Source organism: Thalassospira sp. CA1, from assembly GCF_059052855.1.
Window position 1 is genome coordinate 804,676 of the sequence record NZ_JBZCIA010000001.1, and the last position, 57,671, is coordinate 862,346.

Below are 57,671 nucleotides of genomic sequence, written 5' to 3' on the forward strand. Positions count from 1 at the left end.
CGCGTAATGAATGAATTCGTCAGCAGTTTCGTCGAGTTGCCCCTCATAACGCCGGGCAAGCAACTGCGTGTAGCTTGAAACCATGCGCAACGGTTCCTGCAAGTCATGCGAGGCGGCATAGGCGAACTGTTCGAGTTCCGCGTTAGAACGTTCAAGTTCCTGCATCGTGCGCTGGATTTCTTTTTCGTGGCGTTTGCGCTGGGAAATATCACGCAGCGTAATGATGTAGTGATAACGCTGATCGGCGGAAAAATGGCTGATCGCGACTTCAAGCGGCACATTGCGACCACTGAGTGTGGATGCCAGTACTTCGATCACGCCGGTGCCAAGGTCGGTCAAAAGCCGGTTCGGCGGCGGCGGTGTCAGCGGGGTATGTTCGCTATCGGGCAGCAAAAACCGGATGATGTTGCGCAGTTCCGGATCACCCGTCGGACCGCAAAGCTCCTGCGCGCGGGAATTAAGCGGTTCGATGCTGCCGTCATCAGAGGCGACAAGAATCGCATCGATGGTGTTTTGCAAAATCGCGCGTGTGCGGTCTTCGCTGCGTTTGGTTTGCGTGACAAGGTCGGCCAGTTCGGCGGCCTGCTGGCGCAAAAGACGGTCGCGCTGAACAGCCAGTGTGACGTCGCGAATGATCAATGAACAAAGCGTGCCATTACGCTTGGTCTGGATCGGGTGAACACGAATGGATTGTTCCATACGATCAAAACTGGCGGCAAATTGCGGTAGGGGACGAAGCGGCAAGGCTCCCTGATTGAGCGAGGGTGAAATGACAGCTGGCATGCCGAATTTCAGGCAATCTTCAATCGCAAGGCTGACACGACCGAGTTTTGTGTCGGGGAACACATCGTGCAACGCCTTGCCCATGACCTGATCGGCATCCTTGCCCGACCGGCTTTGCATCCATTGGTTCCAGTGGCAAATCGTCCCGTCCGGGGCAAGCGCAATCAGCCCTGTATCTGCCGTATCAAGCAGTGCTGCAAAAAGATCAGCAGCATCGCTGTCACGGTTCAGGTCAAATGACGGGGGATGATCCCCCTTAGCGGATTGCGACTTTGTCATTCACCTCTCACCGGTTATCCAAGGGAGTTGGCCAGAAAACGCCGCACCAGTTCACGCAACATCTGGATGGACTCCAAGTCCATCACAAACAGCACATAGCCATCGATATCGTTCTGACGCAGCATGAATTGTACATGCAAAATCATCAAAACGGGATTCGTGGCGGCGCTGCCCCCTGCGGTGTCATCGTCAAGCAATGCACGCGTTTCGCGTTTGCGAAACGTCGGCATGGAGCAATTGATCGGTTCACCTAGAACGTTCGAAATACTGCCAAGGCAGGCATTCAGAATAATGTTGCCGACCTCCATCAGGGCTTCCTGTTCAAGATCGGTCAGCGTATCAAGCGGCACGTCAACTTTAAGCAAGCTACGAACAAGTTCCAGACTGCGAACTTCCGGGAATACCAGCATGGCTTCACCGGTAAACGGTCCATGAAAACTTTGACTGACGGCAGAAACAACTTCGGTCGGGGCGTTGGCAAGTTCGCTATCGGAAAACCGTTCGACAAACGAGATGGCAGGCACGGTCAGTTCAACGGGCTGATTAACCATTTCAGAAAGGGACGATGCAGCACGCCCGACACCAATATTGATCAGTTCACTGATTGTATCATGTTCAAGTTCGGTCAGTTCGATCATCGGGTTGCTTCCCGCGACATGATGTAGTCGCGAATTTTGTCCTCAGTCGGGGGCTTTGCGATGAAATCAAGTCCAAGGTTCTCGGCCTTGTTCTGGATCTCCTGTTGAATATTGGCAGTCAGAAGCGCAATTACAGCCCCGGGGAACTGGCTGCGCAGCTTTTCTCCCAGTTCAAGCCCATCCATTCCCGGCATGTTGAAGTCAACCAGCATGTAGTCATAGGTTTTGGCATCAACCATCTCAAGCGCCTTGGCGCCATCCTCGGCCTCGTCGATTTCCCAATTGGCAAAGTTGCTGGAAATGAATGCCTTGACCAGAAGGCGGGCAAACTTGCTGTCATCAACGAGCAATACGGATTTAGTGTTTGGCATTTTCATCTCGATTTTGCGGGGCAGTGGTGGCGAAGCATCTATCAATTGGGCGTGTCTGGCGGGCTAGATTTCACTCGACATGTCGATCGATGGTCGTCGAATGTATTGGACAATTTCTTCGGGCGGCAGCGGGGTTGCGATCAGGAAGCCCTGGACTTCATCACAATTGCATTCCCGCAAGAAATTCATCTGTTCCTGGGTCTCGACCCCTTCGGCGACAACCTTGAGGCCAAGGTTATGCCCCATCGCAATAATGGTGCGCGTGATCGCGGCGTCGTCTGTGTCGATCGTGACATCCCGAACGAACGAACGGTCGATCTTGATGGAATTGATCGGCAACCGTTTGAGATAGGCGAGTGACGAATATCCGGTACCAAAATCATCAACAGCGATCTTTAAACCAAGATGGCGCAGCTCATCAAGGATGGTGGCTGCCTTCTTGATTTCCTGCATCATCGCCGTTTCGGTGACTTCAAGCACAATACGGGCGGCTGGTGTTGCCGTCTCGGCAAGGATGCGTGAAATCGTCTCTGTGATGTGACCCTCGATCAACTGTCTTGGGGACAGATTGACCGCAATCGGCATCGGCGGAAGTGACTGTGCCTCCCACTCGGAAATCTGGCGGCAGACTTCGCGGAAAACCCATTCGCCAATCCTGCTGATCAGGCCGGTTTCCTCGGCGACCGGAATAAACTGCATTGGCGAAATATAGCCTCGGCCCGGCTGTTTCCAGCGAATCAGGGCTTCAAGGCCGCAGACCTGGTTTGTCCGCAGATCGACCTTCGGCTGATAATGCAGTTCAAACTCATCCTTTACCAAAGCTTCGCGCAGATCATTTTCGATCACAAGGCGCGCCATGGCACTTTCGTTCATGGTCTTGGTAAAGAAGTGATAGGTGCCGCCGCCACTGGATTTTGCACTATACATTGCGGTGTCAGCATTACGCATCAGGGCGGGAAAATCCTCGCCATCAGATGGATAAAGGGCAATCCCGATGGACGGTGTGACAAAAAGAACACGTCCATTGATGTCAAAGGCCGGTGCCAAGGCATCAAGCACAGCCTGCGACAGAATGACGGCATCCTGCGTTTCCTTAAGGTCAGGAATAATGATCAGGAATTCATCGCCGCCCAATCGGCCGACAATTTCCTGTCGCCCGATCACGCGTTGCAATCTGAGTGCGACGGCCTTGAGCATCAGGTCACCGACATCATGACCAAGGCTGTCATTGATCACCTTGAAACGATCAAGGTCGATGAAAAGGATTGCGGTGGCGCCACTGCGCTCGGACGCATTGTTTTTATGGGTGTTCAAGGCTTCTGACAGGCTGCGTTCAAGCATGCTGCGGTTGGGCAGGTTGGTCAGCGTGTCATGATTGGCCATATAGACCAGTTGTTCTTCGTACCGTTTTCGCACGGTGATGTCGTTCAGAACAGCCGTCATCAATGGTGTTGCGCTATCGGGGATCAGGCGCAATGCAATGGAAACATCGATTTCCTTCTGATCGGCGCGCACAATCGGCAGGGTAAAGCGTTTCTCGACGGCTTCGGCACCGGGGGCGTGTGCGGCGAGTTCTTCGAGACTGTGTTCGAGAAGCGGCACAGCGCGCGGCAGCAGGAATTCATGTAATGTACGGCCCTTCGGTGTCTCATCACGCATCAGGCCGAGGATCTCTTTGGTTGCTGCATTGCATTCGACAATGCGGCCGGTCGGTGTGATGGTCAGAATGCCGTCCGCGACATTTTGAACGATGGCGCTCAGACGGCTTTCACGGTCGCGGACCTTTTGCTGGCTTTCAAGCAATCTGTCGAGTGTTGATGAAACCCGTTCGACCAGACCACGTGTTGTCTGCAGGATCATGCCAAGTTCATTGCGGGCATGGTGCGGCGGAATGTTGATGGCAGCAGAGTCGGGCTTTTCCGGATCGATTTGGCGTAATTGTGCGGCAATGCCCAGAAGCGGTTTGGTCAGTGTGATATAGAAAAAAGCAACCAGAACCAAACCGAGCAGCAGGTTGCGCACAATCCCCGATAACAGAATGCGCGATGCACGGTTGATGAACCCCTCTGCGATCATGTCGGTGTCGATCTTGACACTAAGATGGCCGACCAGACCGTTTGGTCCGTCTGTATTCAGCGGGATTTTGTATTCCTGGTTTTCCCCAAACATGATCTGGGTCAGGAATGTGCGGTTGGAATTGATTGGCTGTTCGGTCTTGCGTGCCAGAACATTTTTGAAGTTATCGCGAAGCTCGGCCTCGTAGACTGGCTCATATTCAAAGAGGCCAGAAATGACACGGGCTGCAAGTGTCTCATCCAGACCATATGCAGCCTGGGTCGCAGACTCGCGCAGCGTTGCAAGAACCTGGTTTACGGTGCGGTCAATCAGGTTCTGTTCTTCGCGCAGATCCCAGACAATCTGAATGCCACTGAATAACAGGCCGATCAGCAAAGTAAGGCCGACCGCAATCCTTGCCTGTTTGACAGACAAGCGATCGCGCCATCTAAGCCGTTGTTGATCAAGGCCTTTTTCCGGCAATCCGATCCCCACAGTTTCTTCTGTTATACCCCTTGCGAAGCAGACTATGGCTTTGCGGGGGTAAAAGCAATTCTCCGCGGGATTTAGGAACTGGAAAAGCCGCGAGAAATCTGTATGTTCTGCGCTGCACTGCAGCGTTGAGGGCGAACTCGAAGCAGTCGCCACGCAGCCTGTCAGTGCGTCGTGAAGAAAATACTACGTAAAAAATTAGGGTTTTATTGGAGTTGCACACAACAGCTGTGCGTGATAACCCAATTCCCGAGAGAGAACATGGCCGAAAGCGGGTGCAGCCGCAATCTGGCCCCGCAACCTGTACGGAGTTACACCATGACCTATGTGGTGACGGAAAACTGCATCAAGTGTAAGTATCAGGACTGCGTCGAGGTTTGCCCCGTCGATTGCTTCTATGAAGGTGAAAACTTTCTGGTGATTCACCCTGATGAATGCATCGATTGTGGTGTTTGCGAACCGGAATGCCCCGCTGAAGCGATTATTCCCGATACCGAACCGAATCTGGATAACTGGCTGGAAATCAACCGTAAGTTTGCAGAGGTTTGGCCAAATATTACCCGCAAGGGCGATGCGCCTGCTGATGCGGATGAATGGAACGGCAAATCCGGCAAGACCGAATTGCTGTCCGAAGCCCCGGGAACGGGCGACTGATTTTTGGGCTAACCCCCGATATTACATGCGATTTTTGACCCACTGGTTTGCGCCAGTGGGTTTTGCGCATGGCTGCATTGAACGGGTTGCCGGGAAAATTCCTGTAAACTGTTGGCTTGTTGTGTTATGGTTCACAATTCGCGCTAAGGGCTCGACAGGCTCGTTCCGAAATGTCGGATTTCCGTATTTGAATTTCCTGTCTGAACCGCGACTTTGCCAAAAAGCTTGGTCGCGTGCAGCTCTTTGCGTCGCTGGTTCTGTAGTGTTGCAGTTGAATGACCAGGCCTGATTGGGCCGGAAGGATGCTTGATGTCGGATAAGTTGCCGTTTGCTGTTGGCGATTACGTTGTTTACCCCGCACATGGTGTTGGCTGTGTCGATGGCCTGGAAACCCAGGAAATTGCGGGGCAGGAATTGCGCCTTTATGTAATTACCTTTGAATCTAGCCGCATGACCCTGCGCGTGCCGGTGAACAAAGTTGGCAACTCTGGTCTGCGCAAGCTGTCCTCGAAAAAACAGATGGATTCTGCGCTGATTACCCTTAAGGGTCGTGCGCGTGTGAAACGCACCATGTGGTCCCGCCGCGCCCAGGAATATGAAGCAAAGATCAATTCGGGTGATCCGGTTTCGATCGCCGAAGTCGTGCGCGACCTTCACCGCAGCGCGACCCAGCCGGAGCAGTCCTTCTCCGAACGCCAGATCTACGAAGCTGCTTTCGAGCGCCTCGTTGATGAACTTGCCGCGATTGAAAAAATCGACAAGGACAAGGCGTCTGGCAAACTCGAAAAGCTTTTGCAGAAGGCTGCCTGATTGCGAAGGCCCCTTCAGGCAACTATTTATAAAAACCGGCCCGCGATGTACGCTTGGGCCGGTTTTATTTTTGTTTTGGGCAGGTTACAGCGATGAGTACAGTTCTGGCGCCGATCAAGCCGGCTGAGCGAATCTGGGTCGTCGGCGCAATCAATGGTGATCACGGCGCATTATGTGCCGTTCACCAGAAACTTGCGCAACATATGAAACCGGGCGACAGGCTTGTCTATCTTGGCAATTACTGGGGCGATGGCACGGCCGAAAATGTCGTTGCAACCATTAACGAGCTGTTGATGTTTCGCCGTTTCTTCATTGCCAAGGATGGTGTTGATATCAGTGATATCGCCTTCCTGCGCGGTGCAGCCGAAGAAATGCTGTCCAAGTTGCAGCAGATCCAGTTCGCCCCCAACCCGGGCGAAGTTTTTGACTGGATGCTGACCCGCGGCATCGCCGGACCGGTGCGTGCCTATGGCTTTGACCCGGTCCATGTCCAAAGAACCATGCATCAGGGCGCACATGCGATCTCGCAGTGGACCTCGGGCTTTGCGGACGCCGTGCGCCGCCATAGTGGCCATAACGCATTGATGTCTGATCTTAAGCACGCGGCCTATTCGACAGATGGGCGTCTGATCTTTGTTCATACCGGGCTGGATGGTTCGCGGCCACTGACGGGCCAGACGGATACGTTCTGGTGGGGCGGATCAATGTTTGAAGCCATAACCGAACGGTATTACGACTGTGCCCGTATTGTGCGTGGTGCATCCCAAGGCCAGACAGGCTTGCAGGAACGTGAATTTACCCTGTCGCTGGATGGTGGTGCAGGCCGCGGTGGTCATTTGATTGCGGTTGCCCTTGATGGCCAGGGTGCCGTGATCGAGCAGATCACAAGCAGCTAGACTTTCTGTTATCCCCTCGGGGAAGTGAGCAATCGAAAAAGAAAAAGGCAGCATCAATATGCTGCCTTTTGTCGTTTTTGGGGTTGGATCGCTTGGCGTTCTAGTGCCGAACCACCTTGACCAGAGACCCGACAGCCGGTGGCTGCCCATCGCGAAGGCCGTTGATGGTGGCAAAGACATCAGCCGGTGCCTTGTCGACTTCCATGTCGTCGATAAAGGTTTGCAGGTCATATTCCGGGTTTACCGCACGTACCTTGATGCGAAGCGGGGTATAGATCTTCTTTTCCCGATCGGTGAGCGGGCGGAAGCTATAGGTCGTGCGGCGCAGCGGCAGGTTATAGTTATCAGCCTGATCAAGTGGCGTGACAAACAGGAACTGATAGGCCGAGTTGCCATGACGGATCACAACCACGCGCAGGCGTGCAGGCCCCGAACGCAATGAAATATCAGCACTACCGGTGGCAGCTTCCTGACCTTCGATGTCGAGCATCTCGATATTGCGGATGGCGATCTCTTTCGAGAACCCGTTTTGAAGATAGCTATCAAGGCGCATGTCCTTCGCGCCCGGGGCACCCTCAAAGATGATCTGGGCCCCTTTGCCATCGCGGGCGATAACGGCATTTGGCTGGTTGGTCATTGTGAAGCCTTCGGGGACTTCAAACCGGAAATTCAATGGCACATGGACAAATTCCTGTCCCCGGACGTAACCCTGATCCGGGCCGTCGCCATACAGAATACCGTCAATTGCCGTCATATAGCGCACAGCACCACTTTCCGGATTGGCAACTGCCGTGACATTGGCGCTTTGATGGGCCTGTTCAATACGATCAAGGGTGCGCGGGTGGGTTGCCATGAAATCATACTGATCGACATCATCAGGCGACCTGCCGGCAAGTTTGGCCTGAAGTCGTGAATGGGCCCGAAGCTTTTCAAGGAAGGTCGCCATGGCATCCGGGTCATAACCCGCACGCGTGATATAGCGAATGCCAAGCATGTCGGCTTCGAATTCATGTTCGCGCGAGAAGGACTTGAGGTATGCGTTTGCCCCGGTGCCAATCAGCTCGCCAGCACCATTTCCGACGGCAACCGCCAGACCACCCGCCAGAATTTGCGTAAGTACACCACGGCTATAACGTTGTGCTGAGTGGCGGGCAACGACGTGGCCGATCTCATGGGCAAGGACGCCTGCCAGTTCTGCCTCGTTGGTGGCAAGGGCCGCCAGACCACGCGTGATATAAACGTATCCGCCGGGCAGGGCAAAGGCGTTGACAACCGGGGAATCCAGGACCGTGAAGGTGAATTTCTCGTTCGGGGTTTCCGAAACCGCGACCAGCTTTTCACCGACTTCTGTCACGTAGGTCTGCAGGTCCTTTTCGGTGTATTGACCACCGAATTCCTTGACCATCTTCGGATGTTCCTGCGAGCCGATCTGTTTTTCCTGCTCGGGCGACATGAAGGCCGTAAAGCTGTCTTCGCCGGTCGCCCGGTTGGTCGAACATCCGGCAACGGCAGTACTCAGCGCAATCGCTGCAAGCACACCTGCAATATGTTTATGTGAACGAAAGTTCAGCCAGCCCATTGATATCTTTCCTCGTGTCCTTTGGCCGCGTAAGCTGTGGCGCAATATATTTGCGAAACCAACCGGGAATTGGTAGCGCGTGTTCCTTGATCATTCAATCTTTTCGCAGTCACCGATAAAGCATCAAAAATGGGGAAATTTTTGGGCTGGATCGACATTGGTGTGGCGTAAATGCACATTAACGCTGCTTGTTGTCGCCTTTTGCGGGGCCAATCTACCCGTGATGGCCGCCGATTGGCGCTGCGGGACTGACATCATCGCGGGTGATCCACAGGCGCCGCTTTCAACGGATCGGGGATCGGTTTGGCATGACGTGCAGCTCAATATTGAAGCGGTTGATGCATTCACTGCTGCCGAGCTGCCGGGTAAATCATTTCGGCTGGCAGATATTGCGTTTGTGCCGGGACATGAAGACGCAGCAAGGGCATGGCTAGAACAGGCGAGTGCGAACAAGGTTTCGATCACGCCGCTGGCCGAACAGCCAGACTTTCTTGGAAGAATACCGGTTCGCATTCAAGGTGAAGGTGTCGGCGATTGGCATGCAGAACTTTTGACTGCCGGTCTCGCGATGCTTGTTCCTGAGAGCGATCAGGATGTGTCAGCGCTGATCGGGATCGAGGCCGCGGCGATCAAAAATCAGTCTGGCATATGGTCCGGTCACGAGCCAGAGACAGCCTATTATGTGTGGGCCCATGATGCGGGGGCAGAGAATATCCCGACCGCCCGTGATGCAATCGGCAGATTTGCCGTGATTGATGGAACGATCAGGAGCATCGAACATCAGGAATGGCGCAGTTATCTTAACTTCGGATCGAACTGGCGCGAAGATTTCACCATCGCATTGGACGCCACCGTGCGCGATGCATTCGCCAACGGCGGAGACTTTCAAGACATCCTGCAGGATTGGGTCGGGCAGGAAGTTCGGGTACGTGGCGTGATTGAAAATCGCGGTGGCCCTTACATCACACTTGAAAACCCGTTCTGGATCTGTCTCGCGCGGTCGCCGGGGGCGCAATAGAGCTTGTTCTTATACCGTTGTTTATGCGACTTCTTGTACGCGCCACCACCGGCGAAAAGACAGCGTCCCGTTTAATAATGAAAAGGTCCTTCGCGTGCTCTATCCCGAAATTTCGCCCCATCAGTCGGGTTGGTTATCTCGTGAAGACGGTCACGAGATTTACTGGGAAGAGGTTGGTAACCCCGACGGGCTGCCGGTCATCTTCCTGCATGGCGGCCCGGGTGCGGGTATTTCGCCTAACAGCCGCCGCTTCTTTGACCCGGAAAAGTACCGTGTGATTTTGTTTGATCAGCGCGGGGCCGGAAAATCTCGCCCGTTCGGCAGCCTTGAAAACAACACGACCGATCATCTGATTGGCGATATCGAAGCCCTGCGCAAGGAACGCGGCATTGATCGCTGGCTTGTGTTTGGGGGCTCGTGGGGGTCGACTTTGGCGTTGGCCTACGGTCAGGCGTGCCCGGAACGCGTCACAGGCTTTGTCCTGCGCGGTATCTTCCTTGGCACGACGTCCGAAATCAAATGGTTCATGGAAGGCATGGGGCGGTTCTTCCCCGAGGCAGAGCGCCGCTTCCTTGATGCTGCTGGTTTCAAAGACAATCCCGGTTATCAGCCCTTGCTTGACCGTTATGCCGATATCTTCTCTGGCAAGGATGGTGAAGACGCGGCCATTGATGCAGCGCGCGTGTGGTCAGCCTATGAGGCAACATGCTGTACGCTTCTGCCTGATGATGGTCTGGTCGAGGTCTTTGAGAGTGACCAGATCGCGCTGGCGCTGGCCAAGCTTGAACATCATTACTTTGTCCATCGCTGCTTCTTTGAAGAAGACCAGTTGATCAAGAACGTCGGTCGCATTTCCCATGCACCGCTCGCCATTGTTCAGGGGCGCTATGACGTGGTGTGCCCGCCAGTTTCGGCCTTGGCACTTCATAAGGCGTGGGATGGTTCTGAGCTGGTCATCGTTGATGATGCCGGGCATGCGGCCAGTGAACCCGGGATTATCCGGGAACTGGTGCTGGCGACCAACCGGTTTGATGGCAAGAAGTTTGTGTAAAATTAACCGACAAGCAGCAATGTGTTGTTGAGTTTGAAACACGGTTGGGTAGTATATCGAACCGATTGATCTAGTGGGGACTTGGTTAATGAAGTTGGTTTTGGGGAAACTGCTTGCAGTTTGCGTACTGTTTGGCTTTTTGAACACCGCACAAGCACAGCAAATTCTTGGAAATGATAACGATTCCGGACTGCTTGAATTTTCGACCGGTATGGTCGACATCACGCAGGACGAAGAAGCTGCCGAATTTCGTCTGAACTATCGTGCACAGCACGCGATGTTTGATGTCACCCGCCCAATCGGTGGTGTGATGGTTACCTCCGAAGGTGCCGTTCACGGTTATGGCGGTCTGGCTGTTGATGTTCTGTGGGGCGATCATTTCGTTTCCAGCGTCTATACCTCGGTTGGTGCATACCATCAGGGCAATGGTGAAGATCTTGGTCACTGGATCGAATTCCGTTCGGGTCTTGAGCTTGGCTTCCGCTTTGACAGCCACGAGCGCCTGAGCCTTGGTATCTCGCACATCTCGAACGCCAGCATCGGTGACGAGAACCCGGGTACAGAAATCCTGTCCCTGACCTATTCCTTCCCGATTGAGCGCCTGTTTGACTAAGGCGATAATTGATAAAGGTTTTAATCAGCCGAGGGTGATCGCATCCTCGGCTGATTTGCTTTTTGGTCAATTTTTTGGCCGCCAAGGTTGCAACATCCGTGCCCTCGCGGATTGATCGCCATCAGATTTGCTGCTAATGGAATGCTGCCGTTTGGCAGTGCGCCCGTAGCTCAGCAGGATAGAGCACCAGATTCCTAATCTGGGGGCCACAGGTTCGAATCCTGTCGGGCGCACCATTAAACCAAAGGCCCGGAGGGATATCCTTCCGGGCCTTTGGTTTTTTCTGAGCATCAAATAGGCTGCATATTCTTCAAAGACTGACATGATCCAAGATCGATGTGACATCGCTTTGTGAATGCAAGCTTCAGCCAGCCCATTTCGTGACGCGCTGGTAAGTCATCGGGCCATCCCAGTTTGCTCTGACGGGCGGCACTTTATAATACCAGAGTTTCAAAACGCCCAGTTGGCAGGGACCCATGCGTAGGCTTCATCTGTCTTGAGCATATGACCAAGTCCTGGAAACGGGAAGTGGAAGCCAAGCACTGGAATGCGGTCGGCGGCGGCCCTGTCAAAAATACGACGGCGGGAGTTGAGTGCTGTCTCCTTGTCACGGTCCGGGCCGGGAATCCAGGGTCTATCGACATTGATGACCGGGTGATAAGCAAGGTCTGCCGTCAGCAAGAGCTGTTCTTTGCCTGAGTGAACAAGGAAGGTCGCCATGCCCGGTGTGTGGCCAGCAGCGACAATCGTTGTCAGGCCCGGTACGATCTCGTCACCGGCTTCGTAAAGCTCGATATCGCGTGTGACCGGTTCAAGGCTGCTCTTGATGTTTGCGGCGAAGCGCGTGCGGAAATCCTGCGGGACCGGCATATAGGAAAGGTCCGGATCGTTGACGACGAAGAAATCCCAGTCCGCCTTCGGGACAAAGACCCTGGCATTGGGAAACGCCTTGCCGCCATCCGCAGTACGAAGATTGCCGACATGATCTGGATGGGTGTGCGAGATAACAACCGCGTCAATGTCAGCAGGGCCAAGTCCGATTGCAGCAAGGTTATTAAAGATGCGACCACCGTTCGGTCCCATTGTTTTGCCAGCGCCTGCTTCGATCAGAATTCGTCTTCCACCGGTTTCGATCAGCAACGTGTTCATATTGAGCGTCATATGCTCGGTCGAGAGGAATGCTTGGCGCAGGACTTCCTCTAACTCCACTTCAGGGGCGTTACTCGCATAAATGCGGGGCGGCCCACCAATAATGCCATCGCTTAATACCGTTGCCGTGATCTCTCCGACACGGAAGTGGTAGTGACCGGTATTGCCACTTGGTGAAGGTGCGGTTTGTGCATTTGCACTGCCAAAGAAGCCCAGGCTTGGAATGAACATGCTTGATGCGCCTGCAACGGCGGACAGCATAATGGCGCGTCTGTTTAGGGTTAGGGTACTCACTCTGTCTTCCCTTCTTCGTTGAGCGCTCATTTGCTTCATTCAGTGGTTTGGGTGCGAAATAACCAACGAAAGGACACATCGGGAGCGCAACGTGATCCGTCAGACGAGCATGACAGAGGAAAATTGATCTGATAATATGGGTAAAATTTAACAGATTGATTAGATATGCTTTGCAATGAGCTCAATCCGTCTAGACAGCTTTGATGTGTTTGTCGCCATCGTTCGATGTGGCGGATTTCGTGCCGCGGCACTTGAACGCGGCGTATCCTCATCGGCCTTGAGCCAAACGATGAACGCCTTGGAAGAGGCTTTGGGGATCAGGTTGCTTAATCGAACAACAAGGAGCGTTTTCCCAACGGAGGCGGGGCAGCGTCTGCTTGAACGGTTGGTTCCTGCGCTAAGCGATATCAGGCTTGCAATTGCTGAAGTCGATGAGTTCCGGGATAGCCCTTCTGGGACGTTGCGGATTAATGCGCCTGCGCCCGCCATTGATCATTTTCTGTGCCCGTTGGCATTCGATTTCATGGATGCTTATCCGCAGGTGAAGATCGAACTTATAAGTGATGCAACGGCCATTGATATCGTGGAGCAGGGTTTTGACGCTGGTGTCAGGTTTGGCAAGCATCTGGCTCAGGATATGATTGCCCTCCCGCTCGGGCCAGCACTTCGTTATGCGATCGTCGCTTCGCCCGAATACCTGAAGAAACGCGGTTACCCGAAAGTGCCAGGTGATCTTGTCAATCATGACTGCATCAAACGCAGATTTTCCGGTGGCACATTGGTGAACTGGAAATTCTCAGACGGGGATGAAGAGATTGAAATTTCACCCGAAGGTCGCTTGACGGTCGGTACGGCCCACAACGAATTGCAGGCAGCTTTGGCTGGTAGGGGTCTGGCGCATGTCTTCGATGACTATGCCAAGTCGTATATCCAGACAGGTCAACTGGTTGAGGTGCTCTCTGAATGGAGCCAAATTTTGCCGCACTGGTTCCTGTATTACCCTAATCGCCGACTTCCAAGTGCCGCCATGCGCGCATTTCTGGACTATATGAAAAGCTATGACTGGCAGAAAATGAACCGAGTTTGAGCGACTAATAGGCGGTAAATTTGTAGAACAGTTTTAGCTCAGACCGCATCCGTTGGCGGGTTTTCTTTGAACCATTCAACGATCTTGGGCATATTTTCTTCAAAGGCGCCTGGCGCAAAGATATTCAGCGCGTCCGCCTTTTCTGTGCTGCGGTTTTCGAAATCGTGCTGAATACCGGCGGGGACGTATATAAAGCTGCCTTTTCCTGCTTCCTGCCAACCTTCACCGATCAGAAAGCTCATTGTGCCCTCAAGCACATAGAAAATCTCGTTCCCGTCATCGTGGGAATGCGCGCCAATACCTTTGGTATTTGGCTCTATCCACCATTGAAAAACAACCACTTCTTTCTCATATCGGTAGAAAGGGGGCTTGGTTGCGATCCACTCCGTTTGGCTCCCGATAAAACCGATCTGGGAGGATCACATGACGAACTGGATCAGGCTTCCAAACAGCGAAGGTCAATGTGTCGCGCGCTCTGATGGGCAAGGCGACCAAAAAACATATCAACGCGAAGTCGGGCGTGCCGGTTTCGAGGGGCCGTCAGCGCAAATTTATCATCGTCACCCGCCGGCCGGCTGGGCGACATTTGAAGGTCCTTTACGACCACGCGCGTTTTCCCTTGGCAAGCTTTCACCAGGCCCGGCCTGTCCATTGCAGGCCCGTCGAGTGCTTCACAATGATCATATGGAAGTACGTTACTGGAAAACTGAAAGCAAAATGCATGCGCTTGCCCGTAACGCGGATGGCGATACGCTGATCTTTGTTCACAACGGGTCCGGGGCGCTGATTTGCGATTACGGCCATCTACCCTATTGCGACGGGGACTATATCCTGTTGCCGCGCGGCACCGCCTGGCGGATTGAGCCATCTGAACTTTCAGAATTCATGATGATCGAGGCAACGGCATCTGCTTTCAAGCTGCAAGATGCATCGCAGGGCGGGCCAAGCGCGATTAATCCGATGCTGTTTACCTTGCCCAGAATTGATGATGCCTTCATTGCCCAGCAAGACGATGCCTTCTGGGAAATTCACATCAAGCGCCGCGGGCAGGTTTCGACCCTGACCTATCCGTTCAATCCGCTGGACGCGGTTGGTTGGGAAGGCGATCTTTGTGTGGTGAAGCTGAATTGGCGCGACCTTGCAAAACATCGGTCTGATGGCCAGAGAACGCCGCCCGCAGCGTCGTGCACCTTTGTCACGGATACCTTTGCAATCAGCACCTTCATCCCCAAGGTGGGAGAGGGCGAGTCCGGTATCATGCGCGTGCCGTTCTATCATTCGAACGAAGATGCAGATGAGTTCATCTTTTATCACCGAGGCGAGTTCTTCAGTCGCGGCGAAATAAAGGCCGGAATGGCAACATTCCATCCAAGCGGTTTCCCGCACGGACCGCATCCAAGCGCCTATCAGACAAAGATGGTCAAGGCGCCGGTGGAAACCGAAGAAGTAGCCGTCATGATCGACAGTCGGGCATTCCTGACGGTTGATGAATCCATTCCGGACGGTGCGGAATGGAAGGCGTATGTGAAAACGTGGGAAAAAGCGCAAGAGACACTATAAGGACTTGCTGACATTCGGTGAAAAATGGCAATTTGGCGCCGCCAGTTGATGGTGGTAATTTCGGGTAAGGTTGTTAATGTAATTACCACCTTGTCGGGATAGTCTGGGTTGTCCCGAGAATTTCTGGCCAAAATGACAAAATGTTCATTACGTACTGCTTTCTTACGCCGGGAATCCTGCCCTTAAAGGGGCGTCAGGGTGACCATCAGACATTAGCGCCGATACCGCTTAGCCAAAGCCAAGAATGAATAAACAGAAGATCGTAAATTCCGTCAGCCACAAGTCTCCTGAACCGCATGAGGTGCCGGACGATCCTTTGGCGTGCTTGCCGCAAACATTTGCTTCGCGCGGCGTCAGGACTCCCTTTACGACCAAGACCCTGCGTTACGCGCGCGTTTCGATTGGCAAGGCCGGACGGAAAATGATCATGTTGCCCGGTCTGTCTGGTGGGCTTGGTACCTATGAATTGCCGCTCGATACATTGCGCGAAGTGTTCGATCTTTCGGTTCATGATCGCATGCTTTACGACCGCCTTATCGAGTTGGAGGATGTCCGTCCGCAGACGGTTCTGGAGCATAGCCGCGACGTCGGCAGCACGGGCGTTGGTGGAGTGGAACTGGCGCGCACCTGCATCCGGCGCAACTGGACGGAAAAAGCATCACGCGAACTTGGGCAGATGGCGGTTCTCCATCAGGCCCTACGCCAACTTGGTGGTGATGCTGTCAAGGACATGAAGCGCGAAGAACTGATGACCACCGAAGGTCAAATTCGCGCTCGCCGGGCGCTGAACCGCTTTGCATCCGAGCACAAGGTCGCAAACGATACCATCATTGATAGCCTTGGCGAATGGAGCAAGATGATCGCCCCGGTCGGTCTCGACCTTGAGGGATGTCAGGGCCAGCTTCGTGTTCTGGCCAACGGGCTTAAGAAGTTCGCCCAGGATATCGAGGAATGGTCAAATTCCGAACAGTCCGACTTCCGCTTTATGGCCGGACGTATTGTCAGCGCGACCCGTTCGACAAGTAATCATGCCTTGAAGCGCATCGAGGAAGTTGATAGCTGGAACAGCGAACTTGGCAAGGTTCTGACGGATTGGGAAACTGCCAAAAAGGCCATCGGCGAAACGATTGAGTATCTCTGGTGGCTGCTTGATGGTTGGCAGGAACTGATTGATGTCTGGGATAGGCGGTCTCTGACGGATCGCGCAAAACAGCGCGAAACCGTCGAGGAAGTAGCAAGTTTTGCACCGGTCTTGCCGCTTTCAGAGATTGAGCAGTCCGAACAGCAGTTCTGGGCTGATGTACGGGTTAATCAGATGCTTTGGGCTGGTGAATTGCGTAAGCTGGGCAGTGGTGAAATTGACGCCGATATGATGGATCGTCTCGAACGCTTCAGGAGACAGTCGGCATGAAGATTGAAGACGCCGGAAAGCTTGGCGTTTCGCAACTTGGCAAACTGTTTGAATCGCTCAGCAGTAACGAAATTGCCCGCTTCACGCGCGCGATCGAAAGCGATCGTGCCGATCCAAAATTGCCATTGCCCCATGAAGCCATTCTTCAAATCCTGCGTCCGCGTCTGGCATCGCTCAAACCGGAACGCTATCCGACGCCGATGCGTCAGTTCTGCGATCCGTTTGAAGATCTGCTGACCTCTGGCGAGCCGAATGACAAAAGCATCCGGATCAGCCGGTCATCACTGATGCCAATCTGGAATGTTGTGGTGGAATCTGGCGGTCCTGAGTTTCAACAGGCGATGAAGGACATCGACAGGGCTGCTGCGACCCGCGACACTGCAAAACTCGCCATCGCAGAGCGTAAGCTTTGGCAGATCGGGGCGCAGACGATTGAAGATCAACTTGAAAATTCTCATACCGGCGTGAAGCAGGAACGCGCATTGGCAACCCGGCTTGGCTCGCGCATTCACCTGACGGCCTTTGCCGAAGTCGGTAAGATCTTGCGGGTTGGCGACGAAATTGCGCAGTTGCGTGAACGCTTCCCGTCCGCACCGATCAGGGTGCTTGATGCAAGCGATGTGAAATGGTTGCGTGACCTGTTCATGTCGATCTCAAAGGATAAGCCCGGGCTTGAGCCGATGTTCCTGCTCGCGGTTTTGGCGCGCCTTTTGCGACCGAGCGAGTTGTTCAAGCTGATCCGTGTGCTGTCGACCAAGTCTGATGACCGCACGATCGAGAAAACCAACCTTGCTGAAACCGGTGATCTGATCATTGATCTGTTGGCCGAGACAGTAACCGAGATTGAACAAGGTGTCGGCACCGGCAAGGACGAAGCCCACATCCTGTCACTGGCCCGCTGGTATGCTTCGGAATTTGTCCGCATCACGCGCGAGTTTAAAATCCGCAAGGATGGCCGTTGGGGTGAAAAGCTGCTTGAAACCCGTCGTCGGGTATCGCGCGCGCTGGCCGATACGATGTTTGGCGCAACGCCGGAACGCGTGATCGATGCCTTGCCAAAACTTGAAGCGGCTCAAGGTCCGGGATCGGGGCGTGGTGCACTTGCCCGTCCGATCTTCTCGCAGGAATTCGATGACGAGAAAGTCCTGGCCGCTGAAAAATCGGCCGAGGCAATTGCCGAAACCGCCCGCATTTCCGATGTGCTTGCCGCCCAGAGTTCGGCTGCCAAAGCGGTGGTGGAGCTAAAGAAAAAGCTCAATCAGATCGGCCGCGCCGGTGTGGACAGCATGCGCCGTCTAACACCCGAAGAAGTTCCGAACGCGCAGCGAAACTTGATGGCCACGGTGCGCTTGCTTGAGATTGTCGATGGTCCGGAAGATGCGGACGTGCTGCGCCGCCGCGGGATGAATGCACTGCGTGCGCTATCAGCCGATCAGAAGGCAAGCTGATCAAGCCAGTTTGCCCTGCATGGCAATTTCACGGGCAAGGTTCTTTACCGTATCAAGTTGATCAAGCCAGTTCATAAAAGCCCGGATCTTGGGAAGCCGCGCGCGACTTTTCGGGCAGCAGGCGTAATAGTGAAACGGACTGGCCTTGGGTTGGCCGAACGGGGCGATAATCCGGCCGGTTGCCAGCTCATCGGTGATCGCAAAGGTCGGCAACAACGCCACGCCCAATCCGGCAACTGCAGCCTGCATCGCCATGGTGAAATGCTCAAACTTCGGTCCGTTTTCACCATCAATATCACGAAGCCCGCTTGCCGCAAGCCAGTCGGCCCAGCCGCGCGGGCGGGTGGCGATGTGCAGCAACGGGAAGTTTCGCAAGTCTTCTGGCTGTGGCGCGCGTCCCAGATTGGCAACCAGTTGCGGGCTGCAAATCGGGACCATTTCCTCGCCATGCAGGATGTGGGCATCAAGTTCGGACCATTTGCCTTCGCCGAACAGAACCGCGATATCAATCTGTTCACGATCAAAATCGGGCATTCCGATCCGCGAAATGAAATTGATCGCAATGTCGGGATATCTGGCCCGGAAGTGAGGCAATAATGGAATAAGGCAGCGCGAACCGAATGTCGGCGGCGCGGCAACCGTCAAAACCCCGCTTTCCGATCCGCCCGACAAAAGGGTCAAGGTCGCACTTTCAAGCTGATCAAGGGCCGGCCGGATGGATTGCAGATAACTTTCGCCTTCTGGCGTTAAGACCAATCGTTGCTTTTCACGGGCAAAAAGCTTGCAGCCAAGCCAGGTTTCAAGGCCCTGTATTTGGCGACTGACAGCACTTTGCGTCAGATAAAGTTCCTCTGCGGCGCGCGATGCGCTGCCAAACCGGGCAGTCTGTTCAAAGCAACTCAGTGCCTTCAGGCTGGGAATGCGACGGGCCAAGACGATATCCTGATGTGATCAATTCAGGATAGTTTATGAGTTTTTTGCATAATCTGCATCACTTTTATCATTTGCAAGTTGGCTGGTGAGTTCCTAGCTTTAACCCATAAGCAACTAAGCTTTTCAGGGGTAGCGTCATCTCGCCCTTCTATGGCGCTGCCCCTGCTTTCTGTAGAAAAATTCATAAAGGACCATGTGGATGGCAAGCCGCGCACCGTTTCATTGGGAAGATCCGCTCCTGCTTGAAGAGCAGTTGAGCGAAGACGAACGCATGATCCGCGATGCGGCCCGTGCATATTGTCAGGAAAACCTCCAGACCCGCGTTCTGGAAGCCAACCGTCATGAGATTTTCCATCGCGAAATCATGACCGAGATGGGTGAACTTGGCCTGCTTGGCCCGACCATCCCCGAGGAATACGGCGGGCCGGGTGTTAACCATGTTGCCTATGGTCTGGTGGCCCGCGAAGTCGAACGCGTTGACTCCGGTTATCGCTCGGCAATGTCGGTGCAGAGCTCGCTCGTGATGCATCCGATTTATGCTTATGGCAGCGAAGAACAGCGCAAAAAATACCTTCCGAAACTGGCAACCGGTGAATGGGTTGGCTGCTTTGGCCTGACCGAGCCGGATCACGGTTCCGATCCGGGTGGCATGAAAACCCGTGCACGCAAGGCCGACGGCGGCTTTACCCTGTCGGGTGCCAAAATGTGGATCACCAACAGCCCGATCGCAGACGTATTTGTCGTCTGGGCCAAGGATGACGAAGGCGTCATTCGCGGCTTCATCCTTGAAAAGGATATGAAGGGTCTGTCGGCACCGAAGATCGAAGGCAAGTTTTCGCTGCGTGCGTCGATCACCGGCGAAATCGTCATGGACAATGTTTTCGTGCCGGAAGAAAACATGCTGCCGAATGCCAAGGGCCTTGGTGGCCCGTTCGGTTGCCTGAACAAGGCGCGTTACGGCATTGCATGGGGTGCGATGGGGGCTGCTGAATTCTGCTGGCACGCCGCACGTCAATACACCATGGATCGTAAACAGTTCGGTCGTCCGCTTGCGGCCAACCAGCTGATCCAGCTGAAACTGGCCAACATGCAGACCGAAATCACCCTTGGCCTGCAGGGCGCGCTTCAGGTTGGCCGTCTGCTTGACGAAGGCAAGGGCGCACCAGAAGCCATTTCGCTGATGAAGCGTAACAACTGTGGCAAGGCGCTTGATATTGCCCGTGTTGCCCGCGACATGCATGGCGGTAACGGTATCGCCGATGAATACCATGTCATTCGTCATGCGATGAACCTTGAAGCGGTCAATACCTACGAAGGTACCCATGATGTTCACGCCCTGATCCTTGGGCGGGCGCAGACCGGAATTCAGGCCTTCACCGCAGAGGCTTGATCCCAAAAGCTTGATCGGGCGGCGGCAGAAATGTTGTCGCCCGATTTGATTCCAGCTGCTTTTTCCCAGCTGCCTTTTTCAAAGTCGATATTTCGGGATATTCAGATGACTGGCGCACTTTCCGGGCTTCGTGTTCTTGACCTTTCGCGCGTACTGGCCGGGCCGTGGGCCAGCCAGACCCTTGCTGACATGGGGGCCGAAGTCATCAAGATCGAACGTCCCGGTGCCGGTGATGATACCCGTGGCTGGGGGCCGCCCTTTGCCAAGGATGCCAATGGCAAAGACACCACCGAGGCGGCCTATTACCTGACGGCGAACCGTGGCAAGAAGTCGCTCACCATCGATATCACCAAGCCCGAAGGCCAAGAGATCGTGCGCAATCTTGCGGCCGAAAGTGACGTGGTTCTGGAAAACTTCAAGGTCGGCGGGCTTGCCAAATACGGCCTTGATTATGCGACCCTATCGAAGGTGAACCCGAAACTCGTCTATTGCTCTATCACGGGCTTTGGTCAGGATGGCCCCTATAAGGATCGCCCCGGCTATGACTTCATGATCCAGGGCATGGGCGGGTTGATGAGCATCACCGGTGCGCCCGATAGTGCCCCGGGTGGGCAGCCGATGAAGGTTGGTGTTGCGGTTGCCGATATCTTTACAGGGCTTTACGCAACGATTGGCATTCTGGCCGCCTTGCGTCACCGTGATGTAACTGGCGAGGGGCAATATATCGACCTCGCCCTTTTGGATGTGCAGACCGCCGTTCTTGCCAATCAGGCGATGAACTATCTTGCGACCGGCAATGCACCGGGTCGTCTTGGCAATGCGCATCCCAATATCGTGCCTTATGAAGCCTTTCCGACGGCGGATGGCTATCTGATCCTGGCGGTTGGCAATGACAGCCAGTTCAAAAGCTTCTGCGCGGTTGCGGGGCTGGATGCCTTGCCGCTTGATGAACGTTATGCCACCAACCGCAACCGTGTGGCCAATCGCGCTGAACTGGTGCCGCTAATCCGTCAGGCAATGGTTACCAAAACCACCGACGAATGGATTGATGCGCTTGAAAAGGCCAATGTACCCTGCGGCCCGATCAATACCCTTGATCGTGTGTTTGATAACCCGCAGGTCAAGCATCGCGGTATGGTCAAGCAGCTTGATCATCCGACTGCCGGAACTGTCCCGACAGTTGCCAACCCGATCAAGTTTTCCAAAACACCGATCACGGATGAAAAAGCCCCGCCGATGCTGGGACAACACAGCGATGAAATCTTGCGCAAAGTGGCTGACCTTAGCGACGACCAGATTGCCAAGCTGCGTGACGCCGGCATTGTCTGATCTGATGGCCATTTCCGCGAGTTTGGTGTCCTCTGATTGTCTTTCTGTCCCAGATGCCCTCGTTTTGCGGGAATAGTGCGCTGCACATTATTTTGTAAAGTGTCTATATGACGCAATCAGAACCAGTTTGGATGCCATTTTAAGGCGGATATTGCGGAACTTCTGTAAATATCGACGCTTTCTCGACCACCGGATTGCAAGTCTCTGTAGATTTTATATCATTTTACAAAATACAAATTCGGGGAAGTGCATGTCAGAAGTAGTCATTTCGGCAAAGTCTGTTGGAAAAACATTTGGGTCGGGTGCCGATAAAGTCACGGCACTGGACGACGTATCTGTCGATATCTTTCAGAATGAATTTTTCACCATGTTGGGTCCTTCGGGCTGTGGCAAAACGACTTTGCTGCGTCTGATCGGCGGGTTTGAACAGGCGACTTCGGGGCAAATTTTGCTCGAAGGAAAGGCGCTGAATGACCTTCCGCCTTACAAGCGGCCAATCAACACGGTGTTTCAATCCTATGCACTTTTCCCGCATCTGACGGTCCGGCAGAACATCACGTTCGGCCTTGAAATGCAGGGTGTGGCGCGCAAACAGGCCGATGATCGCGCCGAAGAGATGCTTGAACTTGTGCGGCTCGCCCAATATGGCGACCGCGTGCCAAGCCAGCTTTCCGGTGGCCAGCAACAACGTATTGCACTGGCGCGTGCATTGGCCCCGGCGCCAAAGGTTTTGTTGCTTGATGAGCCGCTGTCGGCACTTGATCTGAAATTGCGCAAGGAAATGCAGGTCGAACTCAAACGCCTGCAGACAGAGACCGGGATCACCTTTGTTTTTGTCACCCATGATCAGGAAGAAGCATTGGCGATGTCAGACCGCATTGCGGTTATGAAATCGGGCGAAATTCTTCAGATCGGTGCGCCCCGTGAAATATATGAAGCCCCGACCCATCGCTTTGTTGCCGACTTTATCGGTGACAGTAATTTCCTTGTTGGCAATCTTGTCGATGATGGTGCTGGCAAACGTGCCGTAAAGCTCGGCGGTGGTCAGGTGATTGAACTGACACAGGATGTTTCCAGTCAACGCAGTGGCGAGGTCACGGTTTCGGTTCGTCCGGAACGTCTTGGACTGGTTGCTGAAAACCAGGCCGGGGCCAATCAGCTTGTCGGGACTGTTTCGACCGTCATCTATTTTGGCACGGATACGACCTATCAGATTGATCTGGGTAATGACGCCCTGTTGACAGTCCGGATGCAAAATGGGTCGGGTGCGAAGGCCGATTTCGCCCAAGGCGAACGTGTTGGAATCACCATGTCCCCTGACTCCATTCGGGTACTGGCGGATTGATCATGGGCAATATCATACGATCCAAACGATTTTGGCTGGTCGCGCCCGCGGTGGTCTATATCGGCTTCTTCATGGCCGTGCCGCTGTTGCAGATGGCCTATGTTTCGATGTTGGAACGCGGCGATTATGGCGGGGTTAACTGGGGCGTATTCTCGATGGATGCGTATATCAGTTTCATCTTTGAACGCGATCTGATGGACAATCTGGTGGTCAATACCGACTATCTTCAGATCTTTGCCCGTTCCTTTGGCCTGTCGGCGATGACCACGGTCTTTGCCCTTTTGTTGGGTTTTCCGACCGCGTTTTACATTTCAACCCAACCCCAAAGCCGTAGGAACTTCCTGATCTTTCTGGTGACCATTCCGTTCTGGACCAACATTCTGGTGCGGAACTATGCGTGGATGCTGTTGCTGCGCAACGGTGGCCTGATTGATGGGGCGCTGAACTGGATGGGGATTGAAACCGGCGGGCTTGATGTTCTTTACACGCCGTACGCGGTTTCCATCGGTCTGACTTATACCTACCTTCCGTTCATGGTTCTGCCGATCTATGCCAGCCTTGAAAAACTTGATCATCGACTGGTCGAGGCGGCCTTCGATCTGGGCGCGGACAAGCGCCGCGCGATGAGCCGGGTGATCCTGCCACTTGCGGCACCGGGCATTGCCGCGGGCTGCATTCTGGTCTTCATTCCATGTCTTGGCGCTTATGTGACGCCGGAACTTCTCGGCGGTGGCAAGTTCATGATGATTGCCAACCTGATCGGCAGCCAGTTTGGTGCCGCACGTAACTGGCCGCTTGGGGCCGGGCTTGGCTTTGTGCTTCTGGCGCTCGTTCTGATCTCGATGATGGTCTATTCGTTCAAGTTCAAATCATTGCCGGAGGAAAGCCGATGAAAGTCGATGCTTCCAACCCGCTGTGGCGTTTTCGCGGGATCACCTCGACGGCAATGTTTTTCTTTGCCTATCTGTATTTGCCGATTGTCGTTCTGATCGCGCTGTCGTTTAACGAAAACCGTCTGGCGACGATCTGGACCGGCTTTACCATGGATTGGTATGTCACAGCCCTTTCCAACGATGACATGCTGCGTGCGGCCCAGAACTCCATCGTTATTGCGGTTTCGGCAACCGTGCTGGCCACCATTGCCGCCACCCTTGCCGCGATGGGCATGTCACGTGGCCGGTTCAAGGGCGAGGCAGGTGTTTCAGCCATGCTGGTTCTGCCGTTGCTCGTACCCGAAATCGTGACCGCGATTGCGACCCTTCTGTTCTTTGTCGCATTGGGGATCAAGCTTGGGCTTCTGACCGTGATCATTGCCCATACAGTGTTCTGCATTCCGTTTGCCTATCTGCCGATCCGCGCGCGGTTGGAGGGCATGGACCCGGCATTGGTCGAGGCGGCAAATGATTTGTATGCCAATGAATGGAAGGCGTTTCGGCGCGTGACCCTGCCGTTGCTGTGGCCGGGGATTTTGTCGGGCGCGATGTTGTCCTTCATCATCTCGCTTGATGACTTTGTCATTTCCTACTTCGTTGGCGGTGCAGGGGCGACAACCTTGCCGATCTATATTTTCGGGATGATCCGGATCGGGATCACGCCCGAGGTCAATGCTGTCTCTGCGATGATGCTGATTGTCTCAATCTTGTTTGTCAGCATCTCGTTCCTGATTGATCGTATTCGATACTGATCTCTGAAATTCAAAACGGGATTGCCGGTTCCCGGACGGGCCGGCCATCCGAATAACAAAACAACCCACCGTCCTTATTTGGGAGTCTCACGATGAAACTACGTTCTGTGCTTCTGGGAGCATCCGCGGTCGCCTTGTTGTCGGTCGGTTCGGCAAAGGCGGATGGCGAACTGTTTTTCTATAACTGGTCGAACTATTTTCCGCCGGAACTGATGGAAAAGTTCGAAGCAGAAACCGGCATCAAGGTGACCCTTGATGTGTATGATTCCAACGAAACCATGCTGGCAAAGCTTCAGGCCGGTGCGTCGGGCTATGACATTGCTGTCGCATCCGACTACATGGTTGACGTGATGATCAAGGAAGGTCTGGCAACCAAGTTCGATGCCAAGAGCCTTGAAAACTTTGGCAACGTTGCCAAGCCGCACGACACCATGAAATACGATCCGGAGCGCGAATACTCCGTGACATACCTCTGGGGGACCACCGGCTTTACCTATGATGCGGCGGCAATTGATGGCGAACTTGAAAACAGCTGGAAAGAATTCTTCGAACCGCGTGAAGAATTCCGCGGCAAGATTGGCGCGTTGAACGACGAAGTCGAAATGTTCAATGCAGCGTCTTACTATGCCGGTGTTGAAAAATGCACCGAGGACCCGGCAGAGGCCCAGAAGGTTCTTGATGTTCTGACAAAACAGAAACCCTACATTGCTGTTTACAGCTCTGAGGGGACCATCGACCGTATGTCGGCCCGCGAAGTTCAGATGCACATGCAGTGGAACGGTGCCGCCCACCGGACCAAGGAAAGCATCCCCGAAGCTGTGTTTGTCTATCCGAAGGAAGGCCTGACCTATTGGGCCGATCACTTCGTCATTCCGGCGGGTGCACCGAACCTTGAAAACGCCAAGACCTTCATTAACTGGATGATGCAGCCTGAAAACGCGGCAGAGGCCTCGAACTATGCCGGTTACATGAACTCGATCAAGGGGACTGGCGAATTCATGGATCCTGCGCTGAATTCTGATCCGGCCGTGAACATGCCAGAAGAATACGCAGACCTTTTGATCGCGTCGCAGAACTGCTCTGTCAAGGCGCGCGATCTTCGTAACCGTGTCTGGACCAAACTTAAAAACTAAGTCTGGTTCCATTCCCGATTTATCTGATCCGGCTGTCATTTGATGGCCGGATCACGCCGATTTTAGCTAAACGCCCCTCTGAATATCAGGAACGCTGATCATGACGTCTCCAGCATCCTTCCCCGAATATGTAACCCTGGCCCTTTGGGCGACAAACCTTGGTCGACCCGTTAAAGACTTGGCGGGGTGGGCCAATCACGTAGATGCCCAGATGGCCGAGGCGGCAAAGCAGGGGGCAAAGATCTTTGTCCTGCCGGAATATGCCAGCGAACAATGGCTGGCCTTTAAGCCCGATGGTTTGCAAACCGGTCAGGAAATCGCCTGGATGGCCGACCTCGCGCCCGAGGCCTGCAAATATGGTGCCGAGCTTGCCAAAAAGCATGACATGCTTCTGGTTGCTGGCAGCATGCCCTGGCACATTGATTCCGAAAATCCGTCAGCCGGGCAAACCAACAGCGCAATGATTTTCACCCCCGAAGGCGATGCCATCATTCAGGACAAGCTTTCCCTGACGCCGGGCGAACAGGAACCGGAAAACTGGAACCTGACACCGGGCAAGGCTTTTAATGTCATCAAATGGCGTGGGCTGAATGTTGCCGTGCTGATCTGTCTCGATATTGAAATGCCGGCCTTGTCCTGCCTGCTGGCACCGCTTGATATTGATTTGTTGCTCGTGCCATCCATGACCATGACACCATCGGGCTATCACCGGGTGTTTGGCTGTGCAAAGGCGCGTGCGGTTGAACTGATGACCGTGGTTGCAGCCTGCGGCACGACGGGTGCTGCGGTCAACACCACCAACAACCCGACCAACTATTCCGGCTGTTCGGTCTATACCCCGTGCGAACCGCAACTAGGACATACCGGCCGCTTTGCCGAGACCGAACCGACGTTTGATGATGGTGCAGATGGCGAAGTTCTGATTGCCAAGGACGTACCGATTGGTCTGGTTCGCACCCTGCGCAATGGCGAAGCCGAAGTCTGGCCGGGCGGCTGGACCGCAGGTCATGTGTCGGTGGTCAAGAACAACTGATCCCGTTTTGGGCGACAAGAATAAAGCCCTCCGAATGATACAAATCCGGAGGGCTTTTTGTATGTCTGCTTAGGATGACAGAATGTCGGATGACTGCATGCGTGATACGCCTGCGGCCTCCATGGCACTCCATGCCGCCTCAAGCGATCCGTTCAGGTCAATCGCTCGACAGGCATCCTCGATCACGGAGACATTCAGCTCAGCCTTGCGCGCATCCTGTGCCGACCAGCTCACACAAAAATCGGTGGCCAGACCGCACACATAAACGTTCTTAAGCCCGCGTTCCTGCATATAGCCGGTCAGGCCCGTTTTGGTTTCACCATCAGCCTCGACAAAGGTGGAATAGCTGTCGACTTCGCTGTGATAGCCCTTGCGAATGATCAGTTGCGCATGCGGGATATCAAGGCCTGCGGCAAGTTTGGCATCGTCTGATCCCTGAACGCAGTGATCGGGCCACAGAACCTGTGTGCCGTAATCAAGCTCGATGGTCTCAAACGGGGCCTTGCCCTCGTGGCTGGACGCAAAGGACGCATGACCCGGCGTGTGCCAGTCTTGGGTGAAAATGACATTTTCGAACTGCTGACCAAGCTTGTTGATCAACGGAATGATCTGGTCGCCGTCACTGACGGGTAAGGTTCCGCCGGGCAGGAAGCAGTTCTGGACATCAATGACCAGAAGGACATCTTCCTTGTTCTTGCCGATCATGCCCGATGCCAGTGCCGTTCGAACAGATCCAAATAGGGATGCAGATGCAAGTGATCCTGCACCGATGACGCCAAGTCCGGTTAGGAAACGACGACGATTTAGGGAATAAGAGGAATTGTTCAAGATCGCCTACCTGATATTGGTGGCCAGCGCGTCGCTTATGATTGTCTATTATGGTTCTTTTGCGCGGCCCCTTGTTATAAGGGCTTGAACGTTCCTCTGATTTGATCAGGATTGGACGAGAACGCAGGAAAGTCAAGCGGCACCAACGGGTACCTGTTTGACGCATCGAACGCAAAGTCAGGATCAGGAGCAAGACGGAAGATGAAAATCGCGGTTATGGGTGCCGGGGCAGTTGGGTGTTATTACGGTGCGATGCTTGCCCGTGCTGGTCATGACGTCACCCTGATCGGGCGCCCGAACCATGTCGAGGCCATGAACCGCGATGGTTTGCTGCTCGATTTCGGATCCTCGCAGGAATATGTCACCGTCACGGGGAATACCGATGCCGCCGGTGTTGCTGGTGCGGATATGATCCTGTTTTGCGTCAAATCCACTGACACCATTGAGGCCGGCGAACAGATCAAGCCCTTCATTTCGCCAAGCACAATCGTGCTGAGCCTGCAAAACGGTGTGGATAACGCCGAAAGGCTTGGCGGTGTTCTTGGTCAACCAGTTATTCCGGTCGTGGTCTATGTGGCGACCAGTATGGGCGGACCGGGCCACGTCAAACATCACGGCCGGGGCGAACTTGTCATCGGGCCATCTGGGCAAAGTCAGACAGTCGTCGATACACTGGTGCCTGCCAAAATTCCGGTTGAGGTTTCCGACAATGCCGAGGGCGCCCTGTGGGCGAAGATGATTTTGAACTGTGCCTATAACGCGCTTTCAGCGATTACACAGCGCCCTTACGGTGAGGTCGTGCAAGGTGTCGGTGTCTGGGATGTAATGCGCAATGCGGTGGATGAATGTCTGGCCGTTGCCAAGGGATGTGGGGTGACGGTGCCGGGTGATGTTTGGGGGGCGATTGAAAAGATCGCCGAAACCATGCCCGGTCAGTTTTCCTCAACCGCACAGGATCTGGCGCGTGGCAAAGCAAGCGAGATTGATTTCCTCAATGGGTATATCGTTCGCAAGGGGGCGGAGCTTGGTATTGCAACGCCGACCAATCTTGCGCTTCATGCCCTGACAAAGCTTCAGGAAACCAAAGTGGCGTAATCGCCGGGTTATTCGGCCGGTGAGTTGGCCGGTTCGGTTGATGCCTCGGTCGTTCTTTTGAATTTGCGGGCAACGGCTGCAACGATCTGGTCGTTAAACATCACCAGGGCCGCGGCCATCACGATGAAGACCCCGCCCATCAGGCTGATCGGTGCCGGCAAGACGCCAAACACGACAAGATCGAGAATGATCGCCCAAATCATGGCGGTATATTCAAAGGCCGACAGGGTCGATGCCGGGGCACGTGCCAATGCCTCGGTCATGGCGATATGGGCAAGCCCACCGGTCAGCCCGGCGCCAATCAGGAAGACAATGTTGCTTGTCGAAAGCGGGGCCCAGCCAAACGGGATGGTCAAAAGCCCGCCGATCGAACAGATCACGGCAAAGTAAAAGGCAATCGTGCCGGACGGTTCCGTCGTGGTCAGCGACTTGATCTGTACCTTGGCAAAGGCCGTGGTGACAGCAAAGGCCACACCAGCCCCGATCCCGATCAGGGTGTTGTGATCCAGCCGCGGGGTCGACAACATTGGCCACAGCATCAGGAACACTCCGGCAAAGCCGCCGATGGTTGCACTGATCACAAGCCATCCCGGATTTTCACGCAGCGTGATGATCGCAACCGGGATCAGAATAAGCGGGGCAAGGAAGCCAAGTGCAGTGGCCAGCGCCAGCGGAAGGTATGCCAGCGACACAAAGGCCAGAAACATCGAAACGCAGCCATAAGTGCTGCGTTTCAGATGTCCAAACGGGCGTTTGGTCTTAAGCGCCCTGGGAAACTGATTGCGCCACATCAGGTAAGCCACAATCGGGATCAGCGCGACACTGCTCCGCCAGAAAACGATCTGACCTGTCGGGGCCTCAAAGGATGCCAACCGGACAAACAGGTTCATGACCCCGAACAATCCGGTCGCGGCAAGGCGTAACCCAATTCCAGACCAGAAACTGTTCATTGCGATCTTCCTGAATGGTGGCGGATGCTTGGCACCTGTTTTCAGAAATATCGTAAGTTGGTGGCGGGCAATACTGATAAAATTTCATGTCAGAGATGCGGGAAACCTGACACGGGTTGGCGGTGAAAGGGGCGTTTCAAAGGGTGTGCAGCCACTTTTCATAGCGTGTATCACGTTCACTGCCATCTGCGTCCTGCACGTTGTTCAATGCATTTTGCTGGCTGCGTCTGAAATCACCCGGCGTCATGTCAAATTTTTCGCGAAATGCCCGGATGAAGGACGTGTCGCTGGAAAATCCGCATTCGAGTGCTACGTCGTAAAGGGAACGGGGACGCTTCGTTGTGGTGCTCAGCAATTGCTTGGCACGGCGCAGACGCAGATCACGTGTGTAGCGATAAACGCCGCCATGCTCTTCAAGCAACTGATACAGCTTGGACCGTGAAATGCCGAGCTCTCGTGCCGCACGGTCCGGGGTAAGATCGGGGCGTGAAAAATTCTCACGGAAATAACGCCGGATTAGCGTCATGACTTCAAGGTTCTGGCGTTTGTTTGTGGTCTCGCTTGTTTCGCCATATGCGGAATTGAGGCAGGCGGCCAGCATATCGGCAAAGCTGTTTTCAAGCACATGGGCATGCTCGCTCTTGAGCGCCGAAGCATTGGCCTTCAGCGAGCGCATCAGATTTGCAACAACCCGGACCATCGGGTCACGCGGGCTGAGAAACCGCATGTTGTGATCTTCGGGCAGGGTAAGCCGGTCTTCAAGAAGGGGGCGAGGAATGACGAAGGCAAGGTTATCAAAATCGCTTGTTGTCGCCCGTGCTACTTGCGACAGGTCCTGAAAGAGCAGTCCGTCAGCTTCTATTTCCTGGCCGTCCTTGCCATCATCTGTCGACACGCCGCCGTTATAGTAAAGCTGGACCATATAATGATCCATGCCATCGGCAGCGATTGTCTTGGAGCTGCGTTCCCAGAACTGATGTGTGCTGTTGGTGCGGGCGATCATCATTGATCCCAACAAATCCGCATCCAATGTTGCATGGAAGTTGTTCTTGCGGATGTCGGGAAGGGTTTCGACGCTGAAAATGCAGTCAATACTACTTTGCCAAACGTCATAACGTTTGGACATAGGTAGGTCATTGACCGTGAAAAAAGTATGGGTTGCTGACTGTGTCATGCCTGACTCCCGGTTTTGCTTCATTGCAAACAACGCTACTTGCGCGGGTTCATCTGGATTAATATTCGACATCTCTAATACCAGATTTTTTTCATGTTAAGCGGAAACCGGGCGTTTCGTCAAAACCACAAAGGTATAGGTTTAGGTGAAAATGAACGCAAAGGTATTATGATTGCGTAAGGAGATCTGGATTATACCTTTGGTTTTAAGGTCTTATGGCTATACGGGATGTTAGGGATTATTTTTCCGAAATCTCTTTATTAGGTGTTTTGGATGGTTCGCACATTTTTTTGGACGCTTCGTGCATTGTCACCCCGCTGCACATGGTAAAAATCCAAAAAACAGAGATGCCGCCTATGACGAAAAACAGAAAACGCTGGCGGCCCTTATCAGTGTGTGCACCGAACCTTGGGGGATTAGATGCATTCGACAGAACCACATCCGGCACGCCGGACGGGGGAGAAAAACTATGCCGGCCCCGGCCGCGACTGGGGAAAGAACTGCCACGTGTTACCCGGACGTCGTCAAGGCGAGAAAAATCACAATTTCTGGCAGAGCCGGGAAGATCAGGAACCAGTTTTCCTATCCTTTGATGATGAACCATCAGCAGCGTCATGCTTTGGCGATCCTGAGATGGCGGAGGGTGCTGAACCGTCTTCTGTGAACCAGTCTCTTGCGGCGACCTTCGATATGATGAAGTCGCTTTCTGAACTGGTCCGCGTATTGGAAGCCATTCGCTCTGTGTCTAATGAAAATGATATCTTCAGCGCAGACGAGCGACTTCTGGACCGAACGAAAGACGCGTCGTCAACAGGTGGCGAAGGTAATGACACCCGACCATGGGTGCTGGCCGTGATTGACCAGCTGGCCGTATTGGGCGCGTCGGAACGCATTCCGTCGCTCAACCATGGTGCGAAGGCAATGGCCTATGGCGACCGTATTCAAGCGGCGAATGATGTCGTGTCACGGGTCTCGCACTAAAAATAAACTCAAGATCGACCGTAAAGGACTGGAAGTATCACTGCCCGAGGTGAGGCTGACTTGCGATCACCCGGTGTGTATTGCAGTGTGTATTTCTGTTTCCTGATCCAGGCATAAATGCGCGTCAGACCGGATAGTGTATCTGGGGGCTGTTGGCTGCTGCGTGCTTTTTGAAAGCCTTGTCAAAAGTCGAAAAGCTGGGTTTTGCCACGTTTTTTGGACAATTTGCATATTCATATGGATGGAATGTGCAATTCCAGCAAACAACCTGTGGTATTTGTGGATTAAATAATAAGACACATGTCCGTTCACAGAGTGGGAATATCTGCGTTCAAGTAAGGGCATGGATATCAGAGAAGCGCAATTATTACGCTCTGGGGAAAGAGATGATGTCGTACGAACCACATCCGGCACGCCGGAAGGGTGAGGTTAATTGTACCGGTCATGGACGTGACTGGGGACAAAACAGCCATATTCTTCCAGGGCGTCGCGTCAATGAGCCCAACCATCAGGCTTGGAAAAGCCGTATGGCAGCGGGCATACACAAATACGAGCCTTCCGATGCAGACGGTGATGGATTATTTGCCGACTACATAGAAGAAGCTTCGGTCGCCGTGACCCGAACCTTCGAAAACAGCGTCGGGATGCTTAAATCCGTGATGGAAATGATGGCGTTTCTTGAAGGCATCCGCGTCATGCATCATGACTGTGCCGTTGCACCGAAAGCGGATAAACGCCTTGATCGTCTGAGCAATGGCAGGTTTACCAATCGGGCGTCGGAAAACGCGACGCATGAACGAAACGGCTTGTCCTCGGAATTCATGGTTCAGCTTCACAACATGTGCACCAATGGGCAGAAGCCCTGCCCGGACCATGTGAAAGTGACGAAGCGGTACGGAACATATCTTGAGCCCGAGCACGAGATCATTCCGCCAAAACCACGTGTAACCCGTTACGACCACTGAGCATCCCGGGCCTAGCGAAAATAGCTGCCCGGTGTGCGGCCTGTGACCTTGCGAAACATTGCGATAAAGGCCGATGGGGTCTCATAGCCAAGATCAAGTGCGATCTCGGTCACCGGACGGTCATTGGCGAGCTTTTCAAGCGCATGGAGCAGACGAAGCTTTTGCCGCCATTCGCGGAATGGCATGCCGGTTTCGCGCTGAAAAAGCCGGGCAAGCGTCCGGCTTGAGGCGCCGCACACCTTTGCCCAGTCCTCAAGCGTACGGTTATCAGCCGGGTCGCCTTGCAGATGATCGCAAATGCGTGCCAGTCGGGTGTCCTTGGGCGCAGGCAGGTAAAGCTTGTCCTGATCTGGCGCCTTGATCTGATCAAGCAATACGCGGATCAGGCGGCCTTCTTCTCCATCTTCATCATATTCGACCGGAATTTCTGTTGCGGCCCGGATCAGTTCACGCAAAAGCGGGCTGACTTCCAGAACCATGCAGCGATCGGGCAGGTTGGCGGCAACGTCCCGACCGATATAAAGGTGGCGGGCCCGGGTAAACCCGGTGCAGGTTACCGCATGCTGCGTGTGGGGCGGGACCCACACGGCGCGCTGTGGCGGCACGATCCACATCCCGGCCTCTGTCACCACGGTCATCGTACCCTCAATCGCATATAAAAGCTGGTTCCAGTCATGGCTGTGTGCCGCAACGTGATAGCCAGCAGGCATATCACTGACCCGGACATATACCGCGCGCGGCAGTTCGCGCGGGCGGGGGATCTTGTTGTGATGTTCTGGACGTCCGTCAAAGGTGTTGAGGATATGAACCATGGTGTGGCGACATTCAAAACTGTCTTGATTGCGACATATGATGGCAGATTACCGTAAGACAGACGGATCGGACAGGTTTAACTTGGTCGCATTCCAAAACGCACAAGCTGTGACAGGGGCGTCGCCACCACAACGATCCTGTCCTCGGAGGTACAATGTCCAAGGAAATCATACCGGAAGCCAGCAATCACGCGGCCCCACTTGGTGATGCGCCCGACGCACCCAATAATGCCAGCACAGCTCCGGTTCACAAGGGTTGGCGCAATCCGGAAGTTCTGCTGATCGTCATGGCGGCTGCCATGCCGCTGTCCTTTTCGACCTGGATGGCGCTGCTAAACAACTTTTCGGTCGAAATGGCCGATTTCACCGGCCGCGAGATCGGCATCTTGCAGTCCTTGCGTGAAATCCCCGGCTTCCTCGCCTTTACCGCGATTTTTGTGCTGCTGGTTCTGCGCGAGCAAACCTTTGCGGTTTTGTCACTGCTGGTGCTTGGAATTGGCGTTGCCATATCGGGCTATTTTCCGACCGTGATCGGGCTTTATTGCACGACGGTTCTGATGTCGATCGGTTTCCATTATTTCGAAACCATGCAGCAGGCCTTGTCATTGCAATGGGTGCGTAAGGATCGCACCGCCATGGTCATGGGGCGGCAGTTGTCGGCAAAATCAATCTCTTCACTGATAATGTTTGGCATGGTCTGGGTGATGCTCGAAGTTTTCGCGGTCGAGTATCGCTACGTCTACCTGTTCGGCGGTGCGTTGACGGTCCTGGCCGCGCTTTTTGTCTGGGGGGCGTTTCCGAAATTTGCCGATGCCCATCCGCAGAACAAGAAGCTGATCTTGCGCAAACGCTATTGGCTTTACTATGCGCTGACTTTCATGAGTGGCGCACGCCGTCAGATCTTCACCGTGTTTGCCGGCTTCCTGATGGTCGAGAAGTTCGGTTATGACGCAGCAACCATCACCTTGCTGTATCTGCTTAACCACGTGATCAACATGTTCCTCGCCCCCAAGATCGGCAAGATGATCGGTAAGTGGGGCGAACGCCGTGCGTTGGTCTTCGAATATGTGGGACTGTTCATTGTTTTCGTCTCCTACGCCTTTGTCGAAAACCACATTCTGGCCGGTGGTCTTTATGTGATTGACCATCTGTTCTTTGCGCTGGCGATTGCCATCAAGACCTATTTCCAGAAGATCGCCGACCCGGCTGATATCTCCTCAACCGCCGGGGTCAGCTTTACGATTAACCATATCGCCGCTGTTTTCATTCCGGCGGCGTTTGGGTTGCTTTGGCTGATATCGCCCGGTGCGGTGTTCCTTGCCGGGGCTGCCATGGCCTTTGTCTCGTTGGTTCTGGCCCTGAACGTCCCACACGATCCGGAGCCCGGAAACGAGGTCATTCGCGGATACAAGTCAACCGTGATGCAGCCAGCCTGATCGCCAAATATGTCTCAGACCAGAAACGCCTGCCGATCGTGGCAGGCGTTTCTGTTTGTGTTTGCCCTGCCTTTTTCGCAAAATCTTCAAAACCCCGCCATTTAAACGGGATTACAGTGTCGCGGTTTAACGCATAAGCAGGGACACGGCTCGATGGTATTCATTCACAAAAAAGCTGCCCGGATGACCGGGATTTCGATAGCACTTGCACTGGTAAGCAGCACGGCATTGGCCGACAGCACGGTGTCATTGCGCATCCTCGAAACCACCGACATCCATACGCATCTGGTTAATTACGACTATTACCGTGATGGCGAGTCAGACACGGTTGGTCTGGCAAAGGTCGCGACCCTGCTTAAGACTGCGCGTGGCGAGGCAGAGAACGTTGTCTTTATCGATAATGGTGACCTGATCCAGGGTAACCCGCTTGGTGATTATATGGCCAAGGAACGCGGTCTTAAGGATGGTGATGTTCATCCGGTCTATAAGGCGATGAACCTGCTTGGCTACGACGCGGCCAATATCGGGAACCATGAATTTAACTATGGTCTCGATTTCCTGGGTAAATCGTTGGCCGGTGCCAACTTCCCCTATGTCAGTGCCAACGTTTTTGTCGATGATGGCGATGACAACCCCGAAAACGACAAGCCGTATTTCGAACCCTATGTGCTGCTGGATCGGGAATTTACCGATAATGACGGCAAGGTGCACAAGGCCAAGGTCGGTGTGATCGGTTTTGTCCCACCCCAGATCATGCAGTGGGACAAGGCCAATCTGGAAGGCAATGTGATCGCAAAAGACATTGTCGAAATGGCAAAAAAATATGTTCCGGAAATGCGTGAAAAGGGTGCGGATATCGTCATTGCCGTTCCGCATTCCGGTCTGTCGACCATGGCGCGTAATGGCATGGAAGAAAATGCCACCTATTACCTTTCCGAAGTAGATGGCATCGATGCGATCCTGTTTGGCCATGCCCACACCGTGTTCCCGTCTGAGACCTTTTCCGATCTTGAAGGTGTCGATATTGCCAAAGGCACAATCAACGGCGTTGCGGCAGTGATGCCTGGCTTCTGGGGCAGCCATCTTGGCGTGATTGACCTGACCTTGAATGTCACCGATGACGGCGAATGGAGTGTCACCGACAGTCTGTCGGACGCACGTCCGATTTATCAGCGCGAAGGCCGGACCGTGACCCCGCTGGTTGAAGCCGATCCGGAAATCATTGCCGCGGTCAAGGAAGAGCACGAAGCCACCATTGCCTATATGCGCGAAGGTGTAGGCACCACATCGGCACCGATCAACAGCTTCTTTGCGCTTGTGGCCGATGATCCTTCGATCCAGATCGTGACCAACGCCCAGAAATGGTATCTCGAAAAGATCCTGAACGGATCGGAATATGATGGCATCCCGATCCTGTCGGCCGGGGCGCCGTTCAAGGCCGGTGGCCGTGGTGGCCCTGACTATTTCACCGACATTCCCGAAGGCAAGATTGCGCTTAAAAACGTCGCGGATCTTTACATCTATCCAAACACCGTGCGCGCAGTATTGCTTGATGGCGATCAGGTGCGTGAATGGCTTGAAATGTCAGCAGGCCAGTTCAATCAGATTGATCCGAACAGCAGCGAAGAACAAGCTCTGATCAACCCGGATTTCCCGACCTATAATTACGATGTGATTGATGGCGTGACCTACGAGATCGATGTCACCAAACCGGCCCGCTATAACAAGGCGGGCGAAGTGATCAATCCCGATAGTCACCGCATCGTCAATCTGAGCTTCGAAGGCAAACCGGTGACAGCCGATCAGAAGTTTGTTGTTGCGACCAACAACTATCGCGCCGGCGGTGGTGGCAATTTCCCGGGCCTTGATGGATCGACCATCATTGTCGAGGCACCCGATGAAAACCGTACGGTACTTGCCAACTATATCCTGACCGAAAAGGAAATTGATCCGAAGGCGGATGGCAACTGGACCTTTGCCCCAATCGGTGAGGCGTCCGATGTAACGTTTGTCACCAGCCCCAAGGCATCCTCTGCTGTCAACGCACCCGACAATATCAGCTTCGTTGGCGAGGATCAGGAAGGCTTTGCCAAATACGTGCTGCAAACAAGGTAATCAACCCAACCTTGATATCGCCCAACGAAAAAGCCGCCCTGATCAGGCGGCTTTTTTGTATTTTGGTGTCTCTGCGGGCAATTGCCAGGCGCAGAGGATATTATTTCCGGTTTGCAGCCTGCGGGCCTTTGCCGCCGGGGCCACCCTGCTGTGCAGGGGGATTGTCTTCGCGCGGGTTCTTGCCGTTAAGGTAGGCCTGTGCGCAATGTTCGTCGCAATAAGGCTTGCTCGGCACGATTTTCTTGCCGCAGAAATGGAAGTCGTCATCGCCCGGATCGCCAAACGGCCAACGGCACATGCCCGGACCAAGATCAAAGATCGAAATGCCTTTGGTCTGCTGTTTGGGGGCCGGTGCTTTTTTCTGTTCTGCTTCCTCGGCGCGGCGCTGGATCGGGGACGGGCGCTTGGGCAGTCCAAGGCGGTGTGCCTTGCCAACGACGGCATTCTTGCCAACGCCCAGTTCTTCACCGATGCGTGCCGTGGTCCAACCCTGATTCCAGAGCGAGGTCAGCAATTCAATCTTTTCCGGCGTCCAGCTCATTTCGAGTATATTCCGTATTTCTTGGTCTGCCGGTCAGAATATCCGGCGGCAGGTGCTTGTTGTTCGATGTCAAACAGGGATACAGAGGTATCCGCTAATATCGTGTAACGCAAGGGTCTTGGAGATTCGCACCCCGGCCCGTCTGCGCGAACAGGGCAATTTGCATGTTGAAGCCACAATGTAAAGAGGGGATCGCGTTTTGGCAGGGTTTTTCATTGCTGTGACCGTTTTCCTTGCAGGCCATATTATTCCGGGCTTGCTGCGCGAAAGGCTTGTAAGACGTATCGGGTACCGCCCCTATATTATTGCATTCTCGATCCTGTCAGTTCTGCTGTTTGGCTGGGTCATTCACGAGGTTTTGGTCGCGGAGTCGTTTTTGCTCTGGGACTATCAAATCTGGCAGGCACAGCTCCTTGTGGTTGTCATGTTGCCTGCCTGTATTTTGTGGGCCTGTGCCATTCTTCAACCCTGTCCGCTGTCGATTGGTCGAAAAACCGGCTTTGATCCGGCAAAGCCCGGCATCAATCGGTTTTGCCGTCATCCACTGCTGTTGGGCATGATCCTGTGGGGGGCCGGACACACGGTTGCCAATGGTGATATCGTCGCCGTCCTGTTCTTTGGCGGCAGCAGCATTTTTGCCCTGATCGGGTTCTGGCGGATGGAAAAAATCCGGCTGCGTGGAATGACGGATGGCGAACAGGCGATCCTTCTGGCAGCAACCCGACGCTTTTCGCTGTCAGGCCTGAAGGATGCCTTTCGGGGGCGGGATATCCTTGCCGGGATTGTTCTTTATCTCCTGATCCTGGGTGGGCATGGTCATGTGATTGGTGTCGATCCATTTGCAATGGCAGGCTGGTAATAATGTTTTGATCGCAAGGCTTGTCAGCCAAGGTTTTGACAGGGATACTGGGGGTGCGGTGCAGGAAATCTGCGCTGGTCCGCTTTGCCGTATCGTATGGCAAAGGGCAGTTTCAAGAGAGGTAACATGACGTCTCCTCAACTTGCGAGCAGTCTGGCCAAATTCGCCGAAATGGAGGGACGCCACCCGCGTCTTCTTCTGGCGACGGCATCCTCCGTCGAAGAAAAACACCACAAACATGTCGCAACCCTGTTTGCCGATGGCGGGTTTGACGTCGATGTGGCGCCCCGCCATTCCGATGCACAATCCATTGCCATGCAGGTGATTGATTGCGACGCCGATATCCTGCTTTTGATCCGAACGTCCATGACGGCAGAAGATCGGGTCAGTGTTGCCGATCTGATTTCCGCACTCGATGCACTGGACGCGGAATATGTCAAAGTCGGCATTGTCGGTCATGCCGATGATCCGGCCGCGGGGAATGTCGACTTTGTTTGTGATCTTGAACATCTGCAAACAAGCGACTGCGAGGCACTGATCGACTACATTCTGGCAGTTGAAGAAACCCGCGTCGCACAACATATTTAGAACGTTGCAAAATTTCGCCGTCCTTCGGTGCAATGTTTTCGAAACTCTTTGGGCGCATACTGGTCGCACATCAGTTGCACGCGAGGGCGGGATGTTTAATCAAGGGATGATTTGATGGGATTGCTCAAGGAAACGCTGATGCGCGTCTTTGTCGGCAAAAAAGGCCGGGATGCGATTCAGGCTTATAACGACGCGCAATCCCTGCATATGCGTGACAGCGCCACTGCGGAAAAAACAGCCGCTCAGGCGCGTCAGGCACGTCGCATCGAAGACCGCGCCCTTGCCCATCAGGAAGAAGGCATGTCGCTCGAAGAAGCCCGTGCGCTTGCCCTTGCCGAAACCCTGACCGAACAGGCCGACGCCCCGCATACCGAAATCATGAAGGCGCTGAATGCCGCCGATGCCAAGCTTGGCAAAAAGAAAAGCAAGATCGCAACGCCTGAGGACCAACGTCGTCAGGAACTGATCAATGAGGCGGTCAAGGCGCTGCGCAGCAAACAAAGTGACCTTGATCAGCTGGATCCCGATTTGCGCGCCAAGCTGACGGTGATGGCCGTTGGCGCATTGATGGGCGGGCCAAACACGCCGCGTCAGTAAATTTCAATAAGCCTGTAAGAAGATGGCACCGCCCGGATCGGGATGGTGCCATTCTTGTTTACGGTATCGGCAAAGGCCGCATCAGGGCTCAAGGCTGCGGTGAAGGCCCGTGACGAGTTCGCAATAGGATGGCTCGTTATCCGCCGTGAGATAGCCGTGGCGGATCAGAAAATCGATCACGACCAGGGCGCAATTGAATTTGAAATCAAACCCGTTGCGGACGATTTCGGCCACTTCGGCCATTGGTAAAAGATCAAATTGCGCGACCTCGCCATCGGCGCAATGCGGTACAAAATCCTCTGGCAATTCCAGATCGAAATTGACCATTACATCGGGTTTCAAGCCTTCGTCGGTTTCATACAGATATGACACGGTGCCGATCGCAACGACTTTTTCGGCAAGGCTTGCAGGAATGCCGGCCTCTTCGGCGCATTCCTTGATCATATTTTCGCGGAAGCCAAGGCCGGTCGGTTGGCCGCCCGCGACCATGTTATCGAGCATGCCGGCGTAGGTCGGCTTGTCCAGCGCGCGTTTGGCAATCCACATGTGAATGCCATCGGCCTTGCGGACAAAGCCGTTCATATGCACGCCCCACGACCGGCATCCGAAATAAGGCATGGCAAAACGATCCAGCTGGCACAACGGATCATCGGAAAGCCGATTGCGGATATCAAACTTTTCGCCATGCAGATGCTTGATCACGCCTTGTTGGCACAGGGCTTCGGTCGCCTCGATCAGGGTCTGGTTGCGCGCATCAATGGTTGTGATGTGCGAACCAAAACCATATTCGCCATTCTCGTCACGGATGAAGCTGTCCCCAAGCGCGGTAAGGGCGCTGGCAAATTCTGACCGGATGGCACCGACCGGAAGATCGCCAATGCGAAACCGGGCATAGCGCGACAGATTGGCGTTGTTGCACGCATGGATATGATCAAGATAGGCCAATTCGGAACTCCTGTCGGGCGGAAGCACGGCCTGTTTTGCAGTGCCGCAACCAAGACAGCCTACGCGCTAAGCGCTGAGTTTGAATAGCCTTTTTCCGATGTCAGAACCGTATTCACGTGAATGATCTGACGCAGGCATCGCGCGATGTGCTCGGCAACTTTGGTTTCAAGTTGCTGGACCTGGATGTCGATCTGAAGTTCCTCGTAACCGCGCAGACCATTGGCAACGGTCGAATGCCAACTGGCCGGAACCAGATTACGCTTGGCAAACAGTTCAAGAACGCGCGGCATCACGTCCGGTTCGGCAGCGGCGTGAACGGAAAAACAGTAAACGGATTTGGGGGTATGTGCGTCCATTGCGGACGCAGCAAATGCATGATCAGTCATGACAATGCTCACAGATATTCAGTGCATCAAAAAGGCGAACAGATACGTCCCGGTGTCCTTAGACAACCGGGCTGATAATTCGCGCAATGATGACCGAAAAGACGCTGTGATGTGTCATGAAGCTATTTAAAAGAAGGTCTCTTCAAAACCAGTTGGTTTGCCAGATGGTTTGAATGGGGACGCTAATGATGAAAGCGAAGCGTAGGTCAGATAACCAGAAGCGATGCGATGACGGCCAGAATGGTACCGGCGAACAGGATTTCCATCGAACGGGCGATCTGCTGTTCACGGGCAATGGCGATTGCAACTGCTTTGCGCTTATTCATCATGTTTACTCCGTCTTATGACAGGTAGTGTCAATGTGCCGGGCTCGGCACACGTCAAATATAGGCAGGCAGATGGCCGAGTTACAAGAGTTGTGAGTCAAAAAACGTCAAAAAACTTTCAACCTCATGGAAAAGGTCACGTTTTTGCTGCCTGTTTTGTCACAAATTGCAATGGCCCTGCCTGTTTGAAACGCAATATGCCTTTCCGGGTTCCATAACAATCAAACGGTTTCGATGCCGCTGTCCCGATTCGCAGTGGTTTCGGGGGATTCTGTCGGATTTACGACATGTGCGTAGTCGCTTATCGGCTTGGGATATCCGTACTTGTACCCCTGCACAGAGCGGCAATCATGATCGTTCAGGAAGCTTGCCTGTTCGTCGGTTTCGACCCCCTCTGCAATCACCTCGAGGTTGAGGTCGCGGCTCAGATTGATCACCGCACGGACGATGGCAATCGCCTGATCGTTGCTGACCAGCTTCTTGATAAAGGACTGGTCGATCTTGATGCGATCCACCGGGAAGTTCTGCAAGGTCGCAAGCGACGAATAACCGGTGCCGAAATCATCCATGGCAATCCGCACACCCAGCTTCTTGATATCAGACAGGATCTTCATCGAGCGCGCCGGATTGTGAATAAGGGCTGTCTCGGTGACTTCCAGTTCAAGGCGTTTCGGATCAAGACCGGTTTCGTTCAGGATCTCGGCAACCAGTTCCGGCAGTTCATGTTTCTGCAATTGAACCGCTGACAGATTAACCCCGATACCAAGCGGATTTTTCCAGCGTGCGGCCTCTTTGCAGGCGGTTCTAAGCACCCATTCGCCGAGCGGCACAATCAGGCCTGTTTCCTCGGCAATCGGAATAAACCGTCCGGGCGGGATCGATCCCAGTTCCGGATCGGTCCAGCGCAGCAAGGCTTCAAACGAATGGATTACCTGATCATTACCATCGGTCTCGCATTGCGGCTGGTAATGAAGTTCAAGCTGGCCGTTCTCCATCGCATGACGCAGGTTCGATGAAAGCTGGCGCTTGAAACGGTATTCCTCGTCCATTTCCGATGAATAGAACACGATGTCATTGCCGCCCGATTGTTTGACCCGATACATCGCAAGGTCGGCATGAAACAGGATGCTTTCGGCGTCATTGCCATCGGTCGGATAATGCGCAATCCCGATACTTGCAGAAAGCTTTGCACGGTGTTCGGCATTGATGAAAACCGGGAGCGCGACACAATCAAGGATTTGCTGGGCGGTTTCGCGCGACCGGGCGATAACGTTATCCATATCTGATTGTTCAGGGTGCGACAGCAGGGCGACAAACTCATCACCGCCAACACGCGCGATTACCACATCATCACTAAAAAGCTCGGACAGGCGTTCACCCAATTCCCGTAGCGCATGGTCGCCGGCAATATGGCCAAAGCTGTCATTGAGTTCCTTGAAGTGGTCGAAATCAATGCACATCACCGTCAACGGTATGCCTGTTTTATCCGATTGCGTCAGTGCCTCGGCCAGTCGGTCATTGAATGTCGACCGGTTCAGAAGCTTGGTCAGGGCGTCACGTTCTGCCAGGAAACGGATATGGTTTTCTGCAGCATACCGTTCGCGCAGATCGCGCAGACCAAATATCACGGTGGCATCCGATATTTCATCGGCGGGAATTTCGCGACGCACGACCTCGACCGGTATTGCGGTATTATTGCTCCAGGACAGGGTCGTTTCCGCATAACCGACCTTTCCTGATTTGAATTCCGCCGGTGTATCGGAAAGCCACTCTGTCAGGAAATCCTGATCAAGAATCTCTGCGCGGGTAACGCCACCCAGTTTCAGAAAGCTGTCATTGGCATCAATCACCCGCCCATTCTGGGTCAGGACAAGCGCCTCGATGGCGGAATCACCCAGAATGCGCATGCGGTTGCTGACATGATCGCGAAGTTGCCGGTCAACAAGGGCGGTGACAAAACCAATGGCAATCAGCCCGATGGCAACAACGGCGACGCCGACCGCAAGATATTCCTGCGAAATAAGCTGTGCCGGGACCGGCACAGTTGGATCGGGTGTAATCACCAACGCGCCCATCGCACCGAAATGCATGGTCGCCACTGCGATGGTCAGGTTTGCCTTACCCATAAGTTTCTGTTGGTCGGTCTGTGCGGTCTTGGCGAGATATAGCGACGCCATGCCGAACAAGGCCCCCATCAGGATGGCGGCAATCACAATATCCATGTGCCAGCTGATAATGCCGGGAACACGGATGGCAGACATGCCGGTGAAATGCATGGCCGAAATGCCAAGTCCGACAACAAGTCCGCCGACAAGACGCGACAAGACAAGGTGCGGCCCACCGACCGAGGCAATCGCAAACCCGATGGTGGTTGTCACAATCGCAATCGCCAGCGAGACAGCCGTCAGGACGGGCTCATAGCCGACCGGCACAACCGGGTCATAGGACAGCATTGCAATGAAATGGGTCGCCCAGATGCCCCCGCCGGTCACAACCCCGGTCAGGAACAGCCATGCGATTTTCTGACGAAGGCGACCGATGCAGGCGCGTGCGTAAAGATTGAATGCGGTATGAATGCCCGCCAGTCCAATCAGAAGGGCAACGAGGACCAGAACGATATCGTGCTGGTGTGCCAGACAGTCATAAATTCTGTACATTCACGCGCCAAATCAAAAATTAATGTAATAGTTTCAATAACTAATACATTTTACTGGTGTAATTTTAAGTCGGCTAGTGTACGTGAAGCAACCCAAATCGGATCTTTCCGGGGCTGGGGTGGGATCCCTAGCGGATCACAACTTTGCCCTCGCCGATGATGCGCGGGGAATTGTCACCACGGGTAAAGGTGATCTCGCCCTCATAGGTGCCAGCCGGCCATTGGCTTCCGGGCCGGTCCATATTGATAAAGAACCACTTTGCGCGCGGGCCTGCGTCGTTGGGTAGATCGATGACAAAGTCGCGATGGCCGCCCTTGCCATCAGGTGTTTGCAGGCTCATGCGGATGACATCACCATCATTGGCGCCGATCAGATAGGCCCAGAAATAAAGTGCCGGGCTTGTGCGGGGCAGTTCCTGGTCCTTGCCGTATCCGCGTTTAAGATCGGATGCGTTCGGGCGCGCCATCGAAAATCCATGGCCATAAAGCGTGATCTCGTTATAGCTAAGCTTTGCGCGTGCAGACGATGACCAAAGGGCCGCATTTTCCACATTACAATCAGCGGCGCTGCTGGTGCCCATGGCGGTGCCACTGAACGGATCAACAAGTTCGCCATCCTTGCGCAGGTTGAAATGCAGGTGCGGGAAGGTGGCCTGACCGGAAATGCCGATCCGCCCGATCACCTGACCACGGCTGACACGGTCGCCCTGTTTGACCGCAACCCACCCACGGCGAAGATGACAGTACTGGCTTTGCCAGCCATCATCATGATCGATCAGAATGCCGTTACCGCATTCGATGCCTTCAAGGCTGCTGGTGGCGATACGACCTGAGTCAATGTCTTCAACCCCGTCGCGCAGGGCAACGACCGTGCCATCCGCGATCGACAGGACCGGAACACCATCAAGCATGGTGGCTTCATCCGGGATTGCGAAATCAGTACCACGATGGCCGTCATATGTTGTCGTGCCACAGGCATAGTCGCGAATTTGCGGACCGGTATCATGATCGACATAGTGAACAATGTCACAACTGTTGCCGGCACAAACGACCGGCAAATCAAACGGCGGGCCATCTGCAAGGGCGGTGCTGCCAAAAGACAGGGTCGCGAACACGGAAAGAAAGAGTGTCCGAATGGATCCTGATCGTTCTGGCATATAGTCCCCCGTTATCGGTTTTTGTCGCCAAGCTTTGGCATTTCAGTATGAATCACCTTTCTCTAACATAAAGGTGATGAGATATCGAACTGCAAGATGTTGTTTATACATTGCGATATCCGATATCAGTTCAAGGTGACGCATACGCGCCCCTTATCACACAAGGCAGGATGAAATGGATCAGAGCGGATTAATTCGGCTGGGCATCTTTGCCGTCATTCTGGCGGTGATGGCGCTGTGGGAGGCCCTGGCCCCCTATCGGCCCAAGGAAGCCGTGCGTCGCCCCATGCGCTGGCTGACCAATTTTGGTCTGTTGTTGCTGAGTGCCGCGCTTGCACGTTTCACCGTCGGGGCTGTGATGATTGCCGCCGCCATCTGGGCGCAGGCCAATGGCTGGGGGATAAATAACCTTTTGGGCATGCCTGCATTGTTGTCCGGGCTGGTTACCATCATTGTTCTCGATTGTGCGATCTATTGGCAGCATCGCCTGACCCACATCGTGCCGGTATTCTGGCGGTTTCACCGGGTGCATCACTGCGATACAGAATTTGATGTCTCCACCGCCGTGCGTTTCCATCCGGTCGAGATCGTCGCATCCGCACTCTACAAATCGACCTTTGTTGTGCTGATCGGGGCCGATCCATGGGCGGTGGTGATTTATGAAAGCATGCTAAGCGGCTTTGCCCTGTTTAATCATGGCAATGTGCATCTGCCCAAACGCCTTGATCGCGCCTTGCGACGGGTGGTCGTGACACCCGATATGCACCGGGTGCACCATTCAAGTCTGATGAAAGAAACCAACAGCAACTACGGCAACATCCTGTCCATCTGGGACCGGATATTTGTCAGCTATATCGATCACACCAAGGTCAATGATCACGATATGCAGATCGGCCTGAAGGAGTTCCGCGACATGGACAGCCAAAGTTTGCTGGGTGTTTTGTGGCTGCCGTTCGGGCGTCGCTGATTACGCTGGCACCACGCCGCGAACCGCCATGGCCGATGCCACAAGCGACCGCCGCCCGTCGGTTTTCCCGCCGAGATACGCCAGACGTGTGGCCTGCTGAATTTCATAGGCCGTGTCGGCATATTGCCGGTTAAAGAAATTGCGGATCAGGCTGTGTGCCCCCATCAGTGATTGCCAATAGTCATCGAAATCGATGAAATCCATGCGCACCGCCAGGGTTGCGGTTTCAATATCGCCCAATCCCGCATCCGACCACAGATCATAAAGGTCATCCTCATCCTGATAGGGGACGTCAAAAACTTCTTCGCGCAGTTTTTCGCCTTCAACCCCGGCCAGAATGGCCGCAGCATCCAGAAACAGGCGGATAAACGTCAATCCGCCCGCGCGGTCCCAAACAGACGCCGCTATTTTCCCGTTCGGTTTGGTAACGCGGACCATCTCGGCAACCGCCTTTTCCGGATTTTCCAGATCATTGATCAACAGCTGCGAGAAGGCAGTATCAAAACTGTTGTTCTCGAACGGCAGCGACAACGCATCCCCGGTTTTAAGTTCGATATTTGAAGCTTCTTCGCGCAAGGCGTCTGTCAGGTAATCGGGGATCAGGTCAATGCCGACAACCCGCGCATCCGGATACCGGTTGGCGGCAGCCAAGGTCAGACTGCCCGTGCCACATCCAACATCAACCAACGCCCCACAAGACGGTGCGGCAACAAAATCAAGGAAGCTGCGCGACAGCCGGCGGCTCCATCGACCCATGGCAATTTCATAGGTGTCTGCAATTGTGTTGTTCATCGGGGGCGTTTCCCAAAGGTTTGTTTTTATAGGGCTTAGATCATTGATATCACAGGTGGGCATGCCCTGATATGTCCCCGTTTCAGACAATTTCAAGCACCATTCGCAACGGCATTCGACGAAATAGGCATTGCTCATTTTGAAAAATGCGCAATAAAATTACAAATATTGCATTGCAAAATAATTATAAGCGCGACATCTGCAGTGTAAGCGACCGCGCAACAGGCAAGGGGTTCCAAGGAAATGAACGAACGCGACGGACTTCACGGGCTGTATCTCGAAGATCTCGAGGTCGGCTTGTCAGCAAGTTATGGCAAGACAGTCACCGAAACCGACATTGTGATGTTTGCCGGTATTACCGGCGATACCAATCCGGTGCACCTTAATCAGGATTACGCCGAAACCACGATGTTTGAAGGCCGAATTGCCCATGGCATGCTTTCCGCCGGGTTTATTTCCACCGTTCTTGGTACGCGCCTGCCGGGGCCGGGTACGATTTATCTTTCGCAAAACCTGCAATTCAAGGCACCGGTTCGTATCGGCGATACCGTTACGGCACGGGTGACCGTTCGTGAAATCATCGCGGAAAAGAAACGCGCCATTCTCGAAACCAATTGCTATGTCGGGGATCGCTGCGTGATCACCGGTGAAGCAACGGTCATGGTGCCCTCACGCGGATAAGGCAGGCTGAGGCGGGAAAGCAGCGCTTTTTTGTCGGAAAAGTCTTTACGCTTCGGGCCTGCGCCCTATATAGCTGCCTGCTGGATTTGCCGATAAAAGGTCGGCAGGCATGGAACGCAGCAAAGAGAGACCGGCGCGAATGCGCGTTTTTCGATCTTTTGAGAACCTGACCGATGATGCGCGCGGCGCCGTTGTGGCGATCGGCAATTTCGATGGTTTGCATCTGGGGCATCAAACGCTTCTTGATCAGGCCCGGGCGATTGCCCGCGATCTCGGCGCGCCGCTTGCCATCCTGACCTTTGAACCCCATCCGCGCATGCTGTTTCGTGCCGATGATCCGCCATTTCGCCTGACCTCGGCCGAGGACCGCGAAACCGCGGCCGGCAGCATTGATATCGACCTGTTCTATGAGGTCGAATTCAATCGTGATTTTGCGGCCATGACCGCCGAAGAATTCATCGAGCGCGTTCTGGTCAGCGGCCTTGGTGCCAGGCATGTCGTGGTTGGCTGGGATTTCTGTTTCGGCAAGGGCCGGGCAGGTGACGTTGATCTGCTGCGGGCAATTGGCGAGAAGTCCGGTTTTGGCATCACTGCGGTAACCGCTGTGACCCACGATAACGGTATTGTCTATTCCTCGACCGCGATCCGTCAGGCGCTGCGTGAAGGCCGCCCGGAAGATGCCAAACATCTCTTGGGGCGCCCGTGGGAAATCGCCGGGATTGTAGCCCATGGCGATGCGCGTGGCCGGACGATCGGTTTTCCAACCGCCAACGTCGCACTGGGTAATCATCTGCGCCCGAAATTTGGTGTCTATGCCGTCGAACTTGGACTGGTTTCCGAAGAAGATGGCAAAACCGTTGAACGCTGGGTGCCCGGAGTCGCCAATATAGGTGTGCGGCCAAGCTTTGGCGGCGATGACGATGCCGGACTTGAAGCGCACCTTTTTGACTTTGATCAGGACATCTATGACCGGCGGGTCCGCGTGCGTCTGCACGGCTTTATCCGTGGGGAACAGAAGTTCGATGGGCTTGATGCCCTGAAGGCCCAGATCGCAGCAGATGTGATCGCTGCCAAGGATATTCTCGGCAAGATTTGAATTTGTTGACGAACCCGCTATGATCCGCGCGCTTTTCGCAAGATTGGCGTTCGCGAGATCTCCGGGGGTTCGCCCTTTTAATTTGTTCAAGACGACAGGACCGTCACGATGAGTGTCGAATACAAGAAAACCGTTATCCTGCCCAAGACCGACTTCCCGATGCGGGCGGGTTTGCCAAAGATGGAGCCGACCCTGCTCGAGCAGTGGAAAAACGAGGACCTCTACGGCAAAATTCGCGGTATTTCTGCCGATCGTGAAATGTTTGTCCTGCATGACGGCCCTCCTTACGCGAACGGCCACCTGCATATTGGTCATGCACTGAACAAAATCCTGAAAGACGTCATCACCCGTTCCCAGCAGATGCTGGGCAAGAACGCTGTTTACGTTCCGGGTTGGGACTGCCACGGCCTTCCGATCGAATGGAAGATCGAAGAACAGTACCGTGCCAAGGGCAAGAACAAGGACGATGTTCCGATTGCCGAATTCCGCAAGGAATGCCGCGAGTTCGCCCAGAAATGGCTTGATGTTCAGCGTGAAGAATTCAAACGCCTTGGCGTGATGGGTGACTGGGATAACCCCTATGTCACCATGGATTACAAGGCAGAAGCCTCCATCGCGCGTGAACTTGGCAAGTTCCTGATGAACGGTTCGCTCTATATGGGCTCGAAACCGGTCATGTGGTCGGTGGTTGAAAAGACAGCCCTCGCCGAGGCCGAGGTCGAATATCACGACCATACATCCAAAACGATCTATGTCCGCTTCCCGGTTACCGAGACCAAGGTTGATCTGCTGACAGATGCGACCATCGTCATCTGGACCACGACCCCGTGGACCATCCCGGGCAACCGCGCAATTTCGTATGGCGAAGACATCGAATATTCCGTCATCGAAGTCACCGAAACCGCCGAAGAAGCTTGGGCCACCGTAGGCGAGAAGATGGCGGTTTGTACCGATCTTCTCGAAGACCTGTGCAAGAACGGTCGCGTGACCGGTCACAAGGTTGTCGGCACCTTCAAGGGGTCCGAACTTGAAGGTACTCTTTCGGCCCATCCGTTCCGCGGACAGGGTTATGACTTTGATGTGCCGCTTCTGGCGGCGGATTATGTCACGACCGATACCGGTACCGGCTTTGTCCATACTGCACCGACCCACGGCCCGGACGATTACCAGACCGGTCTGAAATACGGTCTGGAAGTACCGGAAATGGTCGATGGCGACGGTGCCTATTATCAGACCGTGCCGCTGTTTGCCGGTGAACGCATCTATGATGAAAACGGCAAGGAAGCCGGTGCGAACGAAGCTGTCATCGCCAAGCTGATCGAAGTTGGCGCGCTGTTGTCGCGTGGCCGTCTCAAGCACTCCTATCCGTGCTCCTGGCGTTCGAAGGCGCCGGTGATCTATCGCACCACGCCGCAGTGGTTCATTTCCATGCAGGATAACGATCTGCGTGAAAAGGCGCTTAAGGCGATTGATGAAACCCGCTTTGTGCCGGAAGCCGGTCGTAACCGTCTGCATTCCATGATCGCCAACCGTCCGGACTGGTGCGTTTCGCGTCAGCGCGCATGGGGTGTGCCGATCACGGTGTTCATCGAAAAAAGCACCCGTCAGCCGCTGCGTGATCAGGGAGTTCTCGATCGTGTTTACGAAGCCTTCTGCGAAGAAGGGGCCGACGCATGGTTCACCCGCGATGCGCAGTATTTCCTTGGCGACAAATACAAGGCCGATGATTTCGAGCAGGTCACCGACGTTCTGGACGTCTGGTTTGATTCCGGCTCGACCCACGCCTTCGTGCTTGAAGAACGTCAGGACCTGAAATGGCCGGCCGATCTTTATCTCGAAGGTTCGGATCAGCATCGTGGCTGGTTCCACAGCTCGCTGCTTGAATCATGTGGTACCCGTGGTCGTGCGCCGTATGAAGCGGTTCTGACCCATGGCTTCGTGCTCGATGGCGAAGGCCGCAAAATGTCCAAGTCGCTTGGCAACGTCATTGCGCCGAACGATGTGATCGACAAGCTTGGCGCTGACATCCTGCGTCTTTGGGTGGTCAGCTCGGACTATCATGATGATCTGCGCATCAGCCATGAAATCATCCAGCGCCATTCTGACATCTATCGCCGTCTGCGTAACACGCTGCGCTTCCTGCTGGGGAACCTTGATGGCTTCACCGAGTCCGAAAAGGTCGCAGATAACGAACTGCCGGAACTTGAACGTTGGGTTCTGCATCGTCTGAGCCACCTTGACGACATGGTGCGCAAGACGACCGCGGATTACGACTTCCACACCATGTTTATCGAGCTGCATAACTTCTGCGCGCTCGACATGTCGGCGTTCTACCTTGATATCCGCAAGGACGCGCTTTATTGCGACGCGCCAAGCAGCCTGCGCCGTCGCGCGGCCCGTACCGTGATGGATCGCGTGTTTGATTGCCTTGTTCGCTGGTTGGCACCGGTTCTGTGCTTTACCGCCGATGAAGCATGGCGTGCGCGCTATGGTGCCGAAAGCTCGGTTCACTCGGAAACCTTCAACACGGTTTCGGACGGCTGGAAAGACGATGCACTTGCCGCCAAATGGGCAAAAATCCGCAAGCTTCGCCGCGTTGTCACAGGTGCGCTTGAACTTGAACGTGCGGAAAAACGCATTGGCGCAAGCCTTGATGCCGCACCGAAGGTTTATGCCGCTGCCGAGTATGTTGAAGCACTTAACGGCCTTAATCTTGCCGAAATCGCCATTACATCTGACATCGAACTGATCACGGGTGAAGCACCGGCTGGTGCCTATACCCTTGATGATGTTGCAGGTGTTGGTGTCGTGCCGGCATTGGCAGACGGCGAGAAATGCGAACGTTGCTGGCAGACCCTGCCGGAAGTTGGCAGCCACGCTGAACATAAAACCGTTTGCAACCGCTGTGCGGATGCCGTTGATGAAATGGGAATTGCCGCCGAGTAACGGTGGCGTTCGGGAACGCCCTGCCAGCTGGCAGGGCACATCCCGGCAAGTCAGAAAGAGTGTTGATGAAACATCGTGCCTTTGTGTTTGGTCTGATCGTCATTGCAATCGTGTTTGGTGTCGACCAGTGGACCAAGGCGCTTGCCATTGATGGTCTGTCGAACCCGCTTCGCGTCATCGAAGTGACGCCGTTCATGAACTTTGTTCTGGCCTGGAACCCGGGTGTTTCGTTTGGCCTGTTTCAGGGGCAGGCACCTTGGGTGATGATTGCGGTGACGGCGGCCATCACCATTGGCTTTGGCATCTGGATGTGGCGCACGCGCGATTCCATGCTGCGCTTTGCCCTGGCAATGATCATTGGCGGCGCGATTGGCAACCTCGTTGATCGTCTGCGCCACGGGGCTGTGACCGACTTCATTGATCTGCATGTTGCGGGTTATCACTGGCCGGTATTCAATATTGCCGATAGTGCAATCACGGTTGGTGCGGCGCTACTGTTGATCGATTCCCTTTTTGGCGGTAAAAAATCTACCAGATGAATTTTGGCCGGGCGAACATGGTCCGGTTTTGAAGTGGTAATGAGGCACAAATGGCCCGGAAACTGACGACCAATATTTTCAAAATTGCATTGCTGAGCGGACTTGCGCTTGGCGTTTCCGGTTGTGAATCAACACGTGAAACCTTTGGCCTGAACAAACAGTCGCCCGACGAGTTTGCGGTTGTTTCGCGCGCCCCGCTCAGCCTGCCGCCTGATTTTACGCTGCGTGTTCCTGATCCGGGCGCACCGCGCCCACAGACCGGTTCGACCACCGATCAGGCGCGTCGTATTCTGGTTGGCGAAGATCCCAACGTTGTAAAACGTGACATCACCGAAGGCACGCGAAGCAAGGGTCAGGTTGCCCTTCTTTCGGCATCCGGTGCGCAATATGCCGATCCGGAAATCCGCAACACGGTGGATCGTGAAACCTCGATCTTCATTTCCGAAAGCGAAGGCGTCGTCGACGATCTGCTGTTCTGGCAAGAAAAGCCGGAATTCGGCACTGTCGTCGATCCGGCCGCCGAAGCCAAGCGTATCCGCGATCAGCAGGCATTGGGTGACAATGTTGCCGGTGGTGCCGATACCCCGGTGATCGAACGCAAACAGAAAGGCTGGCTGGAAGACATCTTCTAAGCTTCGCCAGACGGTTCGCCGACTACACGACAATTTGATGCATTCAGACAAGGGCGCGATGGTTTCGCGCCCTTGTTCTGTCATATTCGGTTCTTAAGAAATGCCTGTTGAATGCAAGTGCCGCGTTCTGCCGGTCCTGCATTGAAACACACCGTTTGCATAACCATCCTGAATTGGAATGGGACGCCACAATGAGAATTTCTGGAACAATCCGATCAATGACGCGCAGCTCTGTGGCTGTGCTCGCCCTCGTCGCACTGACTCTTGCCCTTGTGCCCGGTTTGTCACGGGCGGCTGTTTTCAGCCCGCAAACTGCCACCCTTGATAACGGTATGCAGGTCGTGCTGGTGGAAAACCACCGTGCACCCGTCGTTACCCATATGGTCTGGTACAAGGTCGGCTCGGCCGACGAGCCCCAAGGTGTATCGGGCATTGCCCATTTCCTTGAACATCTGATGTTCAAGGGGACCGATAAGGTGGCCCCGGGCGACTTTTCAAAGATCGTTGCGCGCAATGGCGGCAATGACAACGCCTTTACCAGTTGGGACTATACCGGATACTTCCAGAACATCGCACGGGATAGGCTTGATCTGGTGATGAAGATGGAAGCCGACCGCATGACCAATCTGAAGCTTTCTGATGATGTGGTTCTGCCGGAACGCGATGTGATTATTGAGGAACGCCGTTCGCGCCTCGATACCAGCCCGGGTGCGCTTCTGGGCGAACAGATGAGGGCATCCCTCTATATGGCCCATCCCTATGGCCGTTCGATCATTGGCTGGCTCAATGAAATGGAACAGCTCACCACTGAAGACGCGCTCGCATTCTATCGCGACTGGTATGCGCCCAATAACGCCATTCTGGTCGTTGCCGGCGATATCACCATGGACGAGCTGCTGCCGATGGCCGAGAAATATTACGGTGTCATTCCACGCGGCAAGGACATGATCCGCAACCGTGTTCAGGAGCCGGTTCAGCACGCCCCACGCAAAGTCACCATGCGCGACCCGCAGGTCGGTCAGGCATCCTGGTCGCGCTATTACCTTGCCCCGTCCTATAACACCGATGCGGCCGATGCCGCACCGCTGGATGTGCTTTCCGAAATCATCGGATCGGGCACTACGAGCCGCTTCTTCAAGGCGCTTGTCGTTGATCAGGAAATCGCATCAAGCGTCGGCACCTTCTATGACCCGGTCGCGGTCGATCTGGCAAGTTTTGGTGTCTATGCGGTTCCACGCGGTGATGTTGACCTTGCCGATCTTGAAAAGGCTGTCGAAGCTCAGATTGCCAAGGTCGTGTCCGCAGGTGTTACGCAGGACGAACTCGACCGTGCCAAGCAGAAGCTTCTTGATAGTGCGGTCTTTGCCCGTGATTCGCTATCGGCCGGTGCGCGTGTACTTGGTCAGTCGCTTGCGGTTGGCCTCAGCGTTGATCAGGTCGAAAGCTGGCCAGACCGGATATCGGCCGTGACGGTGGATCAGGTCAATGAGGCTGCCAAACGGGTCTTTGATGACAAGAAATCTGTCACCGGCTGGCTGATGCCGCCCGAAGGTGGCCCGGTAACGGGTGCTGGTGCCGCCCTTCCGATCACGTCTGGCGAAGGAGTACACTGATATGAACAAGCTGTTTAAACAGATTGCCGGTGTTGCCTTTGCCTCCGCCCTTGGTTTGGGCTTAACCACACAGGCCAAGGCGGTTGAAGTTCAGGAAGTGATTTCAGATGGCGGCATTCGTGCCTGGCTGATCGAAGATCATATGAACCCGTTGTTGACCATGGATATCACCTTTAACGGTGCCGGTGCGGCCACTGATCCTGATGGCAAGCTTGGCTTGGCCAACATGGTGTCGGGGCTGATCGACGAAGGTGCAGGCGCCATGGACAGCCAGACCTTCCGCGGCGAGATGGAAAACCGTTCCATCAGCTTGTCCTTTGATGCCGGGCGTGATGATTTCGCGGGATCGCTGACCACGCTTACTCGTGAACGCGATACCGCGATTGACCTGTTGCGTCTGGCCTTGTCCGAGCCGCGCTTTGATGACGAGGCGGTTGAACGCATCCGCGCCCAGATCGTCTCGGGCCTCAAACGTGCTGAAACCGATCCGCGCGATATTGCCAGCCGGACGTTTTTCGCCTCGATCTTTGGCGACCATCCATATGGCCGTCCGGTGTCGGGCACGCTTGAAACGGTCGCAGAACTCAATGCCGATGACTTTCGTGGCTTCGTGCGCCGCGCCTTTGCCAAGGACAATCTGATTGTCGGTGTTGCCGGTGACATCACGGCAGAGGAACTTGGTCCGCTGCTTGATGAGGCCTTTGGCGCACTGCCCGACAAAAGCGATCTGCCCAAGGTCGCCGACGTTACGCCGACTTTCGGTGATATCGAAGTGATCGAACAGGACATCCCGCAAAGTCAGGCGATCTGGGGCCAGAAAGGCATTAAGCGCAAGGACCCGGATTTCTATGCCGCCTATGTGATGAACTACATTCTTGGCGGTGGCGGCTTCTCCTCCCGCCTGACCGAGGAAGTCCGTGAAAAGCGTGGATTGGCTTATGGCGTTTACAGCTACCTCGCCAATCTTGATCATGCCGACATGATGATGGGCGGGGTTGCCACGCGCAATGACGCGATTGGTCAAAGCCTGTCTTTGATCAGCACGGAATGGAGCAAGATGAAGCAGGACGGCATTGATCAGGAAGAACTCGATAATGCCAAGGCCTACCTCACCGGGGCCTTCCCGCTGCGCTTCACAAGCCTTGGCAACCTGTCGGGCATGCTGGTCGGGATGCAAAAGGAAGAGCTTGGCATGGACTTCCTGGATCGCCGCAATGACATGGTCAATGCCGTCACGCTTGATGACGTTAACCGGGTGGCAGCAAGTCTGATGGACCCGGCCAATGTCACGGTGACCGTGGTTGGCAAGCCGGAAGGTGATCTGGCCTTCTGATCGCAGAACCACATCGGAAAAGTTACAAAGCGCGGTGAAAGGGATTTCGCCGCGCTTTGTGCTTTGATAGGTTCATCACAACCAAGATAAACATCACGAGCACCGCCTTCATGACCCTGCGCGTCCTGCCACAGAACCTGATCAACCAGATTGCCGCCGGTGAGGTGGTCGAACGTCCTGCGGCTGCGCTTAAGGAACTGGTGGAAAACGCGTTGGATGCCGGGGCGACCAAGGTGGATGTCAATCTGCGCGACGGCGGCCGGACGTTGCTGTCTGTCACTGACGATGGCAAGGGCATGACGCCGGACGAACTGGCACTGGCCGTCGAACGCCACGCCACATCCAAGCTGCCCGATGATGATCTTTTCAATATCGGCTTCATGGGCTTTCGCGGCGAGGCCTTGCCATCCATCGGGTCGGTGTCGCGCATGCGCCTGACCAGCCGGGTACGCGGCTCTGAAAATGCCTGGACGTTGGCGGTTGAAGGCGGGGCCAAGGGCGCACCGGAACCGGCCGCCCATCCCTATGGCACGCGGGTCGAGGTGCGTGATCTTTTCTATGCCACGCCAGCCCGTCTGAAATTCCTTAAAACCGCGCGAACCGAACAAATGTATGCGCGCGAGATCATGGACCGTCTGGCCATGGCGCGCCCGGATGTCGGCTTTACGCTGAGCGGTGATAACAACAAAACGATCCTGAATTACCCGGCCTGCGAAGGCGATCTGTTTGATGCCCGTCTGAAACGGCTGGGGGCTGTCATGGGCCGCGAATTTCAGGACAACGCCCTTCAGATTGAGGCGGAGCGTGAAGGCATCCGCCTGACCGGTTATGCCGGAGTGCCGACACTCAACCGTGGCAATGCGCAGATGCAGTTCATGTTTGTTAATGGCCGCCCGGTCAAGGACCGGCTGTTGCAAGGGGCCGTGCGCGGCGCCTATCAGGATTTCCTGGCGCGCGATCGCCACCCGTTATTAGCACTTTTCTTTGAACTTTCCCCGCGTGATGTCGACGTTAACGTCCATCCCGGCAAGACCGAGGTCCGGTTCCGTGATCCGGGCATGGTGCGTGGGCTGATTGTCGGCGCACTTAAACATGCCTTGGCCGGGGCCGGGCATCGTGCCTCGACCACGGTGGCCGACATGGCCTTGGGGGCGGTCCGCCGCGAAGGTGAGGGACCCTCACTTCCGTATGGCGGTGGCGCACGAAGCGGCGGCGGCAGCGGATTTAACATCGGACATTATCAGCCAAACGTGCCCGGCCACGCTGCTATTGAACGCAATTACGCCGCCCAGGCACCGATGGAAAGCCAAGGAAACTATGGCGGCCTGTTTGATCGCGGGCGCGAGTTTGGCGGATCGGGTGGTAGCGCTAACATTGCAGGTGGCGAGGGCGGTTTTGCTGCGGCCGCGGCAGCAGCCCTTTCGGGTGGCTATGATGCCGCCGCACCGTCTGCGCGCATTGATAATATCGCCGATGAAGGCAAGTTTGTTGATCATCCGCTGGGGGCGGCCCGCGGGCAGGTGCATGCCAATTACATCATTGCCCAGACCCGCGATGGTCTGGTGATTGTCGATCAGCATGCCGCCCATGAACGCATTGTCTATGAACGCATGAAGGCTGATCTGG

53 protein-coding genes and 1 tRNA gene (2 of these 54 only partly in view) are annotated in these 57,671 nt (G+C 54.6%); 35 read left to right on the forward strand and 19 right to left on the reverse strand.

Annotation, left to right across the window (positions count from 1 at the left end):
- The 4 genes from AC5Q5A_RS03650 to AC5Q5A_RS03665 form a co-directional block, all read right to left on the reverse strand.
- Positions 1-1,062: the 5' portion of a sensor histidine kinase gene (locus tag AC5Q5A_RS03650; RefSeq protein ID WP_493894364.1), read on the reverse strand. 558 nt of this gene lie to the left of the window's left edge; the window shows 1,062 of its 1,620 coding nt (coding positions 1-1,062); it begins with the start codon at positions 1,060-1,062; its stop codon lies off the left edge, out of view.
- A gap of 14 nt (positions 1,063-1,076) precedes the next feature.
- Positions 1,077-1,700 carry a chemotaxis protein CheC gene (locus tag AC5Q5A_RS03655; protein WP_493894365.1) on the reverse strand — a complete coding sequence of 208 codons (624 nt, stop codon included), beginning with the start codon at positions 1,698-1,700 and terminating at the stop codon, positions 1,077-1,079.
- The gene (locus tag AC5Q5A_RS03660; protein ID WP_493894366.1) at positions 1,697-2,071 is read right to left on the reverse strand and encodes a response regulator transcription factor; all 375 of its coding nucleotides are present in this window, start codon (positions 2,069-2,071) and stop codon (positions 1,697-1,699) included. The genes AC5Q5A_RS03655 and AC5Q5A_RS03660 overlap by 4 nt, the downstream gene beginning before the upstream one ends.
- A gap of 63 nt (positions 2,072-2,134) precedes the next feature.
- Positions 2,135-4,561 carry a putative bifunctional diguanylate cyclase/phosphodiesterase gene (locus tag AC5Q5A_RS03665; protein ID WP_493894367.1) on the reverse strand — a complete coding sequence of 809 codons (2,427 nt, stop codon included), beginning with the start codon at positions 4,559-4,561 and terminating at the stop codon, positions 2,135-2,137.
- A gap of 375 nt (positions 4,562-4,936) precedes the next feature.
- Between AC5Q5A_RS03665 and fdxA the strand changes: the two genes are divergently transcribed.
- The 3 genes from fdxA to AC5Q5A_RS03680 all read left to right on the forward strand — a co-directional run bounded on the left by fdxA (position 4,937) and on the right by AC5Q5A_RS03680 (position 6,978).
- A complete protein-coding gene (gene fdxA / locus AC5Q5A_RS03670; RefSeq protein WP_007090191.1) occupies positions 4,937-5,272 on the forward strand; it encodes a ferredoxin FdxA in 336 nt (111 codons plus the stop codon).
- Positions 5,273-5,581: 309 nt separating this feature from the next.
- Positions 5,582-6,082, forward strand: coding sequence for a CarD family transcriptional regulator (locus AC5Q5A_RS03675; protein WP_008889261.1), 501 nt, complete (start codon positions 5,582-5,584; stop codon positions 6,080-6,082).
- 92 nt (positions 6,083-6,174) lie between these two features.
- Positions 6,175-6,978, forward strand: a complete 804-nt coding sequence (locus AC5Q5A_RS03680; protein ID WP_493894368.1) for a hypothetical protein — start codon at positions 6,175-6,177, stop codon at positions 6,976-6,978.
- Between the two features lie 100 nt (positions 6,979-7,078).
- On the opposite strand, the gene AC5Q5A_RS03685 is transcribed toward AC5Q5A_RS03680, so the two are convergent.
- Entirely contained in the window at positions 7,079-8,557 is a 1,479-nt protein-coding gene (locus AC5Q5A_RS03685; RefSeq protein WP_493894369.1) for a M48 family metalloprotease, read from the reverse strand.
- Between the two features lie 160 nt (positions 8,558-8,717).
- Here AC5Q5A_RS03685 and AC5Q5A_RS03690 point away from each other — a divergent pair, with 160 nt between their 5' ends.
- The 4 genes from AC5Q5A_RS03690 (at position 8,718) to AC5Q5A_RS03705 (ending at position 11,475) form a co-directional block, all read left to right on the forward strand.
- Positions 8,718-9,575, forward strand: a complete 858-nt coding sequence (locus tag AC5Q5A_RS03690) for a hypothetical protein (protein WP_493894370.1) — start codon at positions 8,718-8,720, stop codon at positions 9,573-9,575.
- 94 nt (positions 9,576-9,669) lie between these two features.
- A complete protein-coding gene (gene pip, locus AC5Q5A_RS03695) occupies positions 9,670-10,626 on the forward strand; it encodes a prolyl aminopeptidase (protein ID WP_493894371.1) in 957 nt (318 codons plus the stop codon).
- Positions 10,627-10,714: 88 nt separating this feature from the next.
- Positions 10,715-11,239 (forward strand): acyloxyacyl hydrolase, encoded by a 525-nt coding sequence (locus tag AC5Q5A_RS03700; protein WP_064779796.1) that lies wholly within the window; start codon positions 10,715-10,717, stop codon positions 11,237-11,239.
- A gap of 159 nt (positions 11,240-11,398) precedes the next feature.
- Positions 11,399-11,475: transfer RNA gene (locus AC5Q5A_RS03705), tRNA-Arg, on the forward strand.
- Between the two features lie 214 nt (positions 11,476-11,689).
- Here AC5Q5A_RS03705 and AC5Q5A_RS03710 read toward each other — a convergent pair.
- Positions 11,690-12,682, reverse strand: coding sequence for an MBL fold metallo-hydrolase (locus AC5Q5A_RS03710; protein ID WP_493894372.1), 993 nt, complete (start codon positions 12,680-12,682; stop codon positions 11,690-11,692).
- A 175-nt stretch (positions 12,683-12,857) separates the two neighbouring features.
- Here AC5Q5A_RS03710 and AC5Q5A_RS03715 point away from each other — a divergent pair, with 175 nt between their 5' ends.
- Positions 12,858-13,769, forward strand: a complete 912-nt coding sequence (locus AC5Q5A_RS03715; RefSeq protein WP_493894373.1) for a LysR family transcriptional regulator — start codon at positions 12,858-12,860, stop codon at positions 13,767-13,769.
- 38 nt (positions 13,770-13,807) lie between these two features.
- Here the strand turns inward: AC5Q5A_RS03715 and AC5Q5A_RS03720 are convergent, their stop codons facing one another.
- On the reverse strand, positions 13,808-14,110 hold the full coding sequence (locus AC5Q5A_RS03720) for a cupin domain-containing protein (protein ID WP_493894374.1): 303 nt from the start codon (positions 14,108-14,110) through the stop codon (positions 13,808-13,810).
- 325 nt (positions 14,111-14,435) lie between these two features.
- Here AC5Q5A_RS03720 and AC5Q5A_RS03725 point away from each other — a divergent pair, with 325 nt between their 5' ends.
- From AC5Q5A_RS03725 to AC5Q5A_RS03735, 3 genes are all read left to right on the forward strand, one after another.
- Entirely contained in the window at positions 14,436-15,329 is an 894-nt protein-coding gene (locus tag AC5Q5A_RS03725; RefSeq protein WP_493894375.1) for a homogentisate 1,2-dioxygenase, read from the forward strand.
- Positions 15,330-15,573: 244 nt separating this feature from the next.
- A complete protein-coding gene (locus AC5Q5A_RS03730; protein ID WP_493894376.1) occupies positions 15,574-16,740 on the forward strand; it encodes a hypothetical protein in 1,167 nt (388 codons plus the stop codon).
- Complete coding sequence (locus AC5Q5A_RS03735; protein WP_493894377.1) at positions 16,737-18,188, forward strand: hypothetical protein; 1,452 nt, start codon at positions 16,737-16,739, stop codon at positions 18,186-18,188. The genes AC5Q5A_RS03730 and AC5Q5A_RS03735 overlap by 4 nt, the downstream gene beginning before the upstream one ends.
- Here the strand turns inward: AC5Q5A_RS03735 and gcvA are convergent, their stop codons facing one another.
- On the reverse strand, positions 18,189-19,121 hold the full coding sequence (gene gcvA / locus AC5Q5A_RS03740; protein WP_493894378.1) for a transcriptional regulator GcvA: 933 nt from the start codon (positions 19,119-19,121) through the stop codon (positions 18,189-18,191).
- 199 nt (positions 19,122-19,320) lie between these two features.
- On the opposite strand from gcvA, the gene AC5Q5A_RS03745 reads away from it, so the two are divergent.
- The 7 genes from AC5Q5A_RS03745 to AC5Q5A_RS03775 all read left to right on the forward strand — a co-directional run bounded on the left by AC5Q5A_RS03745 (position 19,321) and on the right by AC5Q5A_RS03775 (position 27,035).
- Positions 19,321-20,511: an acyl-CoA dehydrogenase gene (locus tag AC5Q5A_RS03745; RefSeq protein ID WP_296988393.1), complete on the forward strand. Its 1,191-nt coding sequence runs from the start codon at positions 19,321-19,323 to the stop codon at positions 20,509-20,511.
- A gap of 105 nt (positions 20,512-20,616) precedes the next feature.
- Positions 20,617-21,840, forward strand: a complete 1,224-nt coding sequence (locus AC5Q5A_RS03750; RefSeq protein WP_493894379.1) for a CaiB/BaiF CoA transferase family protein — start codon at positions 20,617-20,619, stop codon at positions 21,838-21,840.
- A 250-nt stretch (positions 21,841-22,090) separates the two neighbouring features.
- On the forward strand, positions 22,091-23,185 hold the full coding sequence (locus AC5Q5A_RS03755) for an ABC transporter ATP-binding protein (RefSeq protein WP_296988396.1): 1,095 nt from the start codon (positions 22,091-22,093) through the stop codon (positions 23,183-23,185).
- 2 nt (positions 23,186-23,187) lie between these two features.
- Positions 23,188-24,078 carry an ABC transporter permease gene (locus AC5Q5A_RS03760; protein WP_064779788.1) on the forward strand — a complete coding sequence of 297 codons (891 nt, stop codon included), beginning with the start codon at positions 23,188-23,190 and terminating at the stop codon, positions 24,076-24,078.
- Positions 24,075-24,869, forward strand: coding sequence for an ABC transporter permease (locus tag AC5Q5A_RS03765; RefSeq protein WP_063088623.1), 795 nt, complete (start codon positions 24,075-24,077; stop codon positions 24,867-24,869). Before AC5Q5A_RS03760 ends, AC5Q5A_RS03765 begins: the two co-directional genes overlap by 4 nt.
- Positions 24,870-24,961: 92 nt before the next feature.
- Positions 24,962-26,002, forward strand: coding sequence for an extracellular solute-binding protein (locus AC5Q5A_RS03770; protein WP_493894380.1), 1,041 nt, complete (start codon positions 24,962-24,964; stop codon positions 26,000-26,002).
- A gap of 100 nt (positions 26,003-26,102) precedes the next feature.
- On the forward strand, positions 26,103-27,035 hold the full coding sequence (locus tag AC5Q5A_RS03775) for a nitrilase-related carbon-nitrogen hydrolase (RefSeq protein WP_493894381.1): 933 nt from the start codon (positions 26,103-26,105) through the stop codon (positions 27,033-27,035).
- 69 nt (positions 27,036-27,104) lie between these two features.
- Here AC5Q5A_RS03775 and AC5Q5A_RS03780 read toward each other — a convergent pair whose 3' ends face one another.
- On the reverse strand, positions 27,105-27,863 hold the full coding sequence (locus AC5Q5A_RS03780; RefSeq protein ID WP_493894382.1) for a nicotinamidase: 759 nt from the start codon (positions 27,861-27,863) through the stop codon (positions 27,105-27,107).
- A gap of 201 nt (positions 27,864-28,064) precedes the next feature.
- Between AC5Q5A_RS03780 and AC5Q5A_RS03785 the strand changes: the two genes are divergently transcribed.
- Positions 28,065-28,958 (forward strand): ketopantoate reductase family protein, encoded by an 894-nt coding sequence (locus AC5Q5A_RS03785; RefSeq protein ID WP_493894383.1) that lies wholly within the window; start codon positions 28,065-28,067, stop codon positions 28,956-28,958.
- An 8-nt stretch (positions 28,959-28,966) separates the two neighbouring features.
- Here AC5Q5A_RS03785 and AC5Q5A_RS03790 read toward each other — a convergent pair whose 3' ends face one another.
- Complete coding sequence (locus AC5Q5A_RS03790) at positions 28,967-29,908, reverse strand: DMT family transporter (protein WP_493894384.1); 942 nt, start codon at positions 29,906-29,908, stop codon at positions 28,967-28,969.
- A 136-nt stretch (positions 29,909-30,044) separates the two neighbouring features.
- Positions 30,045-31,082: an AraC family transcriptional regulator gene (locus AC5Q5A_RS03795; protein ID WP_493894385.1), complete on the reverse strand. Its 1,038-nt coding sequence runs from the start codon at positions 31,080-31,082 to the stop codon at positions 30,045-30,047.
- 420 nt (positions 31,083-31,502) lie between these two features.
- Between AC5Q5A_RS03795 and AC5Q5A_RS03800 the strand changes: the two genes are divergently transcribed.
- Positions 31,503-32,063, forward strand: coding sequence for a hypothetical protein (locus AC5Q5A_RS03800; protein WP_493894386.1), 561 nt, complete (start codon positions 31,503-31,505; stop codon positions 32,061-32,063).
- 152 nt (positions 32,064-32,215) lie between these two features.
- Complete coding sequence (locus tag AC5Q5A_RS03805; RefSeq protein WP_493894387.1) at positions 32,216-33,028, forward strand: hypothetical protein; 813 nt, start codon at positions 32,216-32,218, stop codon at positions 33,026-33,028.
- 11 nt (positions 33,029-33,039) lie between these two features.
- Here AC5Q5A_RS03805 and AC5Q5A_RS03810 read toward each other — a convergent pair whose 3' ends face one another.
- Positions 33,040-33,840: an AraC family transcriptional regulator gene (locus AC5Q5A_RS03810; protein WP_493894388.1), complete on the reverse strand. Its 801-nt coding sequence runs from the start codon at positions 33,838-33,840 to the stop codon at positions 33,040-33,042.
- Between the two features lie 155 nt (positions 33,841-33,995).
- Here AC5Q5A_RS03810 and AC5Q5A_RS03815 point away from each other — a divergent pair, with 155 nt between their 5' ends.
- Together AC5Q5A_RS03815 and AC5Q5A_RS03820 are read left to right on the forward strand one after the other, a co-directional pair.
- Complete coding sequence (locus AC5Q5A_RS03815; RefSeq protein ID WP_143588666.1) at positions 33,996-35,276, forward strand: MFS transporter; 1,281 nt, start codon at positions 33,996-33,998, stop codon at positions 35,274-35,276.
- 153 nt (positions 35,277-35,429) lie between these two features.
- Positions 35,430-37,391 carry a bifunctional 2',3'-cyclic-nucleotide 2'-phosphodiesterase/3'-nucleotidase gene (locus tag AC5Q5A_RS03820; protein ID WP_493894389.1) on the forward strand — a complete coding sequence of 654 codons (1,962 nt, stop codon included), beginning with the start codon at positions 35,430-35,432 and terminating at the stop codon, positions 37,389-37,391.
- A gap of 100 nt (positions 37,392-37,491) precedes the next feature.
- On the opposite strand, the gene AC5Q5A_RS03825 is transcribed toward AC5Q5A_RS03820, so the two are convergent.
- Complete coding sequence (locus AC5Q5A_RS03825) at positions 37,492-37,932, reverse strand: GcrA family cell cycle regulator (protein WP_063088632.1); 441 nt, start codon at positions 37,930-37,932, stop codon at positions 37,492-37,494.
- A 199-nt stretch (positions 37,933-38,131) separates the two neighbouring features.
- On the opposite strand from AC5Q5A_RS03825, the gene AC5Q5A_RS03830 reads away from it, so the two are divergent.
- The 3 genes from AC5Q5A_RS03830 (at position 38,132) to AC5Q5A_RS03840 (ending at position 39,976) form a co-directional block, all read left to right on the forward strand.
- Positions 38,132-38,791 carry an NnrU family protein gene (locus AC5Q5A_RS03830; RefSeq protein WP_493894390.1) on the forward strand — a complete coding sequence of 220 codons (660 nt, stop codon included), beginning with the start codon at positions 38,132-38,134 and terminating at the stop codon, positions 38,789-38,791.
- A gap of 126 nt (positions 38,792-38,917) precedes the next feature.
- Complete coding sequence (locus AC5Q5A_RS03835) at positions 38,918-39,379, forward strand: methylmalonyl-CoA mutase (RefSeq protein WP_338186465.1); 462 nt, start codon at positions 38,918-38,920, stop codon at positions 39,377-39,379.
- 114 nt (positions 39,380-39,493) lie between these two features.
- The gene (locus tag AC5Q5A_RS03840) at positions 39,494-39,976 is read left to right on the forward strand and encodes a hypothetical protein (RefSeq protein ID WP_493894391.1); all 483 of its coding nucleotides are present in this window, start codon (positions 39,494-39,496) and stop codon (positions 39,974-39,976) included.
- Between the two features lie 81 nt (positions 39,977-40,057).
- On the opposite strand, the gene AC5Q5A_RS03845 is transcribed toward AC5Q5A_RS03840, so the two are convergent.
- The 5 genes from AC5Q5A_RS03845 to AC5Q5A_RS03865 all read right to left on the reverse strand — a co-directional run bounded on the left by AC5Q5A_RS03845 (position 40,058) and on the right by AC5Q5A_RS03865 (position 45,446).
- On the reverse strand, positions 40,058-40,921 hold the full coding sequence (locus AC5Q5A_RS03845) for an NUDIX hydrolase (RefSeq protein WP_493894392.1): 864 nt from the start codon (positions 40,919-40,921) through the stop codon (positions 40,058-40,060).
- 59 nt (positions 40,922-40,980) lie between these two features.
- Positions 40,981-41,307 carry an ACT-like domain-containing protein gene (locus AC5Q5A_RS03850; protein ID WP_063088636.1) on the reverse strand — a complete coding sequence of 109 codons (327 nt, stop codon included), beginning with the start codon at positions 41,305-41,307 and terminating at the stop codon, positions 40,981-40,983.
- Positions 41,308-41,513: 206 nt separating this feature from the next.
- On the reverse strand, positions 41,514-41,636 hold the full coding sequence (locus AC5Q5A_RS03855) for a hypothetical protein (RefSeq protein ID WP_255356118.1): 123 nt from the start codon (positions 41,634-41,636) through the stop codon (positions 41,514-41,516).
- Between the two features lie 218 nt (positions 41,637-41,854).
- Positions 41,855-44,290 (reverse strand): bifunctional diguanylate cyclase/phosphodiesterase, encoded by a 2,436-nt coding sequence (locus tag AC5Q5A_RS03860; protein WP_493894393.1) that lies wholly within the window; start codon positions 44,288-44,290, stop codon positions 41,855-41,857.
- A 127-nt stretch (positions 44,291-44,417) separates the two neighbouring features.
- Positions 44,418-45,446 (reverse strand): M23 family metallopeptidase, encoded by a 1,029-nt coding sequence (locus AC5Q5A_RS03865; protein ID WP_493894394.1) that lies wholly within the window; start codon positions 45,444-45,446, stop codon positions 44,418-44,420.
- Between the two features lie 175 nt (positions 45,447-45,621).
- Between AC5Q5A_RS03865 and AC5Q5A_RS03870 the strand changes: the two genes are divergently transcribed.
- The gene (locus AC5Q5A_RS03870) at positions 45,622-46,413 is read left to right on the forward strand and encodes a sterol desaturase family protein (protein ID WP_493894395.1); all 792 of its coding nucleotides are present in this window, start codon (positions 45,622-45,624) and stop codon (positions 46,411-46,413) included.
- On the opposite strand, the gene AC5Q5A_RS03875 is transcribed toward AC5Q5A_RS03870, so the two are convergent.
- On the reverse strand, positions 46,414-47,205 hold the full coding sequence (locus AC5Q5A_RS03875; RefSeq protein ID WP_493894396.1) for a class I SAM-dependent methyltransferase: 792 nt from the start codon (positions 47,203-47,205) through the stop codon (positions 46,414-46,416).
- Positions 47,206-47,448: 243 nt separating this feature from the next.
- Between AC5Q5A_RS03875 and AC5Q5A_RS03880 the strand changes: the two genes are divergently transcribed.
- From AC5Q5A_RS03880 to mutL, 8 genes are all read left to right on the forward strand, one after another.
- A complete protein-coding gene (locus AC5Q5A_RS03880; RefSeq protein ID WP_044827746.1) occupies positions 47,449-47,886 on the forward strand; it encodes a MaoC family dehydratase in 438 nt (145 codons plus the stop codon).
- Positions 47,887-48,025: 139 nt separating this feature from the next.
- Positions 48,026-48,982 carry a bifunctional riboflavin kinase/FAD synthetase gene (locus AC5Q5A_RS03885; RefSeq protein ID WP_493894397.1) on the forward strand — a complete coding sequence of 319 codons (957 nt, stop codon included), beginning with the start codon at positions 48,026-48,028 and terminating at the stop codon, positions 48,980-48,982.
- A 108-nt stretch (positions 48,983-49,090) separates the two neighbouring features.
- Positions 49,091-51,928 carry an isoleucine--tRNA ligase gene (gene ileS / locus AC5Q5A_RS03890; RefSeq protein ID WP_493894398.1) on the forward strand — a complete coding sequence of 946 codons (2,838 nt, stop codon included), beginning with the start codon at positions 49,091-49,093 and terminating at the stop codon, positions 51,926-51,928.
- 65 nt (positions 51,929-51,993) lie between these two features.
- Complete coding sequence (gene lspA, locus AC5Q5A_RS03895; protein ID WP_064787433.1) at positions 51,994-52,467, forward strand: signal peptidase II; 474 nt, start codon at positions 51,994-51,996, stop codon at positions 52,465-52,467.
- Between the two features lie 50 nt (positions 52,468-52,517).
- Complete coding sequence (locus tag AC5Q5A_RS03900; protein WP_064787432.1) at positions 52,518-53,099, forward strand: DUF3035 domain-containing protein; 582 nt, start codon at positions 52,518-52,520, stop codon at positions 53,097-53,099.
- 218 nt (positions 53,100-53,317) lie between these two features.
- The gene (locus AC5Q5A_RS03905) at positions 53,318-54,712 is read left to right on the forward strand and encodes a M16 family metallopeptidase (protein WP_493894399.1); all 1,395 of its coding nucleotides are present in this window, start codon (positions 53,318-53,320) and stop codon (positions 54,710-54,712) included.
- Between the two features lies 1 nt (position 54,713).
- Positions 54,714-56,045, forward strand: a complete 1,332-nt coding sequence (locus AC5Q5A_RS03910) for a M16 family metallopeptidase (RefSeq protein WP_493894400.1) — start codon at positions 54,714-54,716, stop codon at positions 56,043-56,045.
- A 110-nt stretch (positions 56,046-56,155) separates the two neighbouring features.
- Positions 56,156-57,671: the 5' portion of a DNA mismatch repair endonuclease MutL gene (gene mutL, locus AC5Q5A_RS03915; protein ID WP_493894401.1), read on the forward strand. The gene runs 446 nt beyond the window's last position; only the first 1,516 of its 1,962 coding nucleotides appear in the window; its start codon is at positions 56,156-56,158; its stop codon lies beyond the right edge, outside the window.

Bases quoted from the DNA above. Each gene is read 5' to 3' on its own strand.
- AC5Q5A_RS03655 (WP_493894365.1), bottom strand. From the start codon at position 1,700: ATGATCGAACTGACCGAACTTGAACATGATACAATCAGTGAACTGATC.
- AC5Q5A_RS03660 (WP_493894366.1), bottom strand. From the start codon at position 2,071: ATGCCAAACACTAAATCCGTATTGCTCGTTGATGACAGCAAGTTTGCC.
- fdxA (WP_007090191.1), top strand. From the start codon at position 4,937: ATGACCTATGTGGTGACGGAAAACTGCATCAAGTGTAAGTATCAGGAC.
- AC5Q5A_RS03675 (WP_008889261.1), top strand. From the start codon at position 5,582: ATGTCGGATAAGTTGCCGTTTGCTGTTGGCGATTACGTTGTTTACCCC.
- AC5Q5A_RS03680 (WP_493894368.1), top strand. From the start codon at position 6,175: ATGAGTACAGTTCTGGCGCCGATCAAGCCGGCTGAGCGAATCTGGGTC.
- AC5Q5A_RS03685 (WP_493894369.1), bottom strand. From the start codon at position 8,557: ATGGGCTGGCTGAACTTTCGTTCACATAAACATATTGCAGGTGTGCTT.
- AC5Q5A_RS03700 (WP_064779796.1), top strand. From the start codon at position 10,715: ATGAAGTTGGTTTTGGGGAAACTGCTTGCAGTTTGCGTACTGTTTGGC.
- AC5Q5A_RS03715 (WP_493894373.1), top strand. From the start codon at position 12,858: ATGAGCTCAATCCGTCTAGACAGCTTTGATGTGTTTGTCGCCATCGTT.
- AC5Q5A_RS03730 (WP_493894376.1), top strand. From the start codon at position 15,574: ATGAATAAACAGAAGATCGTAAATTCCGTCAGCCACAAGTCTCCTGAA.
- AC5Q5A_RS03735 (WP_493894377.1), top strand. From the start codon at position 16,737: ATGAAGATTGAAGACGCCGGAAAGCTTGGCGTTTCGCAACTTGGCAAA.
- AC5Q5A_RS03745 (WP_296988393.1), top strand. From the start codon at position 19,321: ATGGCAAGCCGCGCACCGTTTCATTGGGAAGATCCGCTCCTGCTTGAA.
- AC5Q5A_RS03750 (WP_493894379.1), top strand. From the start codon at position 20,617: ATGACTGGCGCACTTTCCGGGCTTCGTGTTCTTGACCTTTCGCGCGTA.
- AC5Q5A_RS03755 (WP_296988396.1), top strand. From the start codon at position 22,091: ATGTCAGAAGTAGTCATTTCGGCAAAGTCTGTTGGAAAAACATTTGGG.
- AC5Q5A_RS03760 (WP_064779788.1), top strand. From the start codon at position 23,188: ATGGGCAATATCATACGATCCAAACGATTTTGGCTGGTCGCGCCCGCG.
- AC5Q5A_RS03765 (WP_063088623.1), top strand. From the start codon at position 24,075: ATGAAAGTCGATGCTTCCAACCCGCTGTGGCGTTTTCGCGGGATCACC.
- AC5Q5A_RS03770 (WP_493894380.1), top strand. From the start codon at position 24,962: ATGAAACTACGTTCTGTGCTTCTGGGAGCATCCGCGGTCGCCTTGTTG.
- AC5Q5A_RS03775 (WP_493894381.1), top strand. From the start codon at position 26,103: ATGACGTCTCCAGCATCCTTCCCCGAATATGTAACCCTGGCCCTTTGG.
- AC5Q5A_RS03785 (WP_493894383.1), top strand. From the start codon at position 28,065: ATGAAAATCGCGGTTATGGGTGCCGGGGCAGTTGGGTGTTATTACGGT.
- AC5Q5A_RS03790 (WP_493894384.1), bottom strand. From the start codon at position 29,908: ATGAACAGTTTCTGGTCTGGAATTGGGTTACGCCTTGCCGCGACCGGA.
- AC5Q5A_RS03795 (WP_493894385.1), bottom strand. From the start codon at position 31,082: ATGACACAGTCAGCAACCCATACTTTTTTCACGGTCAATGACCTACCT.
- AC5Q5A_RS03800 (WP_493894386.1), top strand. From the start codon at position 31,503: ATGCATTCGACAGAACCACATCCGGCACGCCGGACGGGGGAGAAAAAC.
- AC5Q5A_RS03810 (WP_493894388.1), bottom strand. From the start codon at position 33,840: ATGGTTCATATCCTCAACACCTTTGACGGACGTCCAGAACATCACAAC.
- AC5Q5A_RS03815 (WP_143588666.1), top strand. From the start codon at position 33,996: ATGTCCAAGGAAATCATACCGGAAGCCAGCAATCACGCGGCCCCACTT.
- AC5Q5A_RS03820 (WP_493894389.1), top strand. From the start codon at position 35,430: ATGGTATTCATTCACAAAAAAGCTGCCCGGATGACCGGGATTTCGATA.
- AC5Q5A_RS03825 (WP_063088632.1), bottom strand. From the start codon at position 37,932: ATGAGCTGGACGCCGGAAAAGATTGAATTGCTGACCTCGCTCTGGAAT.
- AC5Q5A_RS03835 (WP_338186465.1), top strand. From the start codon at position 38,918: ATGACGTCTCCTCAACTTGCGAGCAGTCTGGCCAAATTCGCCGAAATG.
- AC5Q5A_RS03840 (WP_493894391.1), top strand. From the start codon at position 39,494: ATGGGATTGCTCAAGGAAACGCTGATGCGCGTCTTTGTCGGCAAAAAA.
- AC5Q5A_RS03850 (WP_063088636.1), bottom strand. From the start codon at position 41,307: ATGACTGATCATGCATTTGCTGCGTCCGCAATGGACGCACATACCCCC.
- AC5Q5A_RS03855 (WP_255356118.1), bottom strand. From the start codon at position 41,636: ATGATGAATAAGCGCAAAGCAGTTGCAATCGCCATTGCCCGTGAACAG.
- AC5Q5A_RS03860 (WP_493894393.1), bottom strand. From the start codon at position 44,290: ATGTACAGAATTTATGACTGTCTGGCACACCAGCACGATATCGTTCTG.
- AC5Q5A_RS03865 (WP_493894394.1), bottom strand. From the start codon at position 45,446: ATGCCAGAACGATCAGGATCCATTCGGACACTCTTTCTTTCCGTGTTC.
- AC5Q5A_RS03870 (WP_493894395.1), top strand. From the start codon at position 45,622: ATGGATCAGAGCGGATTAATTCGGCTGGGCATCTTTGCCGTCATTCTG.
- AC5Q5A_RS03875 (WP_493894396.1), bottom strand. From the start codon at position 47,205: ATGAACAACACAATTGCAGACACCTATGAAATTGCCATGGGTCGATGG.
- AC5Q5A_RS03880 (WP_044827746.1), top strand. From the start codon at position 47,449: ATGAACGAACGCGACGGACTTCACGGGCTGTATCTCGAAGATCTCGAG.
- AC5Q5A_RS03885 (WP_493894397.1), top strand. From the start codon at position 48,026: ATGCGCGTTTTTCGATCTTTTGAGAACCTGACCGATGATGCGCGCGGC.
- ileS (WP_493894398.1), top strand. From the start codon at position 49,091: ATGAGTGTCGAATACAAGAAAACCGTTATCCTGCCCAAGACCGACTTC.
- lspA (WP_064787433.1), top strand. From the start codon at position 51,994: ATGAAACATCGTGCCTTTGTGTTTGGTCTGATCGTCATTGCAATCGTG.
- AC5Q5A_RS03900 (WP_064787432.1), top strand. From the start codon at position 52,518: ATGGCCCGGAAACTGACGACCAATATTTTCAAAATTGCATTGCTGAGC.
- AC5Q5A_RS03905 (WP_493894399.1), top strand. From the start codon at position 53,318: ATGACGCGCAGCTCTGTGGCTGTGCTCGCCCTCGTCGCACTGACTCTT.
- AC5Q5A_RS03910 (WP_493894400.1), top strand. From the start codon at position 54,714: ATGAACAAGCTGTTTAAACAGATTGCCGGTGTTGCCTTTGCCTCCGCC.